Annotated in this window: 53 protein-coding genes (1 of these 53 running past the window's edge); 25 read left to right on the top strand and 28 right to left on the bottom strand. The window is 69.1% G+C overall.

Features of this window, described 5'->3' with window-relative positions; genetic code table 11:
* A protein-coding gene (gene murB, locus HWX87_RS36485; protein ID WP_176051659.1) for a UDP-N-acetylmuramate dehydrogenase crosses the window boundary here: on the bottom strand, window positions 1-329 show its start. Its footprint begins 721 nt before the window's first position; the window shows 329 of its 1,050 coding nt (coding positions 1-329); it begins with the start codon at window positions 327-329; its stop codon lies beyond the left edge, outside the window.
* 136 nt (window positions 330-465) lie between these two features.
* On the opposite strand from murB, the gene HWX87_RS36480 reads away from it, so the two are divergent.
* Window positions 466-951, top strand: a complete 486-nt coding sequence (locus tag HWX87_RS36480; RefSeq protein ID WP_006482217.1) for a YajQ family cyclic di-GMP-binding protein — start codon at window positions 466-468, stop codon at window positions 949-951.
* Between the two features lie 79 nt (window positions 952-1,030).
* On the opposite strand, the gene plsY is transcribed toward HWX87_RS36480, so the two are convergent.
* Together plsY and ybaK are read right to left on the bottom strand one after the other, a co-directional pair.
* Window positions 1,031-1,669, bottom strand: a complete 639-nt coding sequence (gene plsY / locus HWX87_RS36475; protein WP_176051658.1) for a glycerol-3-phosphate 1-O-acyltransferase PlsY — start codon at window positions 1,667-1,669, stop codon at window positions 1,031-1,033.
* Between the two features lie 116 nt (window positions 1,670-1,785).
* On the bottom strand, window positions 1,786-2,277 hold the full coding sequence (gene ybaK / locus HWX87_RS36470) for a Cys-tRNA(Pro) deacylase (RefSeq protein ID WP_124456378.1): 492 nt from the start codon (window positions 2,275-2,277) through the stop codon (window positions 1,786-1,788).
* Window positions 2,278-2,518: 241 nt separating this feature from the next.
* Here ybaK and HWX87_RS36465 point away from each other — a divergent pair, with 241 nt between their 5' ends.
* Complete coding sequence (locus HWX87_RS36465; protein WP_176051657.1) at window positions 2,519-4,081, top strand: AMP-binding protein; 1,563 nt, start codon at window positions 2,519-2,521, stop codon at window positions 4,079-4,081.
* Between the two features lie 37 nt (window positions 4,082-4,118).
* Here HWX87_RS36465 and xerD read toward each other — a convergent pair whose 3' ends face one another.
* The 3 genes from xerD to queG all read right to left on the bottom strand — a co-directional run bounded on the left by xerD (window position 4,119) and on the right by queG (window position 6,835).
* Window positions 4,119-5,069 carry a site-specific tyrosine recombinase XerD gene (xerD, locus tag HWX87_RS36460; protein WP_176051656.1) on the bottom strand — a complete coding sequence of 317 codons (951 nt, stop codon included), beginning with the start codon at window positions 5,067-5,069 and terminating at the stop codon, window positions 4,119-4,121.
* Complete coding sequence (locus tag HWX87_RS36455; protein WP_176051655.1) at window positions 5,069-5,536, bottom strand: methylated-DNA--[protein]-cysteine S-methyltransferase; 468 nt, start codon at window positions 5,534-5,536, stop codon at window positions 5,069-5,071. Before HWX87_RS36455 ends, xerD begins: the two co-directional genes overlap by 1 nt.
* 63 nt (window positions 5,537-5,599) lie before the next feature.
* A complete protein-coding gene (gene queG, locus HWX87_RS36450; RefSeq protein ID WP_176051654.1) occupies window positions 5,600-6,835 on the bottom strand; it encodes a tRNA epoxyqueuosine(34) reductase QueG in 1,236 nt (411 codons plus the stop codon).
* A gap of 17 nt (window positions 6,836-6,852) precedes the next feature.
* Between queG and tsaE the strand changes: the two genes are divergently transcribed.
* Both tsaE and HWX87_RS36440 read left to right on the top strand, forming a co-directional pair.
* A complete protein-coding gene (tsaE, locus tag HWX87_RS36445) occupies window positions 6,853-7,407 on the top strand; it encodes a tRNA (adenosine(37)-N6)-threonylcarbamoyltransferase complex ATPase subunit type 1 TsaE (protein WP_176051653.1) in 555 nt (184 codons plus the stop codon).
* On the top strand, window positions 7,389-8,915 hold the full coding sequence (locus HWX87_RS36440; RefSeq protein WP_176051652.1) for an N-acetylmuramoyl-L-alanine amidase: 1,527 nt from the start codon (window positions 7,389-7,391) through the stop codon (window positions 8,913-8,915). The genes tsaE and HWX87_RS36440 overlap by 19 nt, the downstream gene beginning before the upstream one ends.
* 45 nt (window positions 8,916-8,960) lie before the next feature.
* Here the strand turns inward: HWX87_RS36440 and HWX87_RS36435 are convergent, their stop codons facing one another.
* Complete coding sequence (locus HWX87_RS36435; RefSeq protein WP_176051666.1) at window positions 8,961-9,839, bottom strand: EamA family transporter; 879 nt, start codon at window positions 9,837-9,839, stop codon at window positions 8,961-8,963.
* A 242-nt stretch (window positions 9,840-10,081) separates the two neighbouring features.
* Here HWX87_RS36435 and HWX87_RS36430 point away from each other — a divergent pair, with 242 nt between their 5' ends.
* Entirely contained in the window at window positions 10,082-10,963 is an 882-nt protein-coding gene (locus HWX87_RS36430; protein WP_176051651.1) for a pirin family protein, read from the top strand.
* A gap of 52 nt (window positions 10,964-11,015) precedes the next feature.
* Window positions 11,016-11,864 (top strand): thioredoxin, encoded by an 849-nt coding sequence (trxA, locus tag HWX87_RS36425; RefSeq protein WP_176051650.1) that lies wholly within the window; start codon window positions 11,016-11,018, stop codon window positions 11,862-11,864.
* Window positions 11,865-11,967: 103 nt separating this feature from the next.
* On the opposite strand, the gene HWX87_RS36420 is transcribed toward trxA, so the two are convergent.
* Entirely contained in the window at window positions 11,968-12,825 is an 858-nt protein-coding gene (locus HWX87_RS36420; protein ID WP_176051649.1) for a tRNA threonylcarbamoyladenosine dehydratase, read from the bottom strand.
* 128 nt (window positions 12,826-12,953) lie between these two features.
* Between HWX87_RS36420 and pdxH the strand changes: the two genes are divergently transcribed.
* The 3 genes from pdxH (at window position 12,954) to HWX87_RS36405 (ending at window position 16,256) form a co-directional block, all read left to right on the top strand.
* The gene (gene pdxH / locus HWX87_RS36415) at window positions 12,954-13,598 is read left to right on the top strand and encodes a pyridoxamine 5'-phosphate oxidase (RefSeq protein ID WP_176051648.1); all 645 of its coding nucleotides are present in this window, start codon (window positions 12,954-12,956) and stop codon (window positions 13,596-13,598) included.
* Window positions 13,599-13,719: 121 nt separating this feature from the next.
* On the top strand, window positions 13,720-14,940 hold the full coding sequence (locus HWX87_RS36410; protein WP_176051647.1) for a cyclopropane-fatty-acyl-phospholipid synthase family protein: 1,221 nt from the start codon (window positions 13,720-13,722) through the stop codon (window positions 14,938-14,940).
* Between the two features lie 23 nt (window positions 14,941-14,963).
* On the top strand, window positions 14,964-16,256 hold the full coding sequence (locus HWX87_RS36405) for a DUF72 domain-containing protein (RefSeq protein WP_176051646.1): 1,293 nt from the start codon (window positions 14,964-14,966) through the stop codon (window positions 16,254-16,256).
* Between the two features lie 34 nt (window positions 16,257-16,290).
* On the opposite strand, the gene msrA is transcribed toward HWX87_RS36405, so the two are convergent.
* Window positions 16,291-16,851: a peptide-methionine (S)-S-oxide reductase MsrA gene (gene msrA, locus HWX87_RS36400; protein WP_059578436.1), complete on the bottom strand. Its 561-nt coding sequence runs from the start codon at window positions 16,849-16,851 to the stop codon at window positions 16,291-16,293.
* Window positions 16,852-17,439: 588 nt separating this feature from the next.
* On the opposite strand from msrA, the gene HWX87_RS36395 reads away from it, so the two are divergent.
* The 3 genes from HWX87_RS36395 (at window position 17,440) to HWX87_RS36385 (ending at window position 20,322) form a co-directional block, all read left to right on the top strand.
* Window positions 17,440-18,846: a selenium-binding family protein gene (locus tag HWX87_RS36395; protein WP_176051645.1), complete on the top strand. Its 1,407-nt coding sequence runs from the start codon at window positions 17,440-17,442 to the stop codon at window positions 18,844-18,846.
* Window positions 18,843-19,508 carry a hypothetical protein gene (locus HWX87_RS36390; RefSeq protein WP_176051644.1) on the top strand — a complete coding sequence of 222 codons (666 nt, stop codon included), beginning with the start codon at window positions 18,843-18,845 and terminating at the stop codon, window positions 19,506-19,508. The genes HWX87_RS36395 and HWX87_RS36390 overlap by 4 nt, the downstream gene beginning before the upstream one ends.
* Window positions 19,509-19,812: 304 nt before the next feature.
* Window positions 19,813-20,322, top strand: a complete 510-nt coding sequence (locus tag HWX87_RS36385; RefSeq protein WP_175848006.1) for a flavin reductase family protein — start codon at window positions 19,813-19,815, stop codon at window positions 20,320-20,322.
* Here the strand turns inward: HWX87_RS36385 and HWX87_RS36380 are convergent.
* The gene (locus HWX87_RS36380) at window positions 20,309-20,809 is read right to left on the bottom strand and encodes an Lrp/AsnC family transcriptional regulator (RefSeq protein WP_006477992.1); all 501 of its coding nucleotides are present in this window, start codon (window positions 20,807-20,809) and stop codon (window positions 20,309-20,311) included. The two genes, HWX87_RS36385 and HWX87_RS36380, sit on opposite strands and share 14 nt — an antisense overlap.
* A gap of 130 nt (window positions 20,810-20,939) precedes the next feature.
* Between HWX87_RS36380 and kynB the strand changes: the two genes are divergently transcribed.
* From kynB to kynA, 3 genes are all read left to right on the top strand, one after another.
* Window positions 20,940-21,581, top strand: coding sequence for an arylformamidase (kynB, locus tag HWX87_RS36375; protein ID WP_176051643.1), 642 nt, complete (start codon window positions 20,940-20,942; stop codon window positions 21,579-21,581).
* A gap of 28 nt (window positions 21,582-21,609) precedes the next feature.
* Window positions 21,610-22,860 (top strand): kynureninase, encoded by a 1,251-nt coding sequence (kynU, locus tag HWX87_RS36370; RefSeq protein ID WP_176051664.1) that lies wholly within the window; start codon window positions 21,610-21,612, stop codon window positions 22,858-22,860.
* An 89-nt stretch (window positions 22,861-22,949) separates the two neighbouring features.
* Window positions 22,950-23,876: a tryptophan 2,3-dioxygenase gene (gene kynA, locus HWX87_RS36365; RefSeq protein ID WP_176051665.1), complete on the top strand. Its 927-nt coding sequence runs from the start codon at window positions 22,950-22,952 to the stop codon at window positions 23,874-23,876.
* A gap of 20 nt (window positions 23,877-23,896) precedes the next feature.
* Here the strand turns inward: kynA and HWX87_RS36360 are convergent, their stop codons facing one another.
* The 4 genes from HWX87_RS36360 to mdlC form a co-directional block, all read right to left on the bottom strand.
* Entirely contained in the window at window positions 23,897-25,294 is a 1,398-nt protein-coding gene (locus tag HWX87_RS36360) for an MFS transporter (protein ID WP_176051642.1), read from the bottom strand.
* A 254-nt stretch (window positions 25,295-25,548) separates the two neighbouring features.
* Entirely contained in the window at window positions 25,549-26,493 is a 945-nt protein-coding gene (locus tag HWX87_RS36355; RefSeq protein WP_176051641.1) for a 2-dehydropantoate 2-reductase, read from the bottom strand.
* 14 nt (window positions 26,494-26,507) lie between these two features.
* On the bottom strand, window positions 26,508-27,959 hold the full coding sequence (locus HWX87_RS36350) for an aldehyde dehydrogenase (RefSeq protein WP_176051640.1): 1,452 nt from the start codon (window positions 27,957-27,959) through the stop codon (window positions 26,508-26,510).
* A 30-nt stretch (window positions 27,960-27,989) separates the two neighbouring features.
* The gene (gene mdlC, locus HWX87_RS36345) at window positions 27,990-29,597 is read right to left on the bottom strand and encodes a benzoylformate decarboxylase (protein ID WP_176051639.1); all 1,608 of its coding nucleotides are present in this window, start codon (window positions 29,595-29,597) and stop codon (window positions 27,990-27,992) included.
* A 97-nt stretch (window positions 29,598-29,694) separates the two neighbouring features.
* Between mdlC and HWX87_RS36340 the strand changes: the two genes are divergently transcribed.
* The 4 genes from HWX87_RS36340 (at window position 29,695) to HWX87_RS36325 (ending at window position 34,869) form a co-directional block, all read left to right on the top strand.
* Window positions 29,695-30,606: a LysR substrate-binding domain-containing protein gene (locus tag HWX87_RS36340; protein WP_176051638.1), complete on the top strand. Its 912-nt coding sequence runs from the start codon at window positions 29,695-29,697 to the stop codon at window positions 30,604-30,606.
* 240 nt (window positions 30,607-30,846) lie between these two features.
* On the top strand, window positions 30,847-32,241 hold the full coding sequence (dalD, locus tag HWX87_RS36335; protein WP_176051637.1) for a D-arabinitol 4-dehydrogenase: 1,395 nt from the start codon (window positions 30,847-30,849) through the stop codon (window positions 32,239-32,241).
* Window positions 32,242-32,324: 83 nt separating this feature from the next.
* Complete coding sequence (gene xylB / locus HWX87_RS36330) at window positions 32,325-33,806, top strand: xylulokinase (protein WP_176051636.1); 1,482 nt, start codon at window positions 32,325-32,327, stop codon at window positions 33,804-33,806.
* 49 nt (window positions 33,807-33,855) lie between these two features.
* Window positions 33,856-34,869, top strand: coding sequence for a sugar-binding transcriptional regulator (locus HWX87_RS36325; protein WP_176051663.1), 1,014 nt, complete (start codon window positions 33,856-33,858; stop codon window positions 34,867-34,869).
* Window positions 34,870-34,891: 22 nt separating this feature from the next.
* Here the strand turns inward: HWX87_RS36325 and HWX87_RS36320 are convergent, their stop codons facing one another.
* On the bottom strand, window positions 34,892-36,103 hold the full coding sequence (locus HWX87_RS36320; protein ID WP_176051635.1) for an MFS transporter: 1,212 nt from the start codon (window positions 36,101-36,103) through the stop codon (window positions 34,892-34,894).
* Window positions 36,104-36,266: 163 nt separating this feature from the next.
* Between HWX87_RS36320 and HWX87_RS36315 the strand changes: the two genes are divergently transcribed.
* The gene (locus HWX87_RS36315) at window positions 36,267-37,151 is read left to right on the top strand and encodes a LysR family transcriptional regulator (RefSeq protein WP_176051634.1); all 885 of its coding nucleotides are present in this window, start codon (window positions 36,267-36,269) and stop codon (window positions 37,149-37,151) included.
* Between the two features lie 19 nt (window positions 37,152-37,170).
* Here HWX87_RS36315 and ugpC read toward each other — a convergent pair whose 3' ends face one another.
* From ugpC to HWX87_RS36275, 8 genes are all read right to left on the bottom strand, one after another.
* Window positions 37,171-38,280 (bottom strand): sn-glycerol-3-phosphate ABC transporter ATP-binding protein UgpC, encoded by a 1,110-nt coding sequence (gene ugpC / locus HWX87_RS36310; RefSeq protein ID WP_176051633.1) that lies wholly within the window; start codon window positions 38,278-38,280, stop codon window positions 37,171-37,173.
* A 54-nt stretch (window positions 38,281-38,334) separates the two neighbouring features.
* A complete protein-coding gene (locus HWX87_RS36305) occupies window positions 38,335-39,018 on the bottom strand; it encodes an HAD family phosphatase (RefSeq protein WP_176051632.1) in 684 nt (227 codons plus the stop codon).
* Window positions 39,015-39,866, bottom strand: coding sequence for a carbohydrate ABC transporter permease (locus tag HWX87_RS36300; protein ID WP_048245223.1), 852 nt, complete (start codon window positions 39,864-39,866; stop codon window positions 39,015-39,017). Before HWX87_RS36300 ends, HWX87_RS36305 begins: the two co-directional genes overlap by 4 nt.
* On the bottom strand, window positions 39,863-40,816 hold the full coding sequence (locus tag HWX87_RS36295; protein WP_176051631.1) for a sugar ABC transporter permease: 954 nt from the start codon (window positions 40,814-40,816) through the stop codon (window positions 39,863-39,865). Before HWX87_RS36295 ends, HWX87_RS36300 begins: the two co-directional genes overlap by 4 nt.
* 114 nt (window positions 40,817-40,930) lie before the next feature.
* The gene (locus HWX87_RS36290) at window positions 40,931-42,256 is read right to left on the bottom strand and encodes a sugar ABC transporter substrate-binding protein (RefSeq protein WP_176051630.1); all 1,326 of its coding nucleotides are present in this window, start codon (window positions 42,254-42,256) and stop codon (window positions 40,931-40,933) included.
* Between the two features lie 58 nt (window positions 42,257-42,314).
* A complete protein-coding gene (locus HWX87_RS36285) occupies window positions 42,315-43,676 on the bottom strand; it encodes a D-tagatose-bisphosphate aldolase, class II, non-catalytic subunit (protein WP_176051629.1) in 1,362 nt (453 codons plus the stop codon).
* Window positions 43,664-44,620: a sugar kinase gene (locus HWX87_RS36280; RefSeq protein ID WP_176051628.1), complete on the bottom strand. Its 957-nt coding sequence runs from the start codon at window positions 44,618-44,620 to the stop codon at window positions 43,664-43,666. The genes HWX87_RS36285 and HWX87_RS36280 overlap by 13 nt, the downstream gene beginning before the upstream one ends.
* Window positions 44,621-44,716: 96 nt before the next feature.
* Window positions 44,717-45,493 carry an L-iditol 2-dehydrogenase gene (locus HWX87_RS36275; RefSeq protein WP_176051627.1) on the bottom strand — a complete coding sequence of 259 codons (777 nt, stop codon included), beginning with the start codon at window positions 45,491-45,493 and terminating at the stop codon, window positions 44,717-44,719.
* 329 nt (window positions 45,494-45,822) lie between these two features.
* Here HWX87_RS36275 and HWX87_RS36270 point away from each other — a divergent pair, with 329 nt between their 5' ends.
* The 4 genes from HWX87_RS36270 to HWX87_RS36255 are packed head-to-tail and all read left to right on the top strand — an operon-like array spanning window position 45,823 to window position 48,925.
* Window positions 45,823-46,284: a Fur family transcriptional regulator gene (locus HWX87_RS36270; RefSeq protein ID WP_011546084.1), complete on the top strand. Its 462-nt coding sequence runs from the start codon at window positions 45,823-45,825 to the stop codon at window positions 46,282-46,284.
* Window positions 46,285-46,330: 46 nt separating this feature from the next.
* On the top strand, window positions 46,331-47,245 hold the full coding sequence (locus tag HWX87_RS36265) for a zinc ABC transporter substrate-binding protein (protein WP_176051626.1): 915 nt from the start codon (window positions 46,331-46,333) through the stop codon (window positions 47,243-47,245).
* Between the two features lie 14 nt (window positions 47,246-47,259).
* Window positions 47,260-48,150, top strand: coding sequence for an ABC transporter ATP-binding protein (locus HWX87_RS36260; protein ID WP_176051625.1), 891 nt, complete (start codon window positions 47,260-47,262; stop codon window positions 48,148-48,150).
* Window positions 48,143-48,925, top strand: coding sequence for a metal ABC transporter permease (locus HWX87_RS36255; RefSeq protein ID WP_176051624.1), 783 nt, complete (start codon window positions 48,143-48,145; stop codon window positions 48,923-48,925). The genes HWX87_RS36260 and HWX87_RS36255 overlap by 8 nt, the downstream gene beginning before the upstream one ends.
* Before the next feature lie 150 nt (window positions 48,926-49,075).
* Here HWX87_RS36255 and fghA read toward each other — a convergent pair whose 3' ends face one another.
* From fghA to HWX87_RS36240, 3 genes are all read right to left on the bottom strand, one after another.
* Window positions 49,076-49,924 (bottom strand): S-formylglutathione hydrolase, encoded by an 849-nt coding sequence (gene fghA / locus HWX87_RS36250; RefSeq protein ID WP_176051623.1) that lies wholly within the window; start codon window positions 49,922-49,924, stop codon window positions 49,076-49,078.
* 16 nt (window positions 49,925-49,940) lie between these two features.
* Entirely contained in the window at window positions 49,941-51,047 is a 1,107-nt protein-coding gene (locus tag HWX87_RS36245) for an S-(hydroxymethyl)glutathione dehydrogenase/class III alcohol dehydrogenase (protein WP_011353045.1), read from the bottom strand.
* Window positions 51,048-51,268: 221 nt separating this feature from the next.
* A complete protein-coding gene (locus HWX87_RS36240) occupies window positions 51,269-52,750 on the bottom strand; it encodes an FGGY family carbohydrate kinase (RefSeq protein WP_176051622.1) in 1,482 nt (493 codons plus the stop codon).
* A 449-nt stretch (window positions 52,751-53,199) separates the two neighbouring features.
* On the opposite strand from HWX87_RS36240, the gene HWX87_RS36235 reads away from it, so the two are divergent.
* Entirely contained in the window at window positions 53,200-54,576 is a 1,377-nt protein-coding gene (locus tag HWX87_RS36235) for a nucleobase:cation symporter-2 family protein (RefSeq protein ID WP_176051621.1), read from the top strand.
* A gap of 140 nt (window positions 54,577-54,716) precedes the next feature.
* Here the strand turns inward: HWX87_RS36235 and HWX87_RS36230 are convergent, their stop codons facing one another.
* Both HWX87_RS36230 and HWX87_RS36225 read right to left on the bottom strand, forming a co-directional pair.
* Window positions 54,717-55,280, bottom strand: a complete 564-nt coding sequence (locus HWX87_RS36230; RefSeq protein WP_176051620.1) for an AAA family ATPase — start codon at window positions 55,278-55,280, stop codon at window positions 54,717-54,719.
* A gap of 213 nt (window positions 55,281-55,493) precedes the next feature.
* Window positions 55,494-55,946: TolC family protein (locus tag HWX87_RS36225; RefSeq protein ID WP_176051619.1), on the bottom strand; the 453-nt coding region annotated here is incomplete at its 5' end.

Genomic DNA, 55,946 nt, shown 5'->3' with positions numbered 1-55,946 from the left:
GTCCATGCGACGAATGCGTGCCAGTTCTCGCCGCCGCCTGCCTCGACGTACCACGCGTCGTCGTCCTCGCGCACGACGCGGCGGCCGGTGATCTCGTCGAGCAGCACGACGCCGTCGAAATCGCGCGTGAACACGACGTTGCTGCCGCCGCCGAGCACGAACTGCGGCAGGTTCGCGACGCGCGGGTCGCGGTGCAGCGCCTCGAACTGCGACGCATGCGTGATGCGCGCGGCAAAGCGCGCGGTCGCGGCGATGCCGAACGTGTTGTGCGCGGCGAGCGGATGGTCGGGGAGCAGCGACAGGGCGGAATCGTCAGGAGGCATCGGCATTCGCGGTCACGTCAGCCCGGGCGGCGCATGGCCGGCCTTGGGCAAACGGAGGGGCATCGGTAAAATGGCAGACAGTCCGCAATTATAGCGAGTGCCCGCGCGCGAGCCGGGTGCCCGCATCTCAAGGGAGAAAACCATGCCATCGTTCGACGTCGTTTCCGAAGCGAACATGATCGAAGTGAAGAACGCCATCGAGCAGTCGAACAAGGAAATTTCGACGCGCTTCGACTTCAAGGGCTCCGACGCCCGCGTCGAGCAGAAGGAACGCGAGCTGACGCTGTTCGCCGACGACGATTTCAAGCTGGGCCAGGTCAAGGACGTACTGATCGGCAAGCTGGCCAAGCGCAATGTCGACGTGCGCTTCCTCGACTACGGCAAGGTCGAGAAAATCGGCGGCGACAAGGTCAAGCAGATCGTCACCGTGAAGAAAGGTGTGACCGGCGATCTCGCGAAGAAGATCGTGCGCCTCGTGAAGGACAGCAAGATCAAGGTGCAGGCGAGCATCCAGGGCGACGCGGTGCGCATCTCGGGCACCAAGCGCGACGACCTGCAGAGCACGATCGCGATGCTGCGCAAGGACGTGACCGACACGCCGCTCGACTTCAACAACTTCCGCGACTGATCGCCAGCCGATCCGTCACGTCATCCCGCCGGGCCCCGCACACGCGGCGCGCCCGGCGCGCGGCAGGCACCGCGCTGTCTCAGGCTTTCCCGCCGTCCTGCGCGCCGCCGTCCGCGGCCGCCTTCTTCTTGTCGCCGATCCGGCTTTCCTGCCCCGCCAGCAGCTTCGAAATGTTGCCGCGGTGACGCCACACGAGCAGCACGCTCATCGCGAGCACGGCCCACGCGACCGGGTTGTGGCCCGTGCCGAACAGGAACACGTCGAACACCGGCGCGAATACGGCCGCCACCAGCGCCGCGAGCGACGAGTAGCGGAAGAAGAACGCGACGATCAGCCAGGTCAGCGCCGTCGCGAGCCCGAGCACCGGGTGCACGGCGAGCAGCACGCCGGCCGCCGTCGCGACGCCCTTGCCGCCCTGGAAGCGGAAGAACACCGGATACAGGTGGCCGAGGAACACGGCAATCGCGACCCACGCGACCGCGACGTCGGGCAGGCCCAGGCGTCGTGCGAGCCAGACGGCAATCCAGCCCTTGAACGCGTCGCCGACGAGCGTCAGGATCGCGGCCTTCTTGTTGCCGCTGCGCAGCACATTGGTCGCGCCGGGATTCTTCGACCCGTACGAACGCGGGTCGGCCAGGCCCATCGCGGAACTGACGACGACGGCGAACGACACCGAACCGATCAGGTAGGCAACGAGGGCGGCGAGCAGGATCTGCATGCGGAGGACTCTTCTTTCAACGTATCGGTAAAGGGACGGCCGTGCACGGCAAGCCGGCAGGCCGAAACGGCGCCCATTCTACCGAACGGGCGCGGGGTGCCACGAAGGTGAAACCCTCAGTCGACACTCGCGCACTGCACCGGCTGCGCGCCGAGCAATGACACGAGTACCGCCGGCGCGAGGCTGACGAGGTAGCCGCGGCGGCCGCCGTTCAGGTAGATCGTCGGCAATTCGAGGATCGTCGCCTCGACGTAGACGGGCATCGTCTTGCGCGTGCCGAACGGCGACGTGCCGCCGACGAGATAGCCCGAATGGCGGTTCGCGACCTCGGGCTTGCACGGCTCGACGCGCTTCGCGCCGATCTGCCGCGCGAGGTTCTTCGTCGACACGGTACGGTCGCCGTGCATCAGCACGATCAGCGGCTTCGCGTGCTCGTCTTCCATCACGAGCGTCTTCACGACGCAATGCTCGTCCGCGCCGAGCTGGCGCGCCGATTCGCCGGTGCCGCCGTGCTCGACGTAGTCGTACGGATGTTCGCCGAACGTCACGCCATGGCGGCGCAACAGCTGGGTCGCGGGGGTTTCGGACACGTGTCTGGATTTGCTCATGGCGGCATTTTAATGGCGAACGACCGGCGGGCGGGCGGCGGCGTGCGCGGGCCGGCGTTATACTCGCGGCCCGTTTTCCGCCGGACGGCCGCCTGCGCCGCCGCCACGATTCCGCCCGTCATCATTGCGGGCATCGCGAAGTGCTATTGCCCGATTGGCCGATTGTGGCGCGTGCGCCGTCGTGGCACGATCGTTCGCAAACATCGTCAAGCCGCCGCCCGGCCCCCTTTCTGGAGACGCCATGCCCTCGCCCATCCGTTCATCCGAGTCGCTCGACGTCGACGCCCTGCTCGCCGCGCTGCCGCGCCGTATCGCCGACGTGCCCGCGCGTTGGGCCGCGCAGGCGCCCGCGCATCCGGCGCTGATCGAAGATGCGCGCCGCCTGTCGTACGGCGAGCTGGCGCAGGCCGTCGATGCGGCGGCCGCACGGCTCGCGAGCCTCGGCGTGCAGGGCGGCGACCGCGTGATGATCGTCGCGGAAAACTGCGTCGCTCAGATCGTGCTGCTGTTCGCGGTCGCCCGTCTCGACGCGTGGGCGCTCGTGTCGAACGCACGGCTGTCGGCCGGCGAACTCGATGCGATCGCCGCGCATGCGCGCCCGAGGCTGGTCGCATTCGCGACGGACGCATCACCCGACGCACGGGCGCATGCCGCGCGGCTCGGCGCGACGCCCGCCGGCGCGCTGCCGGTCGACATCGGCGCGTGGTCGTATCGCGTCGACGCGAGCGCGCCCACCGAACCGGTTGCAGCCGACAGCGCCGCGCAATGTGCGGCGCTGATCTACACGACCGGCACGACGGGTACGCCGAAAGGCGTGATGCTGTCGCACCGCAACCTGCTGTTCATCGCCGCAACGTCGAGCACGCTGCGCCGCGTGTCGCCCGACGACGTCGTCTACACGGTGCTGCCCGTGTCGCACGTGTACGGGCTCGCGTCGGTCTGCCTCGGCAGCCTGTACGCCGGCGCGACGCTGCGGCTCGCGCCGCGCTTCTCGCCGGAAGCCGTGCGCGTCGCGCTCGCCGACGAAGATGTCACGATCTTCCAGGGCGTGCCCGCGATGCACGCGAAGCTGCTCGAACACCTGCACACGCACGGCCACGCATGGCACGCGCCGCGCCTGCGCTTCGCGTATTCGGGCGGCTCGCCGCTCGACGCGGACCTGAAGGCGCGCGTCGAGCGCCGGTACGGCGTGCCGCTGCACAACGGCTACGGGATGACCGAAAGCAGCCCGACGATCACGCAGACGCCGCTCGACGCGCCGCGTGCCGACAGTTCGGTCGGCGTGCCGATTCCGGGCGTCGAGATGCGGCTCGTCGCGCCGGACGGCACCGACGTGCCGCCAGGCGAAGTCGGCGAGATCCGCGTGCGCGGGCCGAACGTGATGCTCGGCTACTACCGCAACGCGGACGCGACGCGCGCGGCCGTGTCGCCGGACGGCTGGCTGAGCACCGGCGATCTCGCGCGGCAGGAGGCCGATGGCGCGGTGACGATCGCGGGCCGCAGCAAGGAGCTGATCATCCGGTCGGGCTTCAACGTGTATCCGGTCGAAGTCGAGCAGGTGCTGAACGCGCATCCGGACGTCGTGCAGGCGGCCGTGATCGGCCGCGCGGTCGACGGCAACGAGGAAGTGCTCGCGTTCGTCGAGTTGGTGCCCGGCGCGACGGCGGACGAAGCCGCACTGCACGCGTGGTGCGCGGAACGGCTCACGCCTTACAAGCGCCCTGCGCACATCCGCGTGCTCGACGCGCTGCCGGCCGCATCGACCGGCAAGGTGCTGAAACACAAGCTGCGCGACCTGGTCTGACACCGGCCGGCGCGCACGGCGGCACGCACCGGGCGGGCTAGCCGCGCGGATGGTGCTGCGCGTGCAGCGTCTTCAGCCGCTCGCGCGCGACGTGCGTGTAGATCTGCGTAGTCGAGATGTCGCTGTGGCCGAGCAGCATCTGCACGACGCGCAGGTCGGCGCCGTGGTTCAGCAGGTGCGTCGCGAACGCGTGCCGCAGCGTGTGCGGCGACAGGTGCGCGCGCACGTCGGCCTGCTGCGCGTGGCGCTTGATGATGTTCCAGAACTGCTGGCGCGTCATCCCGTCGCCGCGCGCGGTCACGAACAGTGCATCGGCCGCGCGCGCACCGAGCAGCGCCGGCCGCGCGTCGCGCAGGTAGCGCTCGATCCAGCCGTGCGCGACTTCGCCGAACGGCACGAGCCGCTCCTTCGAGCCCTTGCCCATCACGCGCACGACGCCTTCGTTCAGGCCGACCTCGACCGTCTTCAGCGTCACGAGCTCGCTCACGCGCAGCCCGCTCGCATACATCAGCTCGAGCATCGTGCGATCACGCAGGCCGAGCGGCGTACCGACGTCGGGTGCGCCGAGCAGCGCCTCGACCTGCGCCTCGGACAACGTCGACGGAAACCGCGCCGCCTGTTTCGCGGATGTGATCCGCAGCGTCGGGTCGGCGCTCGCGCGATGCTCGCGCACGGCCCAGCCGTAATAGCGACGGAACACCGACAGCCGCCGGTTCGACGACGTCGCCTTGCCGTCGCTGCGCGCGGCGATGTAGCCCGTCACCATCGCCTCGTCGGCCACATCGAGCGGCGCGTCGTGCGTCTCGGCCAGCCATTGTGAAAACAGCACCAGATCGCGGCGGTATGCGTCGAGCGTGTTGCGCGCAAGCCCGTGCTCCAGCCACAGCGCATCGCAGAACACGTCGATCGACGCGCGGCTCGCGAGCAGCGCGGGCGAGGCCGCGGCGGCATCGCCGTCGGCTTCGGGGGTCATCATTGGTTCACTCATCAGTACGGCACGCCTTCGTGCGCCAGCAGCCAGCGCTTCACTTTCTGGTAATAGCCGTTGTCGTCGTGGTTCGCGAAGCCGCCGAGGCCGCCCGCCGCGACGACGCGATGGCATGGAATCACGAGCGGGAAATAGTTCGCGCCGCATGCCTGGCCGACCGCGCGCGGCGCGCTGCCGATCCGCTTCGCGACCTGTCCGTAGGTCAGCACGGTGCCGGGCGGGATATCGCTGATCACGTCCCACACGCGGTGCTGGAACGCGCTGCCGACTTCGGCGAGCGGCAGGTCGAAGCGCGCCGACGCGCGCTCGAAATAACGTTCGATCTGCTTGACCGCGCGCTTCGCGAGCGGCGAATCCGGATCGACCGACTTCACCGATTCGGGCAGATAGACGATCTCGCGCACCACCGCGGCGTCCGTGCGGACGCCGACCTTGCCGAACGGCGCGTCGATGACTGCGTTGAACATTGTCTTCTCCTGACCGATGTATGCGCGTTCACTGCCGCGCGCCGACGACACTTTACGCCGCCTTCACGCGGCACGCAGCGCCCATTCGACATGCTCGCGCACGACCGGCGACGGATCGTCGGCCCGCGCGCGCAACGCGGCGACGATCGCGTCGCGCGCCGGCGGCGCGAGCCGGTCCGCGTCCGCACGCAGCGCATTGCCGAGCCCGACCGCGAGATTGCGCAGCCAGCTTTCATAGCCGATGCGCCGGATCGCGCTGCCCTGCATCCGCGTATCGAACGTGTCGGCGTCCCACGCGAACAGCTCGACGAGCGTCGCGCGGTCGAGGCCATGCCGCACGTCGAAATCGGCGACGGGTGCGGCCTGCGCGAACTTGTTCCACGGGCACACGAGCTGGCAGTCGTCGCAGCCGTACATGCGATTGCCGATCATCGGCCGCAACGCTTCGGGAATGCTGCCTTTCAGTTCGATCGTGAGGTACGAGATGCAGCGCCGCGCATCGACGCGGTACGGCTCGACGATCGCGCCGGTCGGGCACGCGTCGATGCAGCGCGTGCAACTGCCGCAGTGCGCGCCCGGCGTCTCGGGTGCGGTATCGGGCGACGTGTGCGCGTCGGCCGGCAGCGGCAGATCGACGTAGATCTCGCCGAGGAAGAACAGCGAGCCGGCATCGCGCTGCAGCAGCAACGTGTGCTTGCCGCGCCAGCCGACGCCGGCCTTCTGCGCGAGCTCGACCTCGAGCACCGGCGCCGAATCGGTGAACACGCGGTAGCCGAACGCTCCGATCTCGCGCTCGATGCGCTCCGCGAGCGTCTGCAGCCGGTTGCGAAGCACCTTGTGATAGTCGCGGCCGCGTGCATAGATCGACACGACGGCCGCCTGCGGATCGTCGAGCCGCGCCCGTTCGCGCGCGCGCCAGTCATGCGGCACGAGCGCGCCGGGCTCGCCGCCGGGCGCGTCGCCAGCGAGCGTCCGGGCCGGCAAATAGGCGAGCCGCACGGAAATCACACGTCGCGTACCGGCCACAAGTTCGGCCGGGCGCGCGCGTTTCATCCCATGTTTCGCCATATAATCCATTTCGCCGTGGTATCCGGCTTCCAGCCAGGCGGCGAGGCCTGCTTCGGCATCCGAGAGATCGGTATCGCTGATCCCGATCGCCCCGAAACCCAATTCGCGCCCCCACGCCCTGATGCGAGCGGCGAGCGCAGTCAATGCCGCATCATCGAGCGCGCACGGCGCCGCGCCTTCGGCCTGAGTCGAAGGTCTGTCGGATGCGGCGAGTTCCGGTAATCGGTTCATCGCACTATTTTACGAGAATGCCAGCCACGTCCAGCCAATCGCCTCATGCCGCCATGCTGCCCGCTCCGTCCGCGGAGCGCGTGATCGCGCTCGCCGACGAAGCGGCGACCGAGGCCTTCGGCACCCGCTTCGCGCACGCGCTCGACGCGGCGCGCATCGAACTCACCCGCGCGCATGCGTTCGACGGGCTGCAGATCCAGCTGGTCGGCGATCTCGGCGCGGGCAAGACGTCCCTCGTGCGCGCGATCCTGCGCGGCCTCGGCCACCAGGGCCGCGTGCGCAGCCCGACCTACACGCTCGTCGAGCCGTATGCGCTCGAACGCAGCGATGGGGAACTCGAGGTCTATCACTTCGATCTGTATCGATTCAACGATCCGGCCGAATGGTCCGATGCAGGCTTTCGCGAATATTTCAATTCCAGCGCGATCTGCCTCGTCGAATGGCCGCAACAGGCGGGCGCCCTGCTCGGCGTGCCCGATCTGGTTTTCTCGCTCGACGTGGATGGCGACGGCCGCGCCCTCACCGTCCGGGCGTATAGCGCTTCAGGAAAGGCATGTCTCGAAAGATGTTGATCAAACCGTTCCGCTCGATCGAATCGGCGGCCACCGCGACGCACAACTGGCGGCGCCGCCAGATCCTGTGCGCGGGTGCGTCGACGCTGGTGCTCGGTCTCGTCGCACCGCGGCTCGCGCACGCGTCGTCGGTGCTCGGCGTACGCGTGTGGCCCGCGCGCGATTACACGCGCGTCACGATCGAATCCGACCAGCCGCTGCAGAATAGCCAACAGCTGCTGCAGGGTCCCGACCGTCTCGTCGTCGACCTGACCGGCCTCGATCTCGACCAGGCGCTGCGCGACCTCGTGTCGAAGATCGCGCCGAACGACCCGCAGATCCAGTCGGTGCGCGTCGGCCAGTATCAGCCGCACGTCGTGCGGATGGTGTTCGACCTGAAAGGCTCGGTGAAGCCGCAGGTGTTCACGCTGCCGCCGGTCGGCACCTACAAGTACCGGCTCGTGTTCGACCTGTATCCGGCCGTCGCGCCCGATCCGCTGTCCGACCTGATCGCGCAGACGGAACGCAAGGAACAGGCGCTCAACGATACGGCGCGCGCGCAGCAGATGCATCCGCCGACCACGCTGGCCGGCCCCGGTACCCCGCCGCCCGCCGGCGGCGACAACAGCGACGCGTTCTTCCAGCGCTTCGCGCAGAACACGCCGGCCACGCCGCACACGCCACCGGTTGCCGGCACGCCTTCGACGCCCGCGAAGCCGGCCGTCAAGCCGCCGCCCGTCATCGCGCGCCGCGACGACAGCGACGACGACGGCGACACCTACAAGTTCACCGCGCCGAAATCCGGCAAGGGCGGCACGGTACGCCTGCTGACGGTCGCGATCGATCCGGGCCACGGCGGCGAGGATCCGGGCGCGATCGGCGGCGGCGGCACATACGAGAAGCACATCGCGCTCGACATCGCGAAGAAGCTGCGCGCGAAGATCGACGGCGCGCCGAACATGCGCGCGATGATGACGCGCGACGCGGACTTCTTCGTGCCGCTGAACGTGCGCGTGCAGAAGGCGCGCCGCGTGGGCGCGGATCTCTTCGTGTCGATCCACGCGGACGCGTTCACGACGCCGTCCGCGCGCGGCTCGTCGGTGTTCGCGCTGTCCGACCACGGCGCGACAAGCGCCGCGGCGCGCTGGATGGCGAACAAGGAGAATTCGTCGGACCTGATCGGCGGCATCAACATCAAGACGGCGGACGCGGCCGTGAACCGCGCGCTGTTCGACATGTCGACGACCGCGCAGATCCGCGATTCGCTGCGCTACGGCAACTACGTGCTGAAGGAAGTCGGCGGCATCAACAAGCTGCACAAGGGCTCGGTCGAGCAGGCCGGGTTCGCGGTGCTGAAGGCGCCCGACATTCCGTCGATCCTCGTCGAGACCGCGTTCATCAGCAACCCGGAAGAAGAGAGCCGGCTGAACGACGACAGCTATCGCGACCAGATGGCCGACGCGATCTTCCGCGGCATCAAGCGCTACTTCGCCGCGAATCCGCCGCTCGCGAAGAACCGGATGGCCTGACGGCCCGCCCTGCCCCGCCGCCGGCACGCACCGCGTGCCGGCGCGTCACGATGCCGCGAAGCGGCTCAGCACCTTCGCGCCGAACACGTTCACCGCGAGCCCGCCCATCACGAGCGCGGTGCCGATCAGTTGCGATTGCGTCAGGTGTTCGTCGAGCAGCAGCGCCGACGACGCGAGCCCGACGACCGGCACCAGCAGCGAGAACTGCGCGACCTGCGCGGCCGGGTAGCGCGACAGCAGGCGGCTCCACAGCCCGTAGCCGAGCAGCGTCGCGACGAACGCGAGATAGACGACCGCGAAGATCGACGCGCCGTTGAGCCCGGCGAGCGCGGTCGCGATCCGCTGCGGCCCTTCGAACCACAGCGACAGCAGGAAGAACGGCACGGGCGGCACGAGGCTCGCCCACACGACGAGCGACACGAGGTTCGCTTTCCCGACCTTCTTCGTGACGATATTGCCGAACGCCCACATCGCGGCCGAGCAGATCGTCAGCAGGAAGCCCGCGAGCGTCATCGCGCGACCGCCCTGCGCGGCGATCACGACGAGGCCGCCCGCGGCGATCGCGAGCCCGATCAGGTTCTGCACGCGCAGCCGCTCGCCGAGGAACAGCATCGCGAACACGAGCGTGAAGAACGCCTGCGACTGCAGCACGAGCGACGCGAGACCGGCCGGCATGCCGACGTACATCCCGGTGAACAGGAACATGAACTGGCCGAGCTGGATCGTCGCGCCGTACAGCACCAGCAGGCGCCACGGAATCTGCGGCCTGCGCACGAAGAACACCGCGGGTACGGCTGCGAGCGTGAAGCGCAGCGCGCCGAGCAGCATCGGCGGCATCCCGTGCAGGCCGACCTTGATCACGACGAAGTTCACGCCCCACGCCAGGATCACGACCAGCGCGAGCAGCAAGTCCTTCGGGGCCATCATCGGTGTCTCCTCGATTCGAATCGTTTGTTGCAAAGCCCCTCACCCTGTCGCTTCGCGCCAGGCCCCCGCGGGGACGTCCTGCGGGGCGGAAAACTCCGGGGTGGCCCGGCGTTTTCCTGAGAAGCGGGTCAGTCTACCGGGTTTCGCCGTGCGCCCCGATACCCGCGCGGCGCGCATGGAATCGGCAGCGGGCGGCCAGTACAATGACCGGCATCCCCCGCCGCCCCACTGGAGCCGCCATGACCGACTCGATCAAAGCCCTGCTGAAGCCGCACGTGCGCGACATCGGCAACCTGCAGGTGCGCCGGACGCTGCCCGCACTCGCCGCGCGCCTCGTCGGCCCGTTCATCTTCTTCGATCACATGGGTCCCGCCACGCTGCCGGCCGGCACGGGGCTCGACGTGCGCCCGCATCCGCACATCGGGCTCGCGACCGTCACCTACCTGTTCGACGGCGCGATCCTGCACCGCGACAGCCTCGGCTCGCTGCAGGCAATCGTGCCGGGCGACGTGAACTGGATGACGGCCGGCCGCGGGATCGTCCACTCGGAACGCACGCCCGACGCGCAGCGCGCCAACGGTCACACCGTGCACGGGATCCAGACCTGGGTCGCGCTGCCGCAAACGCACGAGACCATCGAGCCGTCGTTCGAGCACCATCCGGCCGACACGCTGCCGAAGCGCAACGAAGACGGCGTATCGCTGACGGTGATCGCCGGCGACGCGTTCGGGCTGCGCTCCCCCGTCACGACGTTCTCGCGCACGCTGTACGTCGCGGCCGAATTCGCGGCCGGCGGCCGGATCGAACTCGACTCATCGCACGAGGAGCGCGCGGTCTACGTGGTCGACGGCGAGCTCGCGATCGACGGCACGCCGGTGCCGGCCGAACGGATGGCCGTGCTCGCGCCGGGCGCAGCGGTCACGCTGACGAGCGGCAGCGGCGCGCGCGCGATGCTGCTCGGCGGCGACAAGATCGACGGCGAACGCTTCATCGAGTGGAATTTCGTCGCCAGCAGCCGCGACGCGATCGAGCGCGCGAAAGCGGCCTGGACGCGCCAGGAAATGGGCAAGGTGCCGGGCGAGACCGAGTGGATTCCGCTGCCCGAGTCGAAGCCGCGTTGAAAAAGGGGCGCGCCGCCCTCATCCTGACGATATTCGAACCGAAGAGAACGACATGGACACCACGCTTGCCACTTTCGAGAACGACGTCATCGAGGCGTCGCTGGACACGCCCGTGCTGGTCGACTTCTGGGCGCCGTGGTGCGGCCCCTGCAAGACGCTCGGCCCGTTGCTGGAAAAGCTCGAGGCCGACTACGAAGGCCGCTGGAAGCTCGTGAAGGTCAACGTCGACGAGAACCAGGAACTGGCCGCGCACTTCCAGACGCGCAGCATTCCGCACGTGATCGCGTTCGCCGACGGCCGCCCGGTCGACCAGTTCGTCGGCGTGCTGCCCGAAGGCCAGTTGCGCGCGTTCCTCGACCGGCTGCTGCCGGCACCCGAGGAAGCCGAGCGCCGCGCCGCGCAATACGCGATGGCCGAACAGCGCTACGACGATGCGCTCACGCACCTCGAAGCGGCGCTCGCGCTGAACCCGGGCTTCGACGACGCACGCCTCGACCTGATCGAACTGCTGCTCGCGAGCAACCAGGTCGACGCCGCGCGCGCCGAGACCGAACGCCTGTCGCCGCAGACCGTGCAGAACGGCGACCCGCGCTACCAGGCGATCAAGACCCGTTTCGACGCACTCGAAGCCACGGCCGACCTGCCGCCGACCGACGCGCTCGAAGCACGCATCGCGGCGAACCCGGCCGATCTCGACGCGCGCTTCGACCTCGCGCAAAGCCTGATCGCGCGGCGCGCGTACGAAGGCGCGGTGGAACAGTTGCTGGAAATCGTCACGCGCGACCGCGCGTACGGCGATGATCTCGGCCGCCGCACGTTGATCTCGGTGTTCGAGCTGGCGGGCGATCGCCCGGACCTCGTCGCCGGGTGGCGACGCAAGCTGAGCATGGCGCTCAACTGACGCACGGCATGCCGGGCCGCTACGGCCCGGCCGGATCGCCGTCTCGCTCGCGGCGCACTATCCGCGCCGCAGCATCATCCCTTCACGCCCGCGCGTCGCGGGCTCAGCCGGCAGCCTGCGCCGCGATCGCGCGCAGCGCATGCGCGGCGGCCGCGAACCCGAAGCTCGCGGTCACACACACGCTCGAACCGAATCCCGCACAGTTGAGCCCCGCGACATGCGCGGCCGCGGACGGCTCCGCACCGTCCTCGATGTCGCACGCGGCGGCTTCCGGATAGATCAGCGGCTCGTCCGAATACACGGCGCTGACCTTGAAACGCGCCTTCGGCCCGCGCGGAAAGCCGTGCTGCTTGCGCAACTGCGCGCGCACCTTCGACAGCAGCGGATCCTGGATCGTCAGCGCGAGATCGTCGATGCGGATGCGCGTCGGATCGAGCTGCCCGCCCGCGCCGCCGACGACGATCAATGGCTGCCGCTTCGCGACGCACCACGCGATCAGCGCGACCTTCGTGCGCACGCTGTCGATCGCGTCGATCACGTAGTCGAAGCCGCCGCCGAGCAGCGCGTCGAAGTTGTCGGGCTCGACGAAATCCTCGATCCGGTTCACCCGGCACGCGGGATCGATCAGCGCGATCCGCTCGGCCATCGCGTCGACCTTCGGCTTGCCGTAATTGCCGTCGAGCGCATGGATCTGCCGGTTCGTATTGCTTTCCGCGACGTTGTCGAGATCGATCAGCGTCAGCGTGCCGACCGCGTTGCGCGCAAGCGCCTCGGCCACCCACGACCCGACGCCGCCGATCCCGATCACCGCGACGTGCGCACGCTCGAACGCGGCGGCGGCCGGCGCGCCATACAGGCGCGCGACGCCGCCGAAACGCCGCGCTCGATCCACGTCAAGCTGGATTTCCGGGGTCGGGGTAAGATCAGAGGAACTGGGCGGGGCAGTGTCGGCGGCGGACATGGCAGCAAGGAAATCGTAAGTCGTGCAGCCCTCTATTTTGCCTGAACTCCCCGCTCGCACGCGCCACTGTGCATACACGTTTCTCACGCGTTGGCTACAATGGTTCCAGATTGAAGCGTTTGCATAACATGACGACTCTCGCCGATCTCCGCATCAACTATTCACGTGCTTCGCTCGACGAAGCCGATGTCGCGCACGACCCCCTCGCCCAGTTCGATCGCTGGTTCAAGGAGGCGCTCGCCGCCAAACTGCCCGAGCCGAACACGATGACGCTCGCGACCGTCGGCGACGACGGCCGGCCGTCGGCGCGCATCGTACTGATCAAGGGCGTCGACGAACGCGGGTTCGTCTTCTTCACCAATTACGAAAGCCGCAAGGGGCACGATCTCGCCGTGCATCCGCAAGCCGCGCTGCTGTTCTACTGGATCGAGCTCGAGCGCCAGGTGCGCATCGAAGGCCGGATCGAGAAAACCAGCGCCGAGGAAAGCGACCGCTATTTCGCGTCGCGCCCGCTCGGCTCGCGCATCGGCGCGTGGGCGTCGGACCAGAGCGCCGTGATCGACAGCCGCGCGACGCTCGAAGCGCGCGAAAAGGCCATCAGCGAACGCTACGGCGACAACCCGCCGCGCCCGCCGCACTGGGGCGGCTACCGCCTCGTGCCCGACTCGATCGAGTTCTGGCAAGGGCGCCCGTCGCGACTGCACGACCGCCTGCTCTACACACGCGACGCCACAGCGTCGCCGGGCTGGACGATCTCGCGCCTGTCGCCGTAAGCGCGGCGCCGGCGCACGCCGGTCGTGTCTCGTGTTGCATCCGGGCGCCCGCCTCGCAAGCGGCGGGCGCCGGTCAAGATACTTGGCTGTATTCGATTCAACGAACAAACGGAGAATCCAAATGTTCTGGGAAAAGAAGCTGGCACAGTGGGCGGACGAAGTACGGGCGAAAGCGAACATACCGGCGCGCCTCGTTCTGTGGAACGGCGATCAACTCGATTTCGGCACCTTCAGCGCACCGCAGGTCACGCTGAAGGTGAACAGCGCGTCGGCGCTGCCGCTTTTGCTCGAACCGAGCCTCGACAATCTCGGCGAGGCGTACGTGAAGGGCAAGATCGACATCGAGGGCAAGCTGTCGGACATCATCAACATCGGCTACTCGCTCGCCCGCAGCACCGTGACGAGCGCGAGCAAGCTCGCGCGCGTGAAGCGCTACTTCAATCACTCGAAGAGCACCGACAAGAAGGCGATCCAGTATCACTACGATGTCTCGAACGAGTTCTACCGGCTGTGGCTCGACGAGAACATGGTGTACTCGTGTGCGTACTTCGAGAACGGCGACGAGGATCTCGCCACCGCGCAGATCAAGAAGATCGATCACATCCTGACGAAGATCCAGCTCGAGCCCGGCCAGCGCCTGCTCGACATCGGCTGCGGCTGGGGTGCGCTCGTGCTGCGCGCCGCGCAGAAGTTCGGCGCGACATGTCTCGGCGTGACGCTGTCGCAGAACCAGTTCGACCTCGCGACCGCGCGCGTGAAAGCCGCGGGGCTCGAGGACAAGATCGAGATCCGCCTGCAGGACTACCGCGAGATCGACGGCCAGTTCGACCGCATCACGAGCGTCGGGATGTTCGAGCACGTCGGCCGCAAGAACCTGCCGCTCTACTTCTCGCGCGTGCGTGAGCTGCTCGCCGACGACGGCATCGCGATGAATCACGGGATCACGTCGACCGACGCCGAAAGCGGCGAGACGGCGCTCGGCGGCGGCGAATTCATCGACCGCTACGTGTTCCCGGACGGCGAGCTGCCGCACATCAGCCTCGCGCTCGAAGCGGCGCAGCGCGGCGGACTCGAGGCGGTTGACGTCGAAAGCCTGCGGCGGCACTATGCGCGCACGCTCGAGATCTGGACGGAAAACTTCGAGGCGAAGGCCGACCAGGCGAAAGCCCTCGTCGACGACGAAAAATTCCGCATCTGGCGCGTGTATCTTGCCGGCTGCGCGTATGCATTCGAGCACGACGACGTGTCGATCTTCCAGATCGTGTGCCGCAAGGCCGGACGCAGCGCGAAAACGCTGCCGTGGTCGCGGCGCTATATGTACGAACACGCGCTGCCGCGCTAGGCGGCGCATCACGCTGGGCATGCATGGGTGACGGCAGGACGCGGCGCAAGGCGCCGCCGGAACGACAGCAGCGCGACGACGCGGACCCGTCGCACGCCGACGGGCAATTCGACCTGTTCGGCGTGCCGGCGGACGCTGCACGCGTGTCGCCTGCTCCGGCGGACGACGGCCGCCCCGCCAGTCCCGATGAATACCTGACACCGCACGCGCCGGACGGAACACCGCCCGCCCCTGTCCCCTCCCGCGCTGCCGACGACGATCCTGCGCCTTCCTCGGGCCTGCTGTGGGACGAACCGTCGCCGCCTGTCACGCCGCCGAAGAAAGGCCGGCGCAAGCGCGGCGTGCTGCCTGCGCCGATTGCAGCCGACGTCGCCGACGCCGCGGCCGGCCTGCCGCCGAACGTCCGGCTCGGCACGTCGTCGTGGTATTTCCCCGGCTGGAACGGCATCGTCTACGACGGCGATTTCGCGCAGACGAAGCTGTCGCGCGAAGGGCTCGAAGCGTACGGCGCGCATCCGCTCCTGAAGAGCGTGAGCCTCGACCGGTCGTTCTACGGCCCGCTGTCGGTTGCCGACTACCTGCGCTACGCGCAGCAGGTGCCGGACGACTTCCGCTTCGTCGTGAAGGCACCGGCATCGGTGACCGATGCGGTGATCCGCGGCCGGCGCGGCGAGCCGTCCGGGCCGAACCCGACCTTCCTCGACGCGCAGCTCGCGACCCGTGAATTCGTGCAGCCGTGCCTCGAAGGGCTCGGCCGGAAAGCCGGCGTGCTCGTGTTCCAGTTCTCGCCGCTGCCCGACCCGTTGCTTGCCGAGCCGGCCGCGCTGATCGACCGGCTGACCGCGTTCTTCGCGGCACTGCCGCCGCTCGCGCCCGACGCCGACGGCACGCGCTACGCGATCGAGATCCGCGATGCGAGCCTGCTCACGCCGCGCTTCATCCGCGCGCTCGCGGCGCTCGGCGTACGCTACTGCGTCGGCCTGCATGCGCGAATGCCCGACCCGCTGCGCCAGGCCGCCGCGCTCGCGCTGCTCGACGGCGACGCACCGGGCCCGCTGATCGTCCGCTGGAGCCTGCACGGCGGCTTCAAGTACGAACAGGCGAAAGCGAAATACGAGCCGTTCGACAAGCTCGTCGACGAGGATCCGGCCACCCGCTCGGCGCTCGCCGAACTGGCCGCGCGCTACGCGCTCGCCGGACAGCCGGTGATCATCACGATCAACAACAAGGCGGAAGGCTCCGCGCCGCTGTCGTGCATCGCGCTCGCGCGCGAGATCGCCGCCGCGTGCGCGCAATGGCGCAACGAGGCGGCCTGACGCCTGTTTCCGCCGGCTTGCGCCGGGCGCACGCTTACGCGCCGCGCAGCGACTTCAGCCGGTGCGAGAACTTCTGCCGGAATTTCGCGAGCTTCGGCCCGATCACGACCGAGCAGTAGCCCTGCCCGGGGTTTCGCGCGTAATAGTTCTGGTGATAGTCCTCGGCCGGCCAGTAGTTGCCGTCGAGCGGCACGACCTGCGTGACGATCGGCTGCCCGAACACCTGCTCGCGCTCAAGCTCGCGGATCACGTCGAGCGCCGTGTCGCGCTGCGCATCCGAATGCGTGAACACGACCGACCGGTACTGCGTGCCGACGTCGTTGCCCTGCCGGTTGAGCTGGGTCGGATCGTGCGTCGCGAAGAAGATCTCGAGGATCTCGCGATAGCCGATACGCGCCGGATCGAACGTCACGTTGACGACTTCCGCGTGGCCGGTGTCGCCTTCGCAAATGTCGCGGTAGCCGGGATTGCGCGTATGGCCGCCCGCGTAACCCGACTGGACGGCCGTCACGCCGTCGACGTCGAGAAACACGGCCTCCGTGCACCAGAAACACCCGCCTCCCAAAGTCGCGGTTTCAAGCATCTCGTTCCCCATGAATTCAACCCCTCGTTGATGACGGCAGCCGCACGCCGGTGCCGGCTGACATCGTTCCATCCCGCCGCTGCGCGCCCGCGATGCGGGACGCAGCGGCACTCCGGCAAGTATCTCACTCGCGCGCGAACCTGGCAGATTGCACAGGTGCCGCGCGCGACTCGCCGCACGTTTCTCGTCTACACTTAGGCACGCGCAAGCGGCGGCAAACCCGTCGCCGTGCGCACAGCGTCCGATGCATGCCCGACCCTGATGCAAACATCATCTGCCGGAACATCGCTATGCATGCCTTGACAGAATTCGCCCGCGTCACCTGCCCGGCCGCTGCGGCCTCGCGGCTCGCCGCTTCAGCTGCTTCATCACGTTGCCGCGCATCCGTCCCGCCCCCGGCGCGGCGATCCGGCCCATCGCCCTTACCGGCTTCCCGCGTTTTCACGATCTGATGCACGACGCCGCGCGTGGCACCGACACGTGCGTCCGCCTGCCGATCGCACCCGCCGGCACGATGCGCGCCGCGCGGCCATCCCGACCCGCACGCCCGCAACGAACGGCCGTGCGTTCACGATCCGAACCCATCGAGAGGGCATCACCATGAGCATGCGGCCTGACCCGACGTTTCACGCTTCACCCGAGCTTGCGATGCAGGCGCCGGCGGAAGAATTTGCCTATACGTTGTTGCTGAGCCCCGATTTTTCCAGACCCGACGCGCTCGCCGTGATCGACGTCAAGCCCGGCTCGCCGACCTACGGAAAAATCGTGCATACGGTGACGATGCCGAACACCGGCGACGAGTTTCACCACTTCGGCTGGAATGCGTGCTCGTCGTCGCTGTCGCCGCTGACCGGCCATGCGTTCCTCGAACGCCGCTTCCTGATCATCCCCGGCCTGCGCTCGTCGCGCATCTACGTGATCGACACGAAGCCGCACCCGACGCAGGCGCGCATCCACAAGATCATCGAACCCGACGAGATCTTCGCGAAGACCGGCTATTCGCGCCCGCACACCGTGCACTGCGGCCCCGAGGGCATCTACGTGAGCACGCTCGGCGGCGCGGGCAAGGACGGCACCGACGGCGCGCCCGGCATCTTCATCATGGATTGCGAGACGTTCGACGTGCTCGGCCGCTGGGAGATCGACCGCGGCTCGCAGGACAAGCACTACGACTTCTGGTGGAACCTGCCGCGCGACTACATGGTGTCGAGCGAATGGGCGCTGCCGCCGCAATTCGAGAACGGCATCGTCCCCGAGGACCTGCTCGCGAACAAGTACGGGCACCGGCTGCATTTCTGGGACCTGCGCGCGCGGCGCAACGTGCAGACGATCGATCTCGGCGCGCAACACCAGATGGCGCTCGAGGTGCGGCCCGCGCATGACCCGGCGCGCGAATACGGGTTCGTCGGTGTCGTCGTCGATACGACGAATCTCGAAGGCTCGATCTGGACCTGGTGGCGCGAAGACGGCAAGTTCCATGTGAAGAAGACCGCGACGATCCCGCCCGAACCGGCCGCGGCCGACGAGCTGCCGCCGCTGCTGAAAGGGTTCGGCGCGGTGCCGCCGCTCGTGACCGACATCGACCTGTCGCTCGACGACCGCTTCCTCTACGTGTCGTGCTGGGGCACCGGCGAGATGCGCCAGTACAACGTATCGGATCCGATGAATCCGGTGCTCGCGGGGTCGGTCCGCATCGGCGGCATCGTGCGCCGTGCGCCGCACTCGAACGGCCGCGCATTCGCAGGCGGCCCGCAGATGGTCGAGATCAGCCGCGACGGCCGGCGCGTGTACTGGACCAACTCGCTGTATTCGACGTGGGACGACCAGTTCTATCCGGACGGCGTGCCGGGCGCGCAGGTGCTCGCGCATGCAGGGCCGGAAGGCGGGCTGACGCTCGCCGACGATTACTGGGTCGAGTTCCCCGACGGCTATCGTGCGCACCAGATCCGGCTCGAAGGCGGCGACTGCTCGACCGACTCGTTCTGCTATCCGTCGGTCAGGCGTTGAGCACCGGCCTGCACGCGCAGGCCGCCCTGTGGGCGGCCGTGCTCGCGAGTGGCGTCTATCACGGGCTCAATCCCGCGATGGGCTGGCCGCTGGCGGTGTCGAACGCGCTGATGACGCGCCGCGGCGCGGCGCTCGTCGCGGCGCTCGGCTATCTCGCGCTCGGCCATGCGCTCGCGGTGTTCGCCGTGATGCTGCCGTTCGGGCTGCTCGCCGCGCTGCTCGCGTGGCAGTCGGCGATCCGGATCGGCGCGAGCGCGCTCGTGATCGGCTTCGGCGCCGTGCTGCTGATCCGGCGCCGGCATCCGCGTGCGCTCGCGCGGATCCCGCCGGCGCGGCTCGGCTTGTGGTCGTTCGCGGTCGCGATCGCGCACGGCGCGGGACTGATGCTGGTGCCGGTCTACCTCGGGCTGTGCGGGCTCGACCGCGATGCCGGCCACCGCGCGGCGGCCATGCTCGTCGATGCGCATCTCGGGATGGCGCTCGTCGTCGCGGCCGTGCACGCGGCCGCGATGATCGCCGCTGGCGGCGGGCTCGCGTGGCTCGTGTACCGCTATCTCGGGCTGAAGTTCGTGTCGCGGAGCTGGTTCAATCTCGATGCGGTGTGGGCCTCGAGCCTGATCGTGACGGGCGCGCTGTCGCTCGGGCTGGCGGCGGCGCGATAGCGCGGGGATCGACGGCAGATGGGGGGGGTGGCGGCGCAGGGAAGCGCGGCGGCGCCGCACAAAAAACGCGACAGAACGGCCGGGCCGGCCAGGCCAAGTGGCACATCCGGCAGCGCGCCGCAGTGTTCGCTACGCCACCCTGCCCCCGCAATGCACCGTCCGGCCGGGCTCGACCGCCCCGATTCCGCTAAAATCGGGCCATGCGCACCCCTTCCCAATCGACCGCCTTGTCGCCTTTCGTCCGCCGTGCCCGCCCCACCCGCGTCGCGCCGCGCCTGCCCGTCTCGTTCCCGATGGTGGCCCGATGAGCCGCGCCAACCCGCCGGATTTCGACGCGGCCGCCTTCCGGCAAGCACTCGGCCAGTTCGCGACGGGCGTGACGGTGATCACGACGCGCGCGCCGTCCGGGCAGCTGATCGGCATCACCGCCAGCTCGTTCAACTCGGTTTCGCTCAACCCGCCGCTCGTGCTGTGGAGCCTTGCGCACAAATCGGCGTCGACGCCCGTGTTCCGCGGCAACAGCCATTACGTGGTGAACGTGCTCGCGGCCTCGCAGCTCGACCTGTGCAAGCGCTTCTCGACCTACAAGGGCGACCGCTTCGAAGGGATCGCGCATGCGGCCGGCAACTCGGGGATGCCCGTGCTCGACGGTGCGCTCGCGTGGTTCGAATGCCACAACCGCAGCCGCTACGATGAAGGCGACCACGTGATCTTCGTCGGCGAAGTCGAACGCTGCGGCGTGCGCGCGGTATCGGACACGGCCCCGCCGCTCGTCTTCCACGGCGGCGGCTTCCACGGCCTTACACCGCTTTGATCGCTCCCGTGCGCGCCAGCCCGACCGGCGCGCCGGCTTCATCCTTCAGCGTCTGCAGCACGATGTTCGAACGGATGTCCATCACGCCCGGCGCCTTGTAGAGCCGGTTCAGCACGAAATCCGAATAGTGCTTGAGGTTGTGCGCGAGCACGCGCAGCAGATAGTGGCTCTCGCCCGTCACGACGAACGCGCCGACCACCTCCGGCCATTCGCGCAGCGCTTCCGCGAAGCGCTCGTGCCATTGATTCTCTTCGTTGCGCATCGACACCTGCACGAATGCCTCGAGCTCGAAGCCGAGCTTCTCGCGGCTCAGGCACGCGCGATAGTGCTCGATCACACCCTGCTCCTCGAGCAGGCGCATGCGGCGCAGGCAAGCGGATGGCGAAAGCGAAATCCGTTCCGCCAGGTCGAGATTGCTGATTCTGCCCTCCTCCTGCAGTACCGCCAGAATCCGGCAGTCGGTGGCATCGAGCGTGATCGCGTGCATTTATGGTCCCCGTTTTCCCTCTGAGTCGAATTATCTGCCAATCTGGTGGATTGTCCATGTTTATTTCGCAAGCACTTTCTGCGAGCGTCCACCTATCATTCGAAGGATCGACTCACCGATTCGTCATGCCATGGACACACTCTGGGACATCTCGCCGCCTGTCAGCCCCGCCACCCCCGTGTGGCCGGGCGATACGCCGGTTTCCGTCGAACGCGTGTGGCGGATGGAGGCCGGCTCGCCGGTCAACGTCGCGCGCCTGACGCTGTCGCCGCACACCGGCGCGCACTGCGACGCGCCGCTGCATTACGACGCCGACGGTGCGCCGATCGGCGCCGTGCCGCTCGATACCTATCTCGGCCCGTGCCGCGTGATCCATTGCATCGGCGCATCGCCCGTCGTGCAGCCGGCCGACATCGCGGCCGCGCTCGACGAAGTGCCGCCGCGCGTGCTGCTGCGCACCTACGCGCGCGCCAGCGTCGAGCAGTGGGACAGCCATTTCTGCGCGGTCGCGCCCGAGACCGTCGACCTGCTCGCCGCCCGCGGCGTGAAGCTGATCGGCATCGATACGCCGTCGCTCGACCCGCAGGAATCGAAGACGATGGATGCGCATCACCGCGTGCGCGCGCACCGGATGGCGATCCTCGAAGGCATCGTGCTCGACGACGTGCCGCCCGGCGACTACGAACTGATCGCACTGCCGCTGAAGTTCGCGACGCTCGACGCGAGTCCCGTGCGCGCGGTGCTGCGCGCGCTGCCCGCGCGTGCTTCCTGATTACCCCGACTAACGACCCCACATCATGATCAAGACCCGTGAAGACGCGCTCGCACTCGACCGCGACGACCCGCTTGCCCCGCTGCGCGACCAGTTCTCGCTGCCCGACGGCGTGATCTACCTCGACGGCAACTCGCTCGGCGCGCAGCCGAGCGCGTCGGCCGCCCGCGCGCAGCAGGTGATCGGCGCCGAATGGGGCGAAGGCCTGATCCGCAGCTGGAACACGGCCGGCTGGTTCGCATTGCCGCGCCGTCTCGGCGACAAGCTCGCGACGCTGATCGGCGGCGCGCCCGGCGAAACGGTCGTCACCGATACCATCTCGATCAACCTGTTCAAGCTGCTGTCGGCGATGCTGCGCCACCAGGCCGAGCGCGCACCGGAGCGCCGCGTGATCGTGTCGGAACGCTCGAATTTCCCGACCGACCTGTATATCGCGCAAGGGTTGATCGAACAGCTCGGCGGCGACTACGAGCTGCGCCTGATCGACGATCCGGCCGACCTGCCGGCCGCGCTCGGCGCGGACACGGCCGTCGCGATGATCACGCACGTGAACTACCGTACCGGCTACATGCACGACATGCCGGCCGTCACGCAACTCGTGCACGACTCGGGCGCGCTGATGCTGTGGGATCTCGCGCACTCGGCCGGCGCAGTGCCGGTCGACCTGAACGGCGCGCGCGCCGACGGCGCGGTCGGCTGCACGTACAAGTACCTGAACGGCGGCCCCGGCTCGCCCGCGTTCGTGTGGGTGCCGCAGCGCCATCTCGCACATTTCTCGCAGCCGCTGTCCGGCTGGTGGGGCCACCGCGCGCCGTTCGCGATGCAGCCGGCCTTCGCACCCGATCCGGGCATCGCGCGCTTCCTGTGCGGCACGCAGCCGATCGTGTCGATGTCGATGGTCGAATGCGGGCTCGACGTGTTCCTGCAGACCGACATGCACGCGATCCGCCGCAAGTCGCTCGCGCTGACCGATGCGTTCATCGCGCTCGTCGAAGCGCGCTGCGCAGGCTTGTCGCTGAAGCTCGTCACGCCGCGCGCGCATCACCAGCGCGGCTCGCAGGCGAGCTTCGAGCATCCGCACGGCTACGAAGTGATGCAGGCGCTGATCGCGCGCGGCGTGATCGGCGACTACCGCGAGCCGTACGTGCTGCGCTTCGGCTTCACGCCGCTTTATACGCGCTTCGCCGACGTGTGGGATGCCGTCGAAACGCTGCGCGACATCCTCGCCACCGACGCGTGGAAGGCACCCGAGTTCGCCGAACGCGGCGCGGTGACCTGACCGGTTTTGCCCGGCGCGCGCCGCAGTCACGCGGATCGCGCGCCGCGCCCCGTCATTCAAATCTGGAGATAGTCGTGAATTCTGGTCATATGCAGCCACCCGGCGGCGGCGACGCGCCGGCGGGTTGCCCGTTCTCGGGCGCACGCGCCGCACAACCGGCACAGGCCGCGCACGAAGCGCCGCACGTGCCCGGCGATGCCGGCTGGCACAACGCGCAACTCGATTTCTCGAAGTCGATGAGCTACGGCGACTACCTGTCGCTGAATTCGATCCTCGATGCACAGCATCCGCTGTCGCCCGATCACAACGAGATGCTGTTCATCATCCAGCATCAGACGAGCGAGCTGTGGATGAAGCTCGCGCTGTTCGAACTGCGCGGCGCACTCGACGCGGTGCGCACCGACGCGCTGCCGCCCGCATTCAAGATGCTCGCGCGCGTGTCGCGCATCCTCGAGCAGCTGGTGCAGGCGTGGAGCGTGCTGTCGACGATGACGCCGTCCGAATACTCGGCGATGCGCCCGTATCTCGGCCAGTCGTCGGGCTTCCAGTCGTACCAGTATCGCCAGCTCGAATTCCTGCTCGGCAACAAGAACGTGCAGATGCTGCAGCCGCACGCGCACCGGCCCGACATCCTCGAACAGGTGCGCGCGACGCTCGAAGCGCCGTCGTTCTACGACGAAGTCGTGCGTCTGCTCGCGCGGCGCGGGTTCCCGATCGCGCCGGAACGGCTCGATCGCGACTGGACGCAGCCGACGCGCCACGACGAAACGGTCGAAGCCGCGTGGCTCGAGGTCTATCGCCACCCGCAGCAGCACTGGGAGCTGTACGAGATGGCCGAGGAACTCGTCGACCTCGAAGACGCGTTCCGCCAGTGGCGCTTCCGTCACGTGACGACCGTCGAGCGCATCATCGGCTTCAAGCAGGGCACCGGCGGCACGAGCGGCGCGCCGTACCTGCGCAAGATGCTCGACGTCGTGCTGTTCCCCGAGCTCTGGCACGTGCGCACCACGCTGTAACGCACGTCATGCGCCCGCCGTCACGACGACGTGCGGGCCAGCTCCTCCCCTTCGCGCGGCTGCGCTGCCGCACGTGACAGTCGCGGGATATGCCGTCGCACGACGAGCAGCGCGACGCAGACAATTCCCATCGCGATCGCCAGCATCGTCAGATAGGCCGTGGCGCCGCCCGTCGTGATCACGATCGCGCCCGCGAACGCGCTGAGGATCGCGCCGAGCCGGCCGAACGCGAGCGCGCTCGCGGTGCCCGTCGCGCGCACGGCGGTCGGATAGATGTACGCGCAGAGCGCATACATCGTCGACTGCACCGCGTTGACGAACAGCCCGTGCAGGCCGAGCCCGACGATCAGCCAGCTCGTATGGCGGCTCGCATCGACGCCCATCAGCCACACCGCGCTCACCGCACCGCCGATGCTGCACAGCGCGAGCGGCCAGCGCGACCCGGCATGCGCGATCGCCCATGCGCACAGCAGCGCGCCGATCACGCCGCCGAGGTTGTACGCGGTAAGCCCCGCCCCCGCGACCGACACGCTCAACCCGCTCGCCGCGAGCATCGTGGGCAGCCAGCTGAACGCCGCATACACGGCGAGCAGGCACATGAAGAACGCGCACCACAACGCGATCGTGTCGCGTGCCTGACCGCGCTCGAACAGCGCGCCGAAGCCGCCGCGGCCGCCGGCCGCGCGTGCGTCCTTCATGTCGGTGAACACGGTGCCCGGCGCGACCGGCCGCTGCATCCTGGCGAGCAGCGCGCCGAGTTCCGGCCAGCGCGCGGGGCGCCGCGCGAGATAGCGCGGCGATTCCGGCAGCGCGCGCACGAGCAAGAAGCCGAGCACGAGCGGCAGCGCACCGCCCGCGAAGAACAGCCCGCGCCAGCCATAACGCGGCAGCACCTCGTGCGCGAACAGGCCGGCCAGCATCCCGCCGAGCGGCACGCAGACGATCGTCGCCGTCACCATCATCGTGCGGCGCCGCGCCGGCGTGTATTCGGCCGTCATCGTCGTGGCCGTCGGCAGCGCGCCGCCGATCCCGAGTCCCGCGAAGAAGCGCAATATCGCGATCGCCGCGACGTCGGGCGCGAAGCCGATCGCGCAGGTCGCGATACCGAACAGGAACACGCTGCCGATCACCGCCTGGCGGCGGCCGAAGCGGTCCGCGACGATCCCCGCGCACGCGCTGCCGATACCCATCCCGATCAGCCCGGCCGCGACGGCCGGCGCGAACGCGCCGCGCGTGATGCCCCATTCGCGGATCAGCACCGGAATCGCGAAACCGATCAACTGGCCGTCGAAGCCGTCGAGCACGATCGCGAGCGCGGCGAGCAGCACCACGCAGCGCTGCATCGTCGTGAACGGCCCGTCGTCGAGCGTCGCGCCGATGTCGATCGACGGCGGCGGCAATCCGTCGCGCGTGCTCATGCGGCCTCCCGTGCACCGCGCGGCGGCGGCAACGTGCGCGAACCGCGCGCGGCAAGACAACGGCATTCGATGACTTTCATGGCGTCTCCAGTTGCTCGGGCTGGCGCAGCGGCGCGTGCCCGGATCTCGTGCCGCGCGGTCGGCCGGCGTCGACGTAGCGGCGCCGGCATCCTGCCCGGTTCGTCTCGATCCTGCGCCTGTGCGCGGCGCTTTTCGTGTCGTGATGCGGCGCAAGCCGGCCGCCGGCCTGATGCTCAGTCCGTGCGCGCGTCGATCAGCCGGACGAGCGCGAGCATCGTCTCGGTATGCGGCACCGCGACGCCCGTTTCGCGCGCGGCCGCCACGACCTTGCCGCCGATCGCGTCGATTTCCGTGCGGCGGCCCGCGAGCACGTCCTGCAGCATCGACGGACGATGGCCGCGATGTTCGCGGATCGCATGCTCGACGTTGCGCGCGATGCGTTCTCCATCGACCGCGATGCCCTTCGCACGCGCGACGGCGGCCGTCTCGGCGGCAATTGCGAGCGCGAGCCGCGGCCCGTCGTGATGATTGCCGAGCTGGTCGACCGAGCAGCCGGTCGCCGCGCATACCGTGTTGAGCGCCGCGTTGAACGCGACCTTCTCCCATATCGCGGCCCACACGTCGGCATCGAGCGTGCACGCGAGTCCCGCGTGCGACAGCGCGTCGGCCACGGCGCTCGCGAACGGGCGCGCCGCGCCGTCGGCCGTCATCATGCGGATCGTGCCCGCGCCGTGCGAGCGCACGTGCGCAGGACCCGCGGCGTCGGCCGGCCAGGTCGTCACGCCGACCAGGATGCGCTCGAGCGGCACGAACGCGTTCAGCGTCTCGACGTTGCCGAGTCCGTTCTGCAGCGTCAGCACGAACGTGTGCGGGCTCAGCAGCGCGCGCACGCCGTCGAGCGCGGCGCGCGTATGCAGTGATTTGGTGAAAACGATCAGCAGGTCGAACGGTGTGTCGGTCGACGCGGTCGCGGCCGCATTCGCGGCTTCCGGCCGCACGGCCTGCAACGCGCGAATGTGCCGTTCGCCGCGATCGTCGTCGATGCGCAGCCCGTCGCGGCGGATCGCGTCGAGATGCGCATCGTTGACGTCGATCAGCGTGACGGCCTCGCCGCGCTCGGCGAGCAACCCGCCGAATAGCGAGCCCATCGCGCCCGCGCCCAGAATCGCGATCTTCATCGTCGTCGGCCTCGTCAGAACGGATAGTGGCGCGGTGCGGTCTGCACGGTGATCCAGCGCAGGTCCGTGAACGCCGCGATGCCGGCCTGGCCGCCGAAATGGCCGAAGCCGCTGTCCTTCACGCCGCCGAACGGCATCTGTGCCTCATCGTGCACGGTCGGGCCGTTCACGTGGCAGATGCCCGATTCGATCCGCGCCGCGACGCGCATCGCGCGCGCGACGTCGCGGCTGAACACGGCCGACGACAGCCCGAACGCGTTGTCGTTCGCGCAGCGGATCGCGGCCTCCTCGCCGTCGACGCGCACGATGCCCTTCACCGGGCCGAACGATTCTTCCGCGTAAATGCGCATCGCCGGCGTCACATGGTCCAGCAGCGTCGCCGGGAACAACGTGCTGTCGGCCTCGCCGCCGCACAGCAGCGTCGCGCCGTGCGCGAGCGCATCGTCGATCAGCGCGTTGCAGCGCTCGACGGCCTTCATGTCGATCAGCGAGCCGAGCACGACGGGCCCGTTGCGCGGATCGCCGAGCGGCAGCGATGCGGCCTTGTCGGCGAGCTTCGCGACGAACGCATCGGCGATCGACGCATCGACGACGATGCGCTCGGTCGACATGCAGATCTGCCCGGAATTCGCGAACGCACCGAACGCGGCGGCCGCGACCGCGGCGTCGAGATCGGCATCGTCGAGCACGACGAACGGCGCCTTGCCGCCCAGCTCCAGCACCGACGGCTTCAGGTGGCGCGCGCACGCTTCGGCGACGATCCGCCCGACACGCGTCGAGCCCGTGAAATTCACGCGGCGCACGGCCGGATGCGCGATCAGCGCATCGACGACGGCGCCTGCATCGTCGGGCGCGTTCGTCACGAAGTTGACGACGCCCGGCGGCAGCCCGGCCTCCTGCAGCGCCTCGACGATCAGCCCGTGCGTGACCGGGCACAGCTCCGACCCTTTCAGCACGACCGTGTTGCCGCACGCGAGCGGCAGCGCGAGCGCGCGCGTCGCGAGGATCACCGGCGCATTCCACGGCGCGATGCCGAGCACGACGCCGGCCGGCTGCCGCACGCCCATCGCGAGCGAACCGGGCACGTCGGAAGGAATCAGTTCGCCACCGATCTGCGTGGTCAGCGACGCGGCCTCGACGAGCCCGCTCGCGGCAAGATGCACGTTGAAGCCGGCCCATAGCGCGGACGCGCCCGTCTCGGCCGCCATCGCGACGACGAACTGGTCGTGCTTGGCTTCGAGCGCGGCGGCCGCCTTCAGCAGCAGCGCGCGGCGCGCGCCGGGACCGAGCGCGGCCCAACCGGGGAACGCGCGGGCGGCCGCATCGGCTGCGGCGCGCGCATCGTCGACGGTACACGCGGGCGCTTCGGACGCGATTTCGCCGTCGAGCGGGTTACGGCGCACGAAGGTCGCGCCGCTGGACGAATGGCGGCGTTCGCCGCCGATCAGCATCGATACGGTTTGCATGGATTCTCCGCAATAGACGCGCACCGCGCGTCAGGCAATCTCGACCTCGACGACGACCGGCGTCGCGGCATGCAGCGCGTCGGTCAGTGTGTCGCGCAGGCGCGCCGCATCGGCAACGCGTACACCGCGGCAGCCCATCCCCTGCGCCAGCGCGACGAAATCGAGGTCGGGCAGATCGGTGCCCTGCACGGGATCGCCGGGGCCGAAGCCGAATACGGGCGCGAAGTCCTGCAGCGCCGCGTAGCGCCGGTTGTTCAGGATCACGAAGGTGAGCGGCAGCTTCAGCTGCGCGGCGCTCCACAGTGCCTGGATCGAATACAGGCTCGAGCCGTCGCCGATCAGCGCGATCACGCGCCGGCCCGGCTGCGCGAGCGCGACGCCGACGGCGGCCGGCATCCCGTAACCGAGCCCGCCGCTGTCCATCGTGTAGAACGTGCCGCTGCGCGTGAACGGCAGGTGTTCCTGCATCACCGGCCGCGCGCTCGGCGCCTCCTCGACGACGATGTCGCGCGCGTCGCGCACGTCGGCGAGCGTCTGCAGCGCGAACGCGACCGACATGCGCTCGCCGGCGGGCGGCGCATCGACGCGCGAGCGCGGCGGCCGCGGCGCGGGCATCGGCCGCTCGGGCGGCGCCGGGCGCGCCAGCAGGTCGCGCGCAGCAAGTCTCAGGTTGCCGACGACCGCGTCGCCGGACGGCGTCCACGCGGCGATGCCCGGATCGTCGACGAGCTGCACGAGCGTCGCACCGGGCGGCACGTGCGGGCCGAAGCCCTCGATGTGATACGTGAACGCGGGCGCGCCGAGCGCGAAGACAAGGTCGTGCCCGTCGAGCCGCGCGACGATCTTCTCCCGGATCGCGGGCAGGAAGCCCGCGAACAGCGGATGGTCTTCGGGGAAGCTGCAGCGCCCCGACATCGGCGCGACGAATACGCGCGCACGGTGCCGCTCGGCGAGCCGCACGACGTCGTCCCACGCGCCCGCTCGATCGACGGCCGCGCCGACCACGAACGCGGGACGCCGCGCGGCGTCGAGCGCGTCGCCGAGCCGCGCGAGCGCATCGGGATCGGGCCGCACGACGCTGCTGACCGCGCGCCGCGGCAGCAGTTCGGCCGGCTGGTCCCAGTCGTCGACCGGAATCGACACGAACACGGGGCCGCGCGGCTCCTGCATCGCGATGCGGTACGCACGCGCAATCGCGGCCGGCACGTCCTGCGCGCGAGCGGGCTCGATGCTCCATTTCACGTACGGCTTCGGCAGCTCGGCGGCCTGCGTCGCGCCGAGGAACGGATCGTACGGCAGGATCGCGCGTGCCTGCTGGCCCGCGGTGACGATCAGCGGCGTGCGGTTCTTGAATGCGGTGAAGAGGTTGCCCATCGCGTTGCCGACGCCCGCCGCCGAATGCAGGTTGACGACCGCCGCGTTGCCGGTGGCCTGCGCATGGCCATCGGCCATCCCGACCACGACGGCCTCTTGCAGGCCGAGCACATAACGAAAATCGTCCGGGAAATCGCGGAACATCGGCAGCTCGGTCGAGCCGGGATTGCCGAACACGCGGTCGATGCCGAACTGGCGGAACAGGTCGATCACGGCGTCACGAACGGTGACCGGTGGGGCGGATGGGGGCGGGTGGCCGGACATGCTCTGCGCTCCTCGATGGCTTGGCGATTTCCACAGTATCGAAGCGCAAGCCATTCTCAGATACTGTATTTTTTGCGATAAGCCATTACATTCCGGCATGACTTTCGATCTCCGACAATTGCGCGCCTTCACGACGATCGTCGCGTGCGGCAGCCTCGGCCGCGCCGCCGACGCGCTGCACGTGACGCAGCCGGCGCTGAGCCGGATCCTGAAGCGGCTCGAGGATCAGGTCGGCGCGCCCTTGTTCGAGCGCCACTCGAAGGGCGTGCAGCTCACCGCGTTCGGCGAGGCGCTGCTGCCGCACGCGACGCTGCTGCAGCACGAGGCCGAGCACGCGCGCGAGGAGCTCGACGCGATGCGCGGATTGGCGAAGGGCACGATCAAGGTCGGCGCGGTGGGCAGCATCGCGAGCCTCGTGCTGCCGGTCGCGGTCGGTCGCGTGCTCGACCGCTGGCCGAACCTGCGCGTCGAGATCCTCGAAGGCGTGTGGGACCGGCTCGCCGAAGGCTTGCACAAGCACGAGATCGATCTCGCCCTGTCCGCGCATGCGCCCGACACCGACGAAATCATCGCGATTCCCGAATGCCGCTGGGAAGACCGCAGCCATATCGTTGCGGCGCCGCACCATCCGCTGCGTGCGCTCGGCCGCGCACCGACGCTCGCCGACACGCTGCACGCGCGCTGGGCGGTCCCGCCGCGCGGCACCGCGCCGTTCGACCACATGCGCGCGACCTTCGACGCGCACGGGCTCGCACTGCCCGATATCGCGGTCGCGACGCGTTCGGTCACGACGCTGAAGAGCCTCGTCGCGCATGCCGGCTTCCTGAGCTGGATGGCCGAGCCGATGTACGGCGCCGAGCAGCGCGCCGGCACGATCGACACGCTGCCGGTGCGCGAAGTCGTCGCGGTACGCACGCTCACCGCGTTCCGGCGCCGCCACGGCATCCTGCCGGGGCCGGCCGGCAAGCTGCTCGAGGAACTCGTCACGTTGACGCGCGAGGGGCGCTGACGGCGCTACCCGGCCGACGGCCCATCCGGCCGATCCATCTCTTCGGTTCCTCCTGCCCTTCCTGCCCTTCCTGCCCTTCCTGCCCATCTAGCCCTTCCGGCCTTCCTTCCCGCCGCAGCGCACCATCGAAATGCCGTTTCCCCGCCTTGACTTTCGCTCGCCCGAATACGATCATTCGCTCACACAAAGAGCAAATGATCGTATTCGACTGGAAAGACTGGCACGAACAGGAGACACCGGATGAGCGCATCGCCCTCCGCCCGCGCGCCCGTGCTGCTGCACATCGGCGCGGGCTCGTTTCACCGCGCGCACCAGGCGTGGTATCTGCATCGCGTGAACATGGCCGTACCGGCCGACGAACGCTGGTCGCTGACCGTCGGCAACATCCGCGACGACATGCGCGCGACGATGGACGCGCTCGCCGCGCAGCACGGCGCCTACACGCTCGAAACCGTCACGCCGCAAGGCGAGCGCGCGTACGAGACGATCCGCGCGATCACGCGCGTGCTGCCGTGGTCGATCGACCTCGCCGCGCTGATCGACGCCGGCGCCGATCCGGCCTGCCGGATCGTGTCGTTCACCGTCACCGAAGGCGGCTACTACCTCGACGAACACAACCGGCTCGACATCGCGAACGCCGATCTCGCCGCCGACCTGCAGGGTGCGCGCACGACGCTGTACGGCGCGCTCGCGGCGCTGCTCGCCGAACGCATGAAGCGTGGTGCGGGCCCGCTCACGCTGCAGAGCTGCGACAACCTGCGCAACAACGGCGCACGCTTTCGCGCGGGGATGCGCGAATTCCTCGAACGGCGCGGTGAAACCGCCCTCCTCGCATGGTTCGACGCGAACGTCGCGACGCCGAGCGCGATGGTCGACCGCATCACGCCGCGCCCGACCGCCGACGTGCGCGAGCGCGTACTCGCGGCCACCGGTATCGACGACGCGTGCCCGGTGATGGGCGAATCGTTCATCCAGTGGGTGATCGAGGACCGCTTCGCTGCCGGCCGGCCGCGCTGGGAGCTGGCCGGCGCCGAACTCGTCGACGACGTGCACCCGTACGAGGAAGCGAAGATCCGCATTCTCAACGCGACGCACAGCTGCATCGCGTGGGCCGGCACGCTCGCGGGCCATACCTACATCCACGAAGGCACGCACGACGCGGCGATCCGGCGCTTCGCGCACGATTACGTGACGCAGGACGTGATCCCGTGCCTGACGCCGAGCCCGCTCGATCTCGCGCGGTATCGCGACGTCGTGCTCGAACGCTTCGGCAACCCGTATGTGCTCGACACGAACCAGCGCGTGGCGGCCGACGGCTTCTCGAAGATCCCCGGCTTCATCGCACCGACGCTCGTCGAATCGTTCGCGCGCGGCGCGGCGCCGGTCGCCACCGCCGTGCTGCCCGCGTTGTTCCTGCGCTTTCTCGAACGCTGGGCGCGCGGCCTGCTGCCGTATGCGTACCAGGACGGCGTGATGGACGACAGCGCCGCGCGGGCGATCGTCGGCGCCGACGACCCGGTCGTCGCGCTGTGCGCGAGCCGCGCGCTGTGGGGCTCGCTCGCCGGCAACGCGGCGCTGTTCGAGGCGCTGCGCGGCGCGCTCGCGCGGGTCGACGCATGGCTGGCGCAGCGCTGACGCGCATCCGGGCGAACCTGCCTTGGCATGTGCGCTGCCGCGCGGCTAAAGTAGCGACTCCCCACTGACGGAACGAATCGCTCATGTATCTCGGCATCGACCTCGGCACCTCGGAAGTGAAGGTATTGCTGCTGGCCCCCGACGGCACGGTCGTCGGCACGGCCGGCACGCCGTTCACCGTGTCGCGGCCGCATCCGCGCTGGGCCGAACAGCATCCGGACGACTGGTGGCGAGGCACGCTCGCCGCGCTCGCCACGTTGCGCGAGCGGCATCCGCACGCGTTCGCGCAGGTGCGCGGCATCGGCCTGTCGGGACAGATGCACGGCGCCGTGCTGCTCGGTCGCGACGACCGCGTGCTGCGCCCCGCGATCCTGTGGAACGACATGCGCAGCGCCGACGAATGCGCGCTGCTCACCGAACGCGCGCCCGATCTCCATGCGCTGGCCGGCAATCTCGCGATGCCGGGCTTCACCGCGCCGAAACTGCTGTGGGTCGCGAAGCACGAACCCGACGTGTTCGCCGCCACCGCCTGCGTGCTGATGCCGAAGGACTACCTGCGATTCCGGCTGACCGGCGCGAAAGTCTCCGACCCGTCGGACGCGGCCGGCACGCTGTGGCTCGACGTCGCGCGCCGCGACTGGTCCGACGCGCTGCTCGCCGCGTGCGACATGACCCGCGACCAGATGCCCCGCATCGTCGAGGGCAACGCGCCGTCCGGCACGCTGCGCGCGGACGTCGCGCGCGAGCTCGGGCTGTCGGAGGCCGTCGTGGTCGCGGGCGGCGGCGGCGACAATGCGACGAGCGCGCTCGGCATCGGCGCGATCCACGCGGGCGACGGTTTCGTGTCGCTCGGCACGTCGGGCGTGCTGAGCGTGGTCGGCGACCGCTTCATGCCGAACCCCGCATCGGCCGTGCATGCGTTCTGCCACGCCATCCCCGATCGCTGGCAACTGATGAGCGTCGTGCTGTCGGCCGCGAGCTGCCTGCGCTGGGTCTGCAAGCTGACGGGCACCGACGAGCCCGCACTGCTCGCCGAAGTCGAAGCGCTCGACGCCGACGCGCTCGCGACGGCGCCGCTGTTCCTGCCCTACCTGTCCGGCGAGCGCACGCCGCACAACGATCCGTACGCGCAGGGCGTGTTCTTCGGGATGACGCATGCGACCGAGCGCGCGCATCTCGGCTACGCTGTACTCGAAGGCGTGACGCTCGGCCTCGCCGACGGCCTCGACGCGCTGCATGCGGCCGGCGTCGAAACCGACCAGTTGTCGCTGATCGGCGGCGGCGCGCGCAGCGCGTTCTGGGCGCAACTGATCGCCGACGCGCTGAACGTGCGCACGCGCCAGATCGGCGGCGGCGAGACGGGCGCGGCGCTCGGCGCGGCACGGCTCGGCTGGCTGGCCGTCGGCGGCGATCCGCACGCGGTGCTGACCAAGCCGCCGGTACGCGCCGAATACGCGCCGGACGCCGCCCGCCATGCGCGGCTGCGCGAACGCCTCGACGCGTTCCGCTCGCTGTACCGTCACGTCCAGCCGCTGTACGAACCGTCGCGCACGCGGCTCGCGTAGGCGTGACTGCGGGGCAGCGCGCACGACATGCGTTACAGTGGACGCCGTCGTGCGGGCTGCCGGCCAGCCCGCGGGGCGGCCCCCTGATCCGAACCGAATCGCTATCGTGTCCAAGTCCTCAGAAAAACTCGATCTCGCCACGCGCGCCGCGTGGCTCTACTACGTCGCGGGCGACACGCAGAACGAAATCGCCGAGAAGCTGCAGGTCTCGCGCCCGGTCGCGCAGCGCCTCGTCGCGTTCGCGGTCGAGAAGAACCTGATCCGCGTGCGCGTCGATCACCGGCTCGCCGACTGCCTCGATCTCGGCGCGCAGCTGTCGAAACGCTACGGCCTCGCGATGTGCGAAGTCGTGCCCGTCGATGCCGATGCGCCCGACGCGATCGACCGCAAGCTCGCGGTCGCCGGCGCGCAGGTGATGGAGCGCTATCTGAACGAAACGCGGCCGATGGTGATCGCGGTCAGCAGCGGCCGGACGCTGAAGGCCGCGGTCGCGCAGATCGCGCAGATCGAGCGCCCGCAGCACCGGCTCGTGTCGATGGTCGGCGCGATCGCGGCCGACGGGTCGTCGAACCGCTACGACGTCGCGCAGTACATCTCCGAGAAAACCGGCAGCAAGCACTTCCTGCTGCCCGCGCCGCTGTTCGCCGACAGCAACGCCGAGCGCGCGCAGTGGTGCAATCACCGGCTGTACCGGATCGTCGAGGCGCTGTCGGGCAAGGCCGACGTCGCGTTCGTCGGGATCGGCAACATCGGCCCGCACTGCCCGCTCTACGAAGACGGCTTCATCACCGAACAGGAGCGCGACGAGATGACCGCGCTCGGCGCGGTGGCCGAACTGCTCGGCGTGCCGATCGACGCGCAAGGCACGCAGATCGCCGTATCGACCAGCGCACGCGTGACGAGCGTGGCGCTCGCGACGCCGCCGAAGCTGCCGACGATCGCGTTCGCCGGCGGCCCGAAGAAACACGACGCGGTGATCGCCGCGCTGCGCGGCGGCTGGCTGTCGGGGCTCGTCACCGACGAGACCTGCGCACGCGCCGCGCTCGCCGCGAAGGCGGCCTGACCCCGCCGACGGGCACGCCCGCTCAGGCCGCGCGCGGCGCCGGGAACGCATGCCGGCGCGCGCGCCACGCGCCGACCCACGCGGCCGCCAGCAGCGCGACCAGCACCCACGGAATCGCGCCGGCGCCCGTCGCATCGAGCAGCATCCCGCCCGCGATGCCGCCACCGGCGATCGCCAGATTCCACACCGTCACGAGCATCGACTGCGCTACGTCGGCCGACTCGCCCGCCGCGTTCGCGGCAGCCGTCTGGAACAGCGTCGGCGCGCCGCCAAACGCGAGCCCCCACAGCGCGACGCCCGCGTAGACGATCGCCATCCCGGAACCGGCGCCGAGCATCAGCGCCGCGAGCGCGAACAGCGCGATGCTGGCGAGCGTCAGCCGCCGTTGCGCGGCGCCGATCCATGCGCCCGTCAGCGCGATGCCGGCCAGCGACGCGATCCCGAACACGAACAGCACCACATCGACCTGCGTGCCCATCCGCACGCCAGCCAGGAACGGCGCGACATACGTGTACAGCATGTTGTGCGCGAGCACGTACGCGAACATCACGGTCAGCACCGGCCGCACGCCGGGCAGCGTCATCACGCCGAGCACCGGCTCGCGCGTGCCGGCGGACTGCCCTGCGTAATCGGGCACGCGCAGGCGGATCCAGCCGATCAGCGCGAGCGCCGCCAGCGTGATCAGCGCGAACGCGACGCGCCAGCCAAGCGCGGCACCGAGCGCGGTGCCGGCCGGAATGCCGATCGACATCGCGACCGGCGCACCGAGCATCGCAACCGCGATCGCCCGGCCGCGCAGCGAAGCGTCGACCATCCGGCTCGCATAGCCGGCCAGCAGCGCCCACAGCAGCCCGGCCGCCATGCCGGCGACGAAGCGCGCGACGAGCGTGAGCGCGTAGTACGGCGATACGGCCGTCAGCGCGTTCGACACGACGAAACCGGCGAGCGCCGCGAGCAGCAGGCGGCGCCGGCGCATCGCCCGCGTCGCGGCGACGAGCGGAATCGCCGCGACGATCGAGCCGAGCGCATACACGGTCACGAGCTGGCCGATCAGCGCCTCGGGCACGCGCAGGTCGACGCTCATCAACGGCAGCAGGCCGGCCGGCAACGCTTCGGTGAGGATCGTGATGAAGGCGGCCGTCGCGAGCGCCAGCAGGTTCGCGACCGGCAGGCGTTCGGCCGCCTGCGCCGGCTGGCCGGCAACGCGGCCGTCCATCGACGGGCAATCGCTCATGATGCGCTCCCGGCATCGACGCAACGGATGGTGACGGGCAGGAATGACATGGCGTGGCCTCGAACAATGAAGGAACGCCCATCGTAGGGAGCCGGCGCGAGAAGAAAAACCGGGGTAGAGTTCCGGACAATCCGGACGCCGGTGTCCGCAATCGGGATCTCGCATGGAAAATCTGGGCGGCTTCGTCGTGTTCGTTCAGGTCGCTGAAACGCGCAGCTTCGTCGCGGCCGGCCGCGCGCTCGGGCTGTCGGCTTCGGCGATCGGCAAGCGCATCGCACGGCTCGAGGCACGCCTGAACGTGCGCCTCTTTCACCGCAGCACGCGCAGCATCACGCTGACGGCCGAAGGCACGCGCTTTCTCGAACGATGCCGGCGCGTGATCGCCGAGATCGAAGCGGCCGAACGGGAACTGACGCACAGCGCCGAAGCGCCGCGCGGGCGGCTGCGCGTGAGCCTGCCGACGATCGGCACGCTGCTGCTGCCGGTGCTCGCCGATTTCATGGCCGCGTATCCGGAGATCGAACTCGACATCGATTTCAGCGACCGGCTCGTCGACGTCGTCGACGAAGGGTTCGACGCGGTGCTGCGCACCGGCCAGCCGTCGGATTCACGGCTGTCGTCGCGGCTGCTCGGCCATTTCCGCCAGCATCTCGTCGCGTCGCCCGCCTATCTCGACCGGCACGGCATACCACGCACGCCGGCCGATCTCGCACAGCACCGCTGCCTGCACTACCGCTTCCCGAGCAGCGGCAGGCTCCAGACCTGGCCGCTGCGTGTGCCGCGTAACGGCCCGCCGCCCGAGGTGCCGGTCGCGATGGTCAGCAACAGCGCGGAAGCGCGCCTGTGCTTCGTACTGCGCGGGCGCGGCATTGCGTGCCTGCCCGAGTTCTTCGTGCACGGCGCGCTGGCCGACGGCACGCTGCGCACGGTGCTCGACGAACACGTCGCGAGCCGCACGCCGTTCTACGTGCTGTGGCCGTCGGGCCGGCACCCGACGCCGAAGCTGCGCGCGTTCGTCGACTACATGGCCGAACACTTGCGCATCTGAGCGGCGCAGGCGCCGGCCGTCACGCAGCCTTCGCCTGCGCGCTCAGCCGGCGGCACGCCTGGCCGTGCTCGTCGAACAGATGGCAGTGCTCGGCCTGCGCATGCACGCGCAGCGCCTCGCCGGTGCGGTACGTGTCGAGCGGCGGAATCCGCGCGATCAACCCGTCGGGCGCCGCCGCCGACTCCGCATACAGATAAGCCGAATCGCCGAGCGACTCGACGGCCATCGTCCGTGCGGCAACCCCCGTCGCCGCCGCGTCGACCAGCAGGTGTTCGGGACGCACGCCGACCGTGACCGCGGCGCCGCGTTGCAGCCCGGTCGCGTCCACCGCGACACGCTGCGTCTCGCCGCTGTCGAAACGCACGAGCACGCCGAGCGCATCGACCGATTCGACCGTACCCTTCAGGAAGTTCATCTTCGGCGAGCCGATGAAGCCCGCGACGAACTGGTTCGCCGGCGCGTGATACAGCTCGTTCGGCGTGCCGACCTGCTGCACCGCGCCGCCCGACAGCACGACGATCTTGTCCGCGAGCGTCATCGCTTCGACCTGGTCGTGCGTCACGTAGATCATCGTCGTCTTCAGCTCGTCGTGCAGCCGTGCGAATTCCAGCCGCATCTTCACGCGCAGCGCGGCGTCGAGGTTCGACAACGGTTCGTCGAACAGGAACACCTTCGGCTTGCGCGTGATCGCGCGGCCGATCGCGACGCGCTGCCGCTGGCCGCCCGACAGCTGCTTCGGCTTGCGGTCGAGCAGGTGATCGATGTGCAGGATCTTCGCGGCCTGCTTCACGGCCTGGTCGATCTCTGGTTTCTTCGCGCCCGCGAGCTTCAGGCCGAACGCCATGTTGTCGTACAGCGTCATGTGCGGGTACAGCGCATACGACTGGAACACCATCGCGATGCCGCGCTTCGCGCTCGGCACGTCGTTGACCTTCGCGCCGTCGATCAGCAGGTCGCCGTGCGAAATATCCTCGAGGCCCGCGATCATCCGCATCAGCGTGGATTTGCCGCAGCCGCTCGGCCCGACGAACACGACGAATTCGCCGTCGGCGATGTCGAGGTTCACGTTGCGCAGCACTTCCGTTTCGTCGTAGCGCTTCGCGATGTTGCGCAGGAGCACGCTTGCCATGATCTGTCTCCGTTCGTTCGTGATGCGCCGCCTTCGGGCGGCGCGCAATCGTTGCTAGTTCGGCAGCACCGCGCCCGTCGCCTGCCAGCGCGCGACGTAGCCGGGCAGCTCGTGCATGTCGTCGAATACGTGACGCGCGCCGATCCCGCGCAGCGCGTCGATTTGCGCGGCCGACGCGTGCCCACCGCCGACGAAGCCGAGCACGGTCATGCCGGCCGCCGCCGCCGCGGTGATGCCCGTCACGCTGTCCTCGACGACGAGGCAGTGGGCAGGCGCCGCGCCGAGCGTGCGCGCGGCCGCGAGATACACGTCGGGCGCCGGCTTCGGCCGCGCGACGGCATCCGCGCAGAACAGCCGGTCGCCGAAGAAGCGTGCGAGACCGGTGCGGGCGAGCGCCGCCTCGACGTACGCGCGGTAGCTGTTGCTCGCGCAGGCCGTCGTCAGTTGAATCGCGGCCAGCGCCGTATCGATACCGTCGACCATCGGCGCATTGACGGCCGCCGCTTCGACCGCGCGGCGGATCGCCTCGACGTCGGCGGCCGACAGCGTACGGCCGACGGCCTCGCCGGCGCCGGCGAGCACGCGCTCGATGCGCAGCCCGAGCAGCGGCATCACGGCCGGCCGCGCGTCGACGCCCGGCCAGCGCGCATCGAGTTCGCGCACGATCACGTCGGCGGCCACGGCCTCGCTGTCGATCAGCACGCCGTCGCAATCGCAGATCAGGACGTTCGCTGTCATTTGACGGCCCCGAACGTGAGCCCGCGCACGAGCTGCTTCTGCGACAGCCAGCCGACGATCAGGATCGGCGCGACGGCCAGCAGGGAGGCGGCGGACAGCTTCGCCCAGAACAACCCTTCGGGGCTCGAGTACGACGCGATGAACACGGTCAGCGGCGCGGCGTTCGAACTCGACAGGTTGATGCTCCAGAACGCCTCGTTCCACGACAGGATGACGAGCAGCAGCGCGGTGGACGCGAGCCCCGGCAGCGCCATCGGCATCAGCAGGTAGACGATCTCCTGCCACGTCGACGCGCCGTCGATGCGCCCGGCTTCGAGGATGTCCTTCGGAATTTCGTTGAAGTACGTGAAGGTCATCCACACCGCGATCGGCAGGTTGATCAGCGTGTAGACGATCACGAGCCCCGAAACCGTGTCGAGCAGCCCGGCGTTCTTCCACAGCAGGTAGATCGGCACGAGCACGCCGACCGACGGCATCATCTTCGTCGACAGCATCCACAGCAGCACCTTCTGCGTGCGGTGGTTCGGGAAGAACGCCATCGCGTACGCGGCCGGCACCGCGAACAGCAGCGAGATCACCGTGACGCCGGCCGAGATCAGCACCGAGTTCCACGCGAACGCGAAGTAGTTGCTGCGCGCGAACACCTCGCGGAAGCTGTCGAGCGTCGGCATGAAGAACAGCGTCGACGCATACGCCTGCTGCTCGGTCTTGAACGCGGTGATCGCCATCCAGAAGATCGGGAAGAACAGCAGCAGCGCGATCAGCCATGCGAGCGTGCCGGGCAGCGCGCGCCGCACGAGGTCGAACACGGCCGGCACGCGCCGGCCTTCGAAGGTCAGGTCGCTCATTTCTCGTACTCTCCCTTCAGGTTGCGCGCGAGCATCCGCACGAGGAAGAACGACACGACGTTCGCGACCACCACGGCGATGATGCCGCCCGCGGACGCGAGGCCGACGTCGAACTGCTGCAGGCCGAGCGCGTAGATCAGGTAGGACAGGTTGGTCGTCGCGTCGCCGGGGCCGCCGCCGGTCGTCGTGTAGATCTCCGCGAAGATCGACAGCAGGAAGATCGTCTCCATCATCACGACCACGGCGATCGCGCGCTTCAGGTGCGGCAGCGTGATGTAGAAGAACATCGCGATCGGGCCCGCGCCGTCGATGCGTGCGGCTTCCTTCTGCTCCTGGTCGAGCGACTGGATCGCGGTGAACAGGATCAGGAACGCGAACGGCAGCCACTGCCACGCGACGATGATGATCACCGCGGTGAGCGGGTAATCGGCGAACCAGTCGATCGGCGTCATGCCGAGCGCGCGCATCGCGTTCGCGACGAGGCCGTATACCGGGTGCAGGATCATGTTCTTCCAGATCAGCGCGGACACCGTCGGCATCACGAAGAACGGCGCGATCGCGAGCAGGCGCGCGACGCCCTGCCCGTAGAACTTGCGGTCGAACAGCACGGCCATCAGCACGCCGCCGACCACCGTGATCGCGAGCACCGCGCCGATCAGCACGAGCGTGTGCCAGATCGCGGGCAGGAACGACGGATCGGTCGCGAGGAAGCGGTAGTTGTCGAAGCCCGCGAAACCCTTCACGTCCGGGTTCAGCAGGTTGTAGCGCGAGAACGAATACCAGATCGTCATCGCGAGCGGAATCGACATCCACAGCAGCAGCACCGCGACGGACGGCGACACGAGCCAGCTCGCGCCGCCGCGCGCGCGGCGCGGCGCGCCCGGCGGCAACGACGCGTCGCCGACCGACGGCGCGTGGGCGTGACTCAGGGGAAGACGCAGGTGACGCATGATCGGAGTCCCTCCGGTTGATGCGCGGGCGCGAACGGCCTGCCCGCCTTTCAGCTTCGCCGGCCCGCAGCGTGTGCAACGGCGCACGTTGCGGGCCACGCGACTGCTGGCGCGTTACTTCTTGTAGCCGGCCTGCCGCACCGCGCGGTCGGCGGCGGCCTGCCCGGCAGCGAGCGCCTGGTCGACCGTCATCTGGCCCGCGACCGCACCGGCGATCGACTGGCCGACCACCGTGCCGAACGACTGGAATTCAGGAATCCCGACGTACTGCACGCCCGTGTACGGCACCTTCTTCAGCGACGGGTCGTTCGGGTCGGCCGTCTCGATCGCCTTCAGCACGAAGTCCGAGAACGGCGCGGCGGCCTTGTACTCGGGGCGCTGATAGGTCGACGTGCGCGTGCCCGGCGGCACCGACGCCCAGCCTTCGTCCTTGCCGGCCATCTCGATGTACTGCTTCGACGTCGCCCACGCGATGAACTTGCGCGCGGCGTCCTGCTGCTTCGACGTCTTCGGCACGGCCAGCGCCCACGCCCACAGCCAGTGCGAGCCCTTCGGCGTGACGGCGACCGGCGCGGCCGCGAAGCCGATCTTGTCGGCCACCTGCGACTGCTGCTTGTTGTAGAGCATGCCGGCCGCGACCGTCGCGTCGATCCACATCGCGCACTTGCCCGATGCGGTGAGCGTCAGGTTCTCGTTGAAGCCGTTCGAGCTCGCTCCCGGCGGGCCGTTTTTCTTCAGCAGGTTCACGTAGAACGTGATCGCCTTCTTCCATTCGGGCGACGTGAGCTGCGCGTTCCAGTTCTCGTCGAACCAGCGCCCGCCGAACGTGTTCACGACCGTCGACACGAACGCCATGTTCTCGCCCCAACCGGCCTTGCCGCGCAGGCAGATCCCGTAGGTGCCCTTCGACTTGTCGGTGAGCTTGTCCGCGAATTCGGCGATCTGGTCGTAGGTCGGCTGGTCGGGCATCTTCAGCCCCTTCGCCGCGAACAGGTCCTTGCGGTAGAACGTCATCGAGCTTTCGACGTAGAACGGCAGCGCGTAGAGCTGGCCGTTGTACGACAGGCTGTCGCGCGCGGTCTTCACGATGTCGTTCAGGTCGTAGTCGGCCGGCAGGCCCGTCATCGGCGCGAGCCAGCCGCGCTTGCCCCACTGCGGCGTCTCGTAGGTGCCGATCGCCATCACGTCGAACTGGCCGCTGCCGGTCGTGATGTCGGTCGTCGCGCGCTGGCGCAGCACGTTTTCCTCGAGGATCACCCAGTTCAGCTTGATGTCGGGGTTCGCCTTCTCGAACGCCGGCGACAGCTTCTTCAGCTCGATCATGTCGGGGTTGTTCAGCGTCGCGATCGTCAGCGTGCCGGCTGACGCGGCGCAGGCCGCAGTCGCGAGCGCGGCTCCGGCGAAGCAGCGTGCGGCGGCGTCGAGCATCTTTCGTTGCATGGCATGTCTCCTGTGTTTGTTCGAAGTGTCGTCGGTATTGCGATTACTTCGCGGCCCGTCACGCCGGCCGCTGCATTCCGCACGCGCGCGCATAGTGCGCAATCACGTCGCGTATCCGGTGGCGCACCCACGCGCGCGGCTCCTTCGCGAGGCCGCCCGCGCGGCACGCCGCGTAGACATCCGGCAGCCACTGCGCGACGAGCGTCTCCGGCACCGGCTGCCGCGCGAGGTTGTCGAACAGCTGCTCGACCGCGGCCGCGACGGCCGGCTGCAGCCAGTAGTAGCGGATCCGGTCGCTGTAGCTGAACTGGCGCGCGAGCCGCTGCTCGGTCTCGTCGCCTCGGTAGTACGGCGCCCAGTGTTCGGGCTGCGCGCGCATCGCCGTGTCGACGACATCGCGCAGCCGCGAGCGCTGCGCGACGTCGCCGATCAGCGCCTCTTCGATGAAGGTCAGCGCGAACAGCGCCTCGCGCAGCGCGAACGTCAGCGCGGGGCCGACCTTCAGCACCGCGAAGTGGTCGCGCACGAGCGCGGCGAGCGCGTCTTCGGTCTGGTAATCGGTCGAGTGCGCCTCGAACACGAGGCGCGGTGTCTGCAGGATACTCGCGCCGAGCGACGCCGCCTTCGCACTGTCGTAGTCGAGCACGTGGCGATCGTCGAAGTCGACGCCCGGCTGCGCGACGATCGCGACGACGCGCGTCCATGCGTCGTCGAGCCCGGCAGCCGCGAACGCACGACGGTGTGCGTCGAGCGTCGCCGCGATGCTGTCGCTGCGCGTGACCGCGATCTGCGCGATCGCCGCATCGTCCCCTTCGTTCGCGCCGCCGCTCACTTCGCCGCCCGGTGTCGGCACCTCGGTTCCGATCACGTAGACGGGCGCGATACCGGCGCGCCGGGCCGCGTCTTCCGCCGCGCGGCACAGCTCGGCCGCGCGTGCGGCGATCGTGCGATCGTCGAGCCGCACCGGATCGTCCGCGCACGCCATGCTCGCATCGAGATGGATCTTCTCGAAGCCGGCCTCGACGTACGCGGCGACCATCGCGACGGCCTCGCGCATCGCGTCGGCCGCGCGACGGTGCCGCCACGGGTTCGGGCCGAGATGGTCGCCGCCGAGCACGAGCGCCGACGGCGCGAGCCCGCATCGCGCGGCGATCGCATCGACGTCGCGGCGGAAATCGGCGGGCGTCATGCCCGTATAGCCGCCGAGATGGTTCACCTGGTTGCAGGTCGCCTCGACCAAGAGCGGCGAGCCGTCCGCGCGCGCGGCTTCGCACGCGGCTTCCAGCACGAGCCGGTGCGCACTGCAGATCGAATAGATGCCGCGCTGCGCGTCGGCGCGGTTCGCGTCGAAGATCATCCGCAGCACCGCGTCCGCATGGGCGGTGCGCGGGCGTTCGGCGAAGGTCGTCAGGCCGGACATGCGATACCTCGTTCGGTCAGGAAGCGGTCGATCTCGGCCGCGCTGCTGTTGCCTTCCATCGGGCCGCGCCGCGTGACCGCGATCGCGCCGGCCGCGTTCGCGCGGCGCAAGGCGGCATCGATCGGCGCGCCCGCGACCAGGCTCGCAACGAGCGTGCCGCCGAAGCAGTCGCCGGCGCCGGTCGGGTCGACTTCGTCGACCGGAAAGGCCGACGCGTCGACGCGGTTCGCACGGTCGAACGCGACGCTGCCTTGCGCGCCGCGCTTCAGCACGACACGCTCCAGCAGCGGATGCGTCGCGAGCAGGCCCGCGATCGCGCGCTCGGCCGGCTGCGGCCCGCAGAAGAACGGCAGGTCGGCCTCGCTCGGCATGAACAGGTGGCACGCGGCGAGCATCTCGTCGAGCGCCGCGCGCATCGGGCGAAAGCTCAGCATCTCGGGGCGCACGTTCGGATCGAACGACACCTTCGCGCCGGCGCGCGCGGCCTCGATCACGCCGCGCTGCACGGCCGCGATCGCCGATTCGCTCGTCAGCGACGAGCCCATCACGTGGAAATAGCGGCAGCCGTCGAACATCGCGGGATCGACGTCCGAGGCATCGACGCACGCGGCCGCGCTGGTGGACAGCGTGAAGACGAAGCTGCGCGAACCGTCGTCGCGATACGCGACGAACGCGGTGCCGGTCGGGCGTGCGACGCGGCGGATGCGCGCCACCTCGACGCCGTCGCGTTCGAGCCGCGCGACGATCGCGTCGCCGAACGCGTCGCGGCCGACGCAGCCCGCATACGCGACGCGCGCGCCGAGCCGTGCGGCCTGGTCGGCGAAGATCGCCGGCGCACCGCTCGGGAACGGTCCCGCGAACAGGCCCGGCGTCTCGAAACCCTGGCCGCGCTCGGCGGCGACGAATTCGGCGAGCAGCTCGCCGGCGACGACGATCTCGGCCATCAGGCGTGCCCTCCCCGTTCGACGGCGGCCGCGGCGTGCGGGGCGGCCGCCTCGTCGCGGACCGGCCGGCTGGTTGCGCGTGCGAGCAGCCCCATTTCAGCTCATCCAGTTGCCGCCGTCGACGTTCAGCGTCTGGGCGGTGATGTAGTCGGCGTCGGCCGACGAGAGGAACAGCGCGGCGCCCGTCAGGTCGCCCGGCACGCCCATGCGGCCGAGCGGCACGGCTTCGCCGACGAGCCGCTTCTTCTCGCCGAGCGGCCGGTTCTCGTAGCGCGCGAAGAGGGCATCGACCTGCTCCCACATCGGCGTGTCGACGACGCCCGGCGCGATGCCGTTCACGTTGATCCGGTGCGGCGCGAGCGCGAGCGCGGCCGACTGCGTATAGCTGATCACCGCGGCCTTGGTCGCGCAGTAGTGCGAAACGAGCGCCTCGCCACGACGGCCGGCCTGCGACGACATGTTGACGATCTTGCCGCCGCGCCCCTGCTCGACCATCCGCTGCGCGACGGCCTGCATCAGGAAGAACAACCCCTTCACGTTGACCGCGAACAGCCGGTCGAACACGTCCCACGATTCGTCGAGGATCGGGCGCATGTCGAACAGCGCTGCATTGTTGAACAGGATGTCGACGCCGCCGAAGCGCTCGACCGCCGTGGCGACGATCCGCTCGATGTCGTCGCGGCGCGTGACGTCCGCCGTGACGGCCACCGCGCGGCCGGGGTTCGCCTCGATCAGCCGCGCGAGCGAGCCGCTGGCGGGCTTCAGGTCGACGAGGACGCAGCGTGCGCCCTCGTCCAGATAGCGTTGTGCGACCGCCTCGCCGATGCCGCTTGCGGCGCCCGTCAGGATCGCGACCTTGTCTTCCAGTCTCACTGGCTGTCTCCGGTTCGTTCTGCTGTACGACGGTTGCGAGGTGAGCGAACGCTCGCCAACCGATCAATTGCTCTGTTAGTGATCGAATGATCGGATACGCGATTCGCGCTGTCAAGGCGACGCGACGGCTTTCTATGACGCGCTGCGGCACAACGGCGCATGACGACGGCCCGTCGCGCAGGCCCGGCAAGGCGCGCGGCGCGCGGTGCGGCGCAGTGGGACGGACGGTGAAGGGGACGGAGCGAAGCAGGAAAGGGGAATTCGCGCTGCACGGCGCGACGATACGTTATATCATCGCCATACTTTGTTTCATCGCCCTGCTTCACGCCATGGCTACCTCATCGTCCATTGACGCCCGGCTGTCCCGGGCCGACGCATTCGCCGCCGAGCACGGGCTCGCGTGGACGCCGCTGCGCCGTCAGGTCTACGAACGCGTGCTGGCCGCGCAGCGCCCGATCGGCGCGTACGACCTGCTCGCCGAACTCGAACCGCAGCGCGGCCGCGTGCCGCCGACGACCGTCTATCGCGCGCTGGATTTCCTCGTCGAGCACGGCTTCATCCACCGGATCGAATCGAAGAACGCGTTCTTCGCGTGCTGCGAGATCGGCGTGCCGCACGAAGGCCAGTTCCTGATCTGCGATTCGTGCGGCGACACCGTCGAGATTCCCGGCGGCGACCTCGCGAAGCAGCTGTCCGCGAGCGAGCCCGCGCACGGCTTCGAAGTCCACCACCAGGTCGTCGAGCTGAGCGGCCTGTGCGGGCACTGCAAGCGCAAGCCCGCGCAACGCTGACGCCGAATCGCGCGGCCACGCGCCGCCCCTTCCAACGAGGAGTTCCATGTCCATTGCCCTGAAGCGCGCGCCGCGGCGTGCCCTGTCGCCTGTCCGCTGGCTCGCCGCCGCCGTTGCCGCGCTGTCGCTCGCGGCGCCCGCGTTCGCGCAGGCCGCGACCGTCAACGTCGTCGCCGCCGAGAATTTCTACGGCGATGTCGCGACGCAGATCGGCGGCAGCCACGTTGCGGTCACGAGCATCCTCAGCAATCCCGACCAGGATCCGCACCTGTTCGAAGCGAGCCCGAAGACGGCCCGCGCGCTCCAGCACGCGCAGGTCGTGATCTACAACGGCGCCGACTACGATCCGTGGATGGGCAAGCTGCTCGGCGCGTCGAAGCAGGCGAAGCGCGCGACGATCGTCGTCGCCGATCTGGTCGGCAAGAAGGCCGGCGACAACCCGCACCTGTGGTACGACCCGGCGACGATGCCGGCCGCCGCGCGCGCGATCGCGGCCGCGCTCGGCCGCGCCGACCCGGCGAACAAGGCCGAGTACGATGCGAACCTGCAGAAGTTCGTCGCATCGCTGAAGCCCGTCGACGACAAGGTCGCCGCGCTGCGCGCGATGTACAAGGGCGTGCCGGTGACGGCCACCGAGCCCGTATTCGGCTACATGTCGGACGCGATCGGCCTCGACATGCGCAACCAGCGCTTCCAGCTCGCGACGATGAACGACACCGAAGCCAGCGCGCAGGATGTCGCCGCATTCGAGAACGACCTGCGCAAGAAGCAGGTGCGCGTGCTGATCTACAACAGCCAGGCCGAAGAACCGATGACCAAGCGCATGCTGAAGATCGCGCGCGACGGCGGCGTGCCGACCGTCAGCGTCACCGAGACGCAGCCGGCCGGCAAGACCTTCCAGCAATGGATGGCCGGCCAGCTCGACGCGCTCGGCAACGCGCTTTCAGCCGGCAAGCAATAGACAACCGTAACGACATGACCGCCACTCCCCACGCACTCGCCGTCGATCGCGTCACGCTCGAACTGGGCGGACGCACGATCCTGCGCGATGTCAGCTTCTCGATCGAACCCGGCGAATTCGTCGGCGTGCTCGGGCCGAACGGCGCGGGCAAGACGACACTGATGCGCGCGGTGCTCGGCCTCGTGCCCGTGTCGGCCGGCTCGCTGTCCGTCGGCGGCGTGCCGGTCGTGCGCGGCAACCCGTCGATCGGCTACATGCCGCAGATTCGCAGCGGCCTCGCGAACCGCCGGATGCGCGGCTACGATTTCGTCGCGATGGCCGCCGACGGCCACCGCTGGGGGCTGCCGCACACGAACGCGGCCACGCGCCGCGACGTCGACCGCGTGCTCGATCTCGTCGGCGGCCCGACCCTCGCGCGCCGGCCGCTGTCCGAACTGTCGGGCGGCGAACGCCAGCGCCTGCTGCTCGCGCAATGCCTGCTCGGCAATCCGAAGCTGCTGCTGCTCGACGAGCCGCTGATCAGCCTCGACCCGAACCACCAGCGCGGCGTCGTCGAACTCGTGCGCAACGTGCAGCGCGAGCTCGGCATCACCGTGCTGTTCTCCGCGCACGAACTGAATCCGCTGCTGAACGCACTCGACCGCGTGCTGTATCTCGGCAACGGCGTCGCGGCGCTCGGCACCGTCGACGAAGTGATCACGAAGCCCGTGCTGTCGCGGCTCTACGGATCGCCGATCGACGTGATGCGCGTGAACGGCAAGATCTTCGTGATGTCGGGCGACGTCGAGATCGAGAAGCACGACCACGAACACGAGGACGACGACGGTCACTCGCACGGCGGTGGCGGCGGCCACGGCCATCACCACCACGGACACGCTCATCCCGGGCATTCGCACGATGTTTGAATACGACTTCATGATCAACGCCTTCGCGGCGTCGGGGATCGTCGCGGTGCTCGCGGGCATCGTCGGCTACTTCCTGGTGCTGCGCGGGCAGACCTTCGCCGGCCACGCGCTGTCGCACGTCGGCTTCACCGGCGCGACGGGTGCGGTGCTGCTCGGCATCTCGCCGATCTGGGGCATGGTCGGCTTCACGCTCGCGGCCGGGATCGGGATGGGCGCGCTCGGCGAAAAGCTCGCGGGCCGCGACGTCGCGATCGGCGTGATCCTGTCGGGTGCGCTCGGCTTCGGCCTGCTGTTCCTGCATTTCTATACGTCGTTCGCGACGCAGGTCACCGCGCTGCTGTTCGGCAACGTGCTCGCGGTGAGTCACGACACGCTCGCGGTGCTCGCGGGCATCGGCGCGGTGAGCCTCGCCGCGCTCGCGCTGATCGCGCGGCCGCTGCTGTTCGCGTCGCTGCAGCCCGAGCTGGCCGAAGCCAAGGGCGTGTCGCTGCGCGCGGTGTCGATGCTGTTCCTCGCGGTGTGCGCGCTCGCGGTGGCCGCGGCGACGCAGATCGTCGGCGTGCTGCTCGTGTTCACGCTGCTGGTCGGGCCGGCTGCGGCCGCGCAGAACGTGACGACGCGGCTGTCGACCGGCGTGCTGCTCGCCGCGCTGTTCGCGCTGTTCGAGGCGTGGGCCGGTATCGTGCTCGCGTATCACACCGACTGGCCGACGAGCTTCTGGATCACCGCGCTGTCGGCGCTCGTGTACGGCGCAAGCCTGTTGCGGCGCAACTGATCGCCGCTGCGCGCGGCCCGCATCGCGGCCGCCCGTCTCGACGATCGATGCCAATGAAAAACGCCGGCGTGCCCGAGGGCAGCGCCGGCGTTTTTTTATGCGCCCGCGATCGTGCGGCGCGCCGTGTGCGTTACGTGCTTCCCTTCCCGCTCATCGTGCGAGCACGCGCGCGTGATGCGCGAGGTGGTCGGCGATGAACGTCGAGATGAAGTAATAACCGTGGTCGTAGCCGGAATGGCGGCGCAGCGTCAGCGGCTGGCCGGCCTTCGCGCATGCGGCCTCGAACACGTCGGGGTTCAGCTGGTTCGCGAGGAATTGATCGGCCAGCCCCTGGTCGACGAGGATGCCGTCCGCGAACTTCGGCGCGTCGGCGCGCGCGACGAGCTCGCTCGCGTCGTGCGCCTTCCACGCGTCGCGATCGTCGCCGAGGTAGCCCGAGAACGCCTTCTCGCCCCACGGGCAGCGCGTGGGCGCGGCGATCGGCGCGAACGCCGACACCGACCGGTACAGGCCCGGATGGCGCAGCGCGAGCGTCAGCGCGCCATGCCCGCCCATCGAGTGACCGAAGATCCCGAGCCGCGCCCCGTCGATCGGCAGCTCGGCCGCGACGAGCTCGCGCAGCTCGCCCGTCACGTACGACTCCATCCGGTAATGCGCGGACCACGGCGCCTCGGTCGCGTCGACGTAGAAGCCCGCACCGACGCCGAAATCCCACGCATCGGTCTCGCCCGGCACGCCCGCGCCGCGCGGGCTCGTGTCGGGCATCACGAGCGCGATGCCGTGCTGCGCCGCGTATTGCTGCGCGCCGCCCTTGATCGCGAACGTCTCGTCGGTACACGTGAGCCCGGCAAGATAGAACAGCGCCGGCACGCGGCCGTGCGCCGCCTGCGGCGGCAGGTACACCGAGAACTTCATCGGCAGGCCGATGGCCGCCGAATCGTGACGGTAGAAACGCTGCTCGCCGCCGTGGCACGCATGCGAGGAAACGAGTTCGAGCATGACGGTGCGCTCCCGGTCAGTACAGCACGACCGAGCGGATCGACTCGCCGGCCTTCATCAGGTCGAAGCCTTCGTTGATCCGCTCGAGCGGCAGCGTGTGCGTGATCAGGTCGTCGATGTTGATCTTGCCTTCCATGTACCAGTCGACGATCTTCGGCACGTCGGTGCGGCCGCGTGCGCCGCCGAATGCCGAGCCCTTCCACTCGCGGCCCGTCACCAGCTGGAACGGACGCGTGCTGATTTCCTCGCCCGCTGCCGCCACGCCGATGATGAACGACTGGCCCCAGCCCTTGTGCGTGCACTCGAGCGCCTGGCGCATCAGCTTCACGTTGCCGACGCATTCGAACGAGTAGTCGGCGCCGCCGTCGGTCAGCTGCACGATGTGGTCGACGACGTTCTCGACTTCGTTCGGGTTGATGAAGTGCGTCATCCCGAACTTCTTCGCGAGCTCGACGCGCTTCGGGTTGATGTCGACGCCGATGATCTTGTCCGCGCCGACCATCTTCGCGCCCTGGATCACGTTCAGGCCGATCCCGCCGAGACCGAACACGACGACGTTCGCGCCCGCCTCGACCTTCGCCGAGTACACGACCGCGCCGACGCCCGTCGTCACGCCGCAGCCGATGTAGCAGATCTTGTCGAACGGCGCGTCCTCGCGCACCTTCGCCACCGCGATTTCCGGCACGACGATGTAGTTCGAGAACGTCGACGTACCCATGTAGTGGAACAGCGGCTTGCCGTCGAGCGAGAAGCGCGACGTTGCATCGGGCATCAGGCCCTTGCCCTGCGTCGCGCGGATCTTCTGGCACAGGTTGGTCTTGCGCGACAGGCAGAACTTGCACTCGCGGCACTCGGGCGTGTAGAGCGGAATCACGTGATCGCCCTTGCGCAAGGTGCCGACGCCGGGGCCGACGTCGACCACCACGCCCGCGCCTTCATGGCCGAGGATCGCCGGGAAGATCCCTTCCGGATCGGCGCCCGACAGCGTGTAGTAGTCAGTGTGGCAGATGCCCGTCGCCTTCACTTCGATCAGCACTTCGCCTGCGCGCGGCCCTTCGAGATCGACTTCCTCGATCGTCAGCGGCGCACCCGCCTTCCATGCAATCGCGGCTTTCGTTTTCATCGTGTCACTCCTGTGTGTCTGTGAGGTCGGCCGGCGAACGCGTCAGCGCCCGCCGGGTTCCATGCAAAGCTGTCGAAGCCGTGCCGCGCGGCATCGCGCGACACGAAGAAAGAATCCCGTGCTCGCCATGATGGCCGCTCCCGTCACGCACCGCGTGCGGGAAACGGTCGCCGGCTTGCCACGATGCGTCATCGCTGACGCAAAAGAACAAGTGTTCGAGTTTAAACGCCCGTCGTGAACCATGCATCCGTGCGTGCGTACAGATCGATGAAGCGCGCATGGCGCGCGGCCAGCAGGCGGTCGTCGCGCGGCGCGGCGACCGGCGACGCGGCCGGCGCCAGCGCGCGCAATGCGTCTTCCCGCCAGTGCCCGATCGCGACGCCCGCGAGCAGCGCGGCACCGCGCGTCGCGGCATTCGGGCAGTCGATCGCGTGCAGCGACGCGCCGAGCGCGTCGGCGAGCAACTGGCGCCAGCGCGGATCGACCGAGCCGCCGCCGGCGAGACGCAGCGTCGTCACCGGGTCGCGACGATCGGCATCGCGGATCGCATCGAGCCCCGCGCGCAGCGCGAACGCGACGCCTTCGAACGCCGCGCGCATCATCGCGCCGCGCGTATCGCCGAGCCCGAGGCCGAGCCAGCCGCCGCGCGCATCGGGGTTCATCCACGGCGAACGCTCGCCCGTCAGGTACGGCAGGAAGCACAGCCGGTCGGACGCCGGCTGCGCGAACGCATCGTCATACGCATCGGCCCATCCCGCATAGCCAAGCCAGCCGCGTACGGCTTCGAGCGCGAGCCCGACGTTCTGCATCGCGGCCATCGTGTAGTAGCCGCCGCCGGCCGCCGTGCGATAGCGATGCAGTCCGCGCCGCGCGGGCGGCAGCGCATCCGCGAGCACGACGATCTGGCCGCCGCTGCCGGTCGTCAGCAGTGCGTCGCCTGCGGCAACCAGCCCGCTGCCGAGCGCCGCGCATGCCGTGTCGGCCGCACCCGTCGCGAGCGGCACGCCGGCCGGCAGCCCGAGCGCCGTGGCGGCCTGCGCGCCGAGCGTGCCGCAGCGCGCGGTCGACGCAAGCACCGGCGCAAAGCAGTCGGCAGGCAAGCCAAACGCGTCGATCAACGCGACATCCCACGCGCCGTCGGGCGTCGCCAGCGCGGTCGCGCACGCGTCGCTCGGATCGGCCGCGACGTCGCCGCCGAGCGCGATGCGCAGCCAGTCCTTCGGCTGCACGGCCCAGCGCGCGGCGCGCAGCGCATCGGGTTCGTGCGCGGCCAGCCAGCGCAGCAGCGGGCCGGCCATGCCCGGCGCGACGGGGTTCGGGGCGACGGGTAATCCGGCAACGGGCGATCCGGCAACGGGCGATCCGGCGGCGGTCCAGCTGACCGCATCCGCTTCGCGCACGGCGCGCGTGTCGGGCCACAGCAGCGCGGGCCGCACCGGCTGCCCGGCCGCGTCGATCAGCACGACGCCGTGCATCTGGCCCGAGAAACCGATCGCGGCGACCTGCGCGCGCTCGCCGGCCGGCAGCCGCGCCGCCGCGCGCACGAGCGCCTGCCACCACGTATCGGGCGCGATCTCGGCCCAGCCGGGGTGCGGCGACGACAACGCATAAGGTTCGCTCGCGACTGCCCGCTCGACGCCATCGGCATCGAGCGTGACGAGTTTGACGGAGCCGGTGCCGAGGTCGATTCCGAGCAGGCGCATGACGGGGCGATGAATTCGTATGAACGGATGCCGATGATAACGGGATAGCGATGTACGCCCCGGCTTTTGCGGTCTGGACGATGCAAAACGACGCAGCGGAACCGCGACCGGCGCCCCGGTTTCACCCGGCTGCACCTTGCGCGCAAAAGCGGCCGCTCGCGGGTTAACCCGGCACGAATTTTCACCGGTCCTTTTTGCCACTATGCGCGTCGTCCGATACACACCATAAAGCGGCCTATATTTGACATGGGGGCCCGCGCTTTTTTGAAGGGCTATAAAACCGGGGAACCTCACTCCCGCGGCCGTTTCCCGATGATCGACACCCTGTTCCATGCCGAATTGGCATATCGAACCAGCAAAGAACGGAATAGTACCCAGCGCTCTTGTTGCGTGGATTCATTCCGCATAACTTCGTATCACCCCGAAAACAAGATCATGGAGTGAGACAGATGCAATCGAACACGGTCCATCCGTGCGATGAGGTGCTGCCGACCGGCAAGCTGGTAACGCTTGGCCTGCAACACGTCCTCGTCATGTACGCCGGCGCTGTCGCCGTGCCGCTTATCGTTGGCGCCGCACTCAAGCTGCCGAAAGACCAGATCGCGTTCCTGATCAGCGCCGATCTGTTTTCGTGCGGCATCGCCACGCTGATTCAGACGCTGGGCCTGTGGATCTTCGGGATCCGCCTGCCCGTCATCATGGGCTGCACGTTCGCGGCAGTCGGCCCGATGATCGCGATCGGCACGAACCCCGGCCTCGGCATTCTCGACATCTTCGGATCGACGATCGCGGCCGGCATCATCGGCATCGTGCTCGCGCCGATGATCGGCAAGCTGTTGCGGTTCTTCCCGCCGGTGGTCGTCGGCACCGTGATCGCGGTGATCGGGCTGTCGCTGATGGAAGTCGGCATCAACTGGGCGGCCGGCGGCGTCGGCAACCCCGAGTACGGCAGCCCCGTCTATCTCGGCCTGTCGCTGCTCGTGCTGACGCTGATCCTGCTGATCAACAAGTTCGGCCGCGGCTTCATCGCGAACATCTCGGTGCTGCTCGGCATCGTCGCCGGCTTCGCGATCGCGTTCGCGATCGGCCGCGTGAATACCGACGGCGTCGCACACGCACCGTGGGTCGGCATCGTGATGCCGTTCCACTTCGGCCTGCCGCACTTCGACCCGCTGTCGATCGTGACGATGGTCACGGTGATGTTCGTCACGTTCATCGAATCGACCGGCATGTTTCTCGCGGTGGGCGACATGGTCGATCGCCCGGTCAACCAGGAGCGCCTGGTGCGCGGCCTGCGCGTCGACGGCCTCGGTACGCTGATCGGCGGCATCTTCAACTCGTTCCCGCATACGTCGTTCTCGCAGAACGTCGGCCTGATCGGCGTGACGGGCGTGAAGAGCCGCTTCGTGTGTGCGACGGGCGGCGTGATCCTCGTGCTGCTCGGCCTGTTCCCGAAGATGGCACAGGTCGTCGCATCGGTGCCGCCGTTCGTGCTCGGCGGTGCAGGCATCGTGATGTTCGGGATGGTGGCCGCGAACGGCATCAAGGTGCTGTCGAAGGTCGATTTCGTGAACAACTCGCACAACCTGTTCATCGTCGCCGTGAGTGTCGGCATGGGCCTCGTGCCGGTCGTGTCGCCGCACTTCTTCTCGAAGCTGCCGCCCGCGCTCGCCCCGATCCTGCACAGCGGCATCCTGCTGGCATCGGCCACGGCCGTGATCCTGAACATCGTGTTCAACGGCGTGAAAGGCGAAAAGGATGCGCGCTGCGACATCCGCCGCGCCGGACACGACTTCGACGGGCGTCCCGCCGACGTGCACCACTGATCGCCCCGCTCCGGACGACGGCGCGCAGCGGTAACGCAAAACGCCACGGCATGCCGTGGCGTTTTGCTTTTTTCCTGGCTCGACCAACACGGTCATGACGCGGCGGACGCCACGCACGAGCTCCCGGGAGACGCCGCGCGTCAGCTTGCGTGCAACGCCAGCGCCCGCACGATCTTTCGCGCGCAGGCCTCCGGCGTGGCCGTGCTGGTATCGACGCTCACATCGTAGGTGACGCCCGCATGCACCCTGTCGTACTGCCAGCGCGCGAGCCCCGCGAGACGATCGCCCCGTTGCCGCTCCCGCTCCTCGAGAACGTCCAGCGGACAGTGGACGCCGACCATGCTGACCGTAAACGGCGCCAGCAAACGGGCATACTCGGCCTTCTCGTCGCCCAGCAGCACCTCGTCGACGATCAGGTTGTTGCCCTGCTCCGCCAGCGCGACGATCGCGTGGCGCATCCCCTGCATCGCTTGCCGGGCAACGGGCCCGCTGCTTATCGACACCACGTTCCTGCCGTCCTCGACGAACGACGAAAACGTGAATCCCGCCGCGTCATTCAGGTAACGCGCGGGCAGCATGCCGAGAAACGCATCCATCTGGACGTGCAGGTACGGGCTGTCCAGCAGGGCCTGGAGCGCATGCGCGAGCGACGTCTTGCCTGAACTGCCCACGCCGTTGAGCAGGATGATCCGGGTCGTTTTCATGCAGCGAGTGTACCTGCGCGCGTTGAACGATGCCGCACACTCACGTTCTTCGGCCGCACGCTGTGGGCGAAGCAGGGCTGACGTAGCGCGGCTTTCCGCTCGAATTGCCCCTCAAAAAGAAAACGCCACGGATTTGCATCCGTGGCGTTTCGTTTATGCGTACGGCAGGTTCGACGGACAAGCACGGTTTCCCGCGTGTGCCCGTCCTTGCGCTTACCCGTTCGTCGCCACTGCCGACGCAGCCGCCGGAGCGGCCGCCTTGTCGTAGTCGACCGGCGCATCCGGCGCGCGCGGCGTTTCGCCGGCGCGCTGGATCCAGCCGCCACCCAGTGCGCGGTACAGGTCGACCAGGTTCGTCCAGCGTGCCAGACGCGCGCTGATCAGCGTCTGCTGCGCGGAGTACAGATCCGTCTGCGCGGTCAGCACCGACAGGTAGCTGTCGACGCCGTTCTTGTAGCGCAGGTCCGACAGGTCGAAACGTCGCTGCTGCGCGTGCTCGTTGCGCTCCAGCGCCGCGATCTGCTGGTCGTACGTGCCGCGCGCGGCCAGGCCGTCCGACACTTCGCGGAATGCCGACTGGATCGCCTTCTCGTAGTTGGCGATCTCGATGCGCTTCTGCACATGCGCGAGGTTCAGGTTCGCGATGTTCTGGCCGCCTTCGAAGAT

This window comes from Burkholderia sp. BCC1644, assembly GCF_902833225.1.
GTDB lineage: Bacteria > Pseudomonadota > Gammaproteobacteria > Burkholderiales > Burkholderiaceae > Burkholderia.
The sequence above is the reverse complement of the archived record's forward strand: the minus strand, read 5'-3'. Positions and strand labels throughout refer to the sequence as shown.

Excerpts from the sequence above, each read along its gene's own strand:
- HWX87_RS36480 (WP_006482217.1), top strand. The coding sequence starts at position 466 with ATGCCATCGTTCGACGTCGTTTCCGAAGCGAACATGATCGAAGTGAAG.
- plsY (WP_176051658.1), bottom strand. The coding sequence starts at position 1,669 with ATGCAGATCCTGCTCGCCGCCCTCGTTGCCTACCTGATCGGTTCGGTG.
- ybaK (WP_124456378.1), bottom strand. The coding sequence starts at position 2,277 with ATGAGCAAATCCAGACACGTGTCCGAAACCCCCGCGACCCAGCTGTTG.
- HWX87_RS36465 (WP_176051657.1), top strand. The coding sequence starts at position 2,519 with ATGCCCTCGCCCATCCGTTCATCCGAGTCGCTCGACGTCGACGCCCTG.
- xerD (WP_176051656.1), bottom strand. The coding sequence starts at position 5,069 with ATGAGTGAACCAATGATGACCCCCGAAGCCGACGGCGATGCCGCCGCG.
- HWX87_RS36455 (WP_176051655.1), bottom strand. The coding sequence starts at position 5,536 with ATGTTCAACGCAGTCATCGACGCGCCGTTCGGCAAGGTCGGCGTCCGC.
- queG (WP_176051654.1), bottom strand. The coding sequence starts at position 6,835 with ATGAACCGATTACCGGAACTCGCCGCATCCGACAGACCTTCGACTCAG.
- tsaE (WP_176051653.1), top strand. The coding sequence starts at position 6,853 with ATGCCAGCCACGTCCAGCCAATCGCCTCATGCCGCCATGCTGCCCGCT.
- HWX87_RS36440 (WP_176051652.1), top strand. The coding sequence starts at position 7,389 with ATGTCTCGAAAGATGTTGATCAAACCGTTCCGCTCGATCGAATCGGCG.
- HWX87_RS36435 (WP_176051666.1), bottom strand. The coding sequence starts at position 9,839 with ATGGCCCCGAAGGACTTGCTGCTCGCGCTGGTCGTGATCCTGGCGTGG.
- HWX87_RS36430 (WP_176051651.1), top strand. The coding sequence starts at position 10,082 with ATGACCGACTCGATCAAAGCCCTGCTGAAGCCGCACGTGCGCGACATC.
- trxA (WP_176051650.1), top strand. The coding sequence starts at position 11,016 with ATGGACACCACGCTTGCCACTTTCGAGAACGACGTCATCGAGGCGTCG.
- HWX87_RS36420 (WP_176051649.1), bottom strand. The coding sequence starts at position 12,825 with ATGTCCGCCGCCGACACTGCCCCGCCCAGTTCCTCTGATCTTACCCCG.
- pdxH (WP_176051648.1), top strand. The coding sequence starts at position 12,954 with ATGACGACTCTCGCCGATCTCCGCATCAACTATTCACGTGCTTCGCTC.
- HWX87_RS36410 (WP_176051647.1), top strand. The coding sequence starts at position 13,720 with ATGTTCTGGGAAAAGAAGCTGGCACAGTGGGCGGACGAAGTACGGGCG.
- HWX87_RS36405 (WP_176051646.1), top strand. The coding sequence starts at position 14,964 with ATGGGTGACGGCAGGACGCGGCGCAAGGCGCCGCCGGAACGACAGCAG.
- msrA (WP_059578436.1), bottom strand. The coding sequence starts at position 16,851 with ATGGGGAACGAGATGCTTGAAACCGCGACTTTGGGAGGCGGGTGTTTC.
- HWX87_RS36395 (WP_176051645.1), top strand. The coding sequence starts at position 17,440 with ATGAGCATGCGGCCTGACCCGACGTTTCACGCTTCACCCGAGCTTGCG.
- HWX87_RS36385 (WP_175848006.1), top strand. The coding sequence starts at position 19,813 with ATGAGCCGCGCCAACCCGCCGGATTTCGACGCGGCCGCCTTCCGGCAA.
- HWX87_RS36380 (WP_006477992.1), bottom strand. The coding sequence starts at position 20,809 with ATGCACGCGATCACGCTCGATGCCACCGACTGCCGGATTCTGGCGGTA.
- kynB (WP_176051643.1), top strand. The coding sequence starts at position 20,940 with ATGGACACACTCTGGGACATCTCGCCGCCTGTCAGCCCCGCCACCCCC.
- kynA (WP_176051665.1), top strand. The coding sequence starts at position 22,950 with ATGCAGCCACCCGGCGGCGGCGACGCGCCGGCGGGTTGCCCGTTCTCG.
- HWX87_RS36360 (WP_176051642.1), bottom strand. The coding sequence starts at position 25,294 with ATGAGCACGCGCGACGGATTGCCGCCGCCGTCGATCGACATCGGCGCG.
- HWX87_RS36355 (WP_176051641.1), bottom strand. The coding sequence starts at position 26,493 with ATGAAGATCGCGATTCTGGGCGCGGGCGCGATGGGCTCGCTATTCGGC.
- HWX87_RS36350 (WP_176051640.1), bottom strand. The coding sequence starts at position 27,959 with ATGCAAACCGTATCGATGCTGATCGGCGGCGAACGCCGCCATTCGTCC.
- mdlC (WP_176051639.1), bottom strand. The coding sequence starts at position 29,597 with ATGTCCGGCCACCCGCCCCCATCCGCCCCACCGGTCACCGTTCGTGAC.
- HWX87_RS36340 (WP_176051638.1), top strand. The coding sequence starts at position 29,695 with ATGACTTTCGATCTCCGACAATTGCGCGCCTTCACGACGATCGTCGCG.
- dalD (WP_176051637.1), top strand. The coding sequence starts at position 30,847 with ATGAGCGCATCGCCCTCCGCCCGCGCGCCCGTGCTGCTGCACATCGGC.
- xylB (WP_176051636.1), top strand. The coding sequence starts at position 32,325 with ATGTATCTCGGCATCGACCTCGGCACCTCGGAAGTGAAGGTATTGCTG.
- HWX87_RS36320 (WP_176051635.1), bottom strand. The coding sequence starts at position 36,103 with ATGAGCGATTGCCCGTCGATGGACGGCCGCGTTGCCGGCCAGCCGGCG.
- HWX87_RS36315 (WP_176051634.1), top strand. The coding sequence starts at position 36,267 with ATGGAAAATCTGGGCGGCTTCGTCGTGTTCGTTCAGGTCGCTGAAACG.
- ugpC (WP_176051633.1), bottom strand. The coding sequence starts at position 38,280 with ATGGCAAGCGTGCTCCTGCGCAACATCGCGAAGCGCTACGACGAAACG.
- HWX87_RS36305 (WP_176051632.1), bottom strand. The coding sequence starts at position 39,018 with ATGACAGCGAACGTCCTGATCTGCGATTGCGACGGCGTGCTGATCGAC.
- HWX87_RS36300 (WP_048245223.1), bottom strand. The coding sequence starts at position 39,866 with ATGAGCGACCTGACCTTCGAAGGCCGGCGCGTGCCGGCCGTGTTCGAC.
- HWX87_RS36295 (WP_176051631.1), bottom strand. The coding sequence starts at position 40,816 with ATGCGTCACCTGCGTCTTCCCCTGAGTCACGCCCACGCGCCGTCGGTC.
- HWX87_RS36290 (WP_176051630.1), bottom strand. The coding sequence starts at position 42,256 with ATGCAACGAAAGATGCTCGACGCCGCCGCACGCTGCTTCGCCGGAGCC.
- HWX87_RS36285 (WP_176051629.1), bottom strand. The coding sequence starts at position 43,676 with ATGTCCGGCCTGACGACCTTCGCCGAACGCCCGCGCACCGCCCATGCG.
- HWX87_RS36280 (WP_176051628.1), bottom strand. The coding sequence starts at position 44,620 with ATGGCCGAGATCGTCGTCGCCGGCGAGCTGCTCGCCGAATTCGTCGCC.
- HWX87_RS36270 (WP_011546084.1), top strand. The coding sequence starts at position 45,823 with ATGGCTACCTCATCGTCCATTGACGCCCGGCTGTCCCGGGCCGACGCA.
- HWX87_RS36265 (WP_176051626.1), top strand. The coding sequence starts at position 46,331 with ATGTCCATTGCCCTGAAGCGCGCGCCGCGGCGTGCCCTGTCGCCTGTC.
- HWX87_RS36260 (WP_176051625.1), top strand. The coding sequence starts at position 47,260 with ATGACCGCCACTCCCCACGCACTCGCCGTCGATCGCGTCACGCTCGAA.
- HWX87_RS36255 (WP_176051624.1), top strand. The coding sequence starts at position 48,143 with ATGTTTGAATACGACTTCATGATCAACGCCTTCGCGGCGTCGGGGATC.
- fghA (WP_176051623.1), bottom strand. The coding sequence starts at position 49,924 with ATGCTCGAACTCGTTTCCTCGCATGCGTGCCACGGCGGCGAGCAGCGT.
- HWX87_RS36245 (WP_011353045.1), bottom strand. The coding sequence starts at position 51,047 with ATGAAAACGAAAGCCGCGATTGCATGGAAGGCGGGTGCGCCGCTGACG.
- HWX87_RS36240 (WP_176051622.1), bottom strand. The coding sequence starts at position 52,750 with ATGCGCCTGCTCGGAATCGACCTCGGCACCGGCTCCGTCAAACTCGTC.
- HWX87_RS36235 (WP_176051621.1), top strand. The coding sequence starts at position 53,200 with ATGCAATCGAACACGGTCCATCCGTGCGATGAGGTGCTGCCGACCGGC.
- HWX87_RS36230 (WP_176051620.1), bottom strand. The coding sequence starts at position 55,280 with ATGAAAACGACCCGGATCATCCTGCTCAACGGCGTGGGCAGTTCAGGC.